Raw genomic sequence first — 57671 nt, forward strand, 5'->3', positions numbered from 1 at the left:
CCAACAGGTCCAACGGGGGTAACTGGAATAACAGGCCCAACAGGTCCAACGGGAGTAACCGGAGTAACAGGTCCTTCAGGGGGCCCGGTAGGCCCAACAGGTCCAACAGGTCCTTCAGGAGGTCCAATAGGTCCAACTGGAATAACAGGCCCGACAGGTCCAACAGGAGCAACTGGAATAACAGGCCCGACGGGTCCAACGGGAGCAACTGGAATAACAGGCCCAACAGGTCCAACGGGAGCAACTGGAATAACAGGCCCGACAGGTCCAACGGGAGTAACCGGAATAACAGGCCCGACAGGCCCAACAGGAGCAACTGGAATAACAGGCCCAACAGGTCCAACGGGATTTGAATCTGCATTCAGAGCTTTCAAATCTACTGATCAGTCCGTTACTGCTAATACACTGTCTATAGTAACATTTGAAACTACACAATTCGATTTAAATGGTGAATATGATGGTGTATCAACATTTATACCGCAACAAGATGGAGTATATTTAATTATTACTACTATAATTTTTAGTCCTACTGATGATACTCTAAATTATGTGACGGAAGTATTTATAACAGTTAACAGTGCTTTAATAGCAGGAGATGATAGCTTTTTTGGTGGAAATACTGGGCTTTTAAATGCGGTAACAGTTTCTACGATTGTACAATTGAATGCAGGGGATATGGTGCAAGTTCAAGCTGGTAGTACCATAGATGGCGCTATTGCATCTCCACTTCTTACAAATTTTCAAGCTGCGAGGTTTCCATCACCAGTTCCAAATACACTTTTCTTATTAAATAATTTATCTGCAGATTGGAGTAAAAGGCCATTTAGTAGAAAATCATAATTATGTTCATTTTTAAAATACCCTAAAGAAAATGATGAATTTAGATTGAGTTTGTCTATTAAGAATAAGAAAAGCCACTTAGATGAGTGGCTTTTCTTATTCTTAAATTATGGCATATACAGTTAAAACTAAGTGATTACATAATTGGAAATAGTTAAACTTGTACTATTTTGGTTCAGGATAGTAATTTTAATATAAAATCTCAATAGGTATTTATTAACTTTACATCTCTAAAAGAATAATTGAACTTTTGCTATCACTATAGTTACATATAAACCGATTATCAAATGCAATATTTCATATTTTTAACTGTCAAAAAACTAGACTTATATTAGTATTTTTAACTTTCTCAAGTATTTTCAGAATATAAGAGAATAGATGTTTGGGTTATTTGTGATAGAATATTCTTAATAATATAATTTGACGGAACGAAAAAGACCCATAGCGTGTGTAATTGTGCTGGGAACACTTTTACACCGTTTGCCCTAATTGTAGTAGGGAAAACATTTGCCATGAGCCTTTCAGTTACGACTATGCGTAACATATATGGCTAGTATAACACAACTTTTAGATGTAATTCATCATTAAGGTGCGTTTTCATGATAGGGAAGTGTGTCTTGTTCCAATAAGGGGGACAAAACATGTGGAAAGCTCTAAATCAAATTGAAAAAGAGTTATGTGCAGCTGGAATAAGAAAAAATAAACTCGCAAATTATTGGGGAGTTAAGCCAAGTACTGTTACAAAAGTTTTTAAAGGTAACACAGACATGAGTTTTGGCTTTCTTTCTAAGACAGCCATCCTATTAAACAAAGGCATACAGGTTCAAGAAAATTTATTAACAGATTATATATATATAACGAAACCAAAATCAGAAAACTTACGTGAGGCAATGGAGGATTTAGCTTTAAGGGGAAAGTTTAATCTATTAATTAATATTATCAATAGTGAATCACAATCAAAGGTAGCAGAAAATAGAGAATTTGCTAATGTGTATAGAATTATATATAAACGATATATAGGTGAGATTGATGCTACACAGTACCATAAGGCATTAAGCCTGGAAAGTAAATCAATAAGAACAACAGAGATGGAAGTGTTAATTGAAATTTTATTATGCCAAGCGCAATATCAATCGGGTAATTTTACTTCTTTAAATGAGCGATTAAAATCTCTTGAAATAAAAATAAATAAAGTAAGTAATAGGTACATTCGAGAATGTTATAAATTACGATATAAAGAAGCCATTGCCGTTACTTCGTTGCAGGGTGGTGAAGTCAGTGAAGCAAGACATTTTAGCATGGAACTATTAGATGATCTTGAATGGGATAACTTTTTTTCTTTTCCAAAAGTAAATGCATATTTAAAGTTAGGTGAATCTTATATTTTTTCAGCGAATGAATATGAGAAGGCAAAATATTATTTGGAAAAGACTCTTGAAGTGATAGGGGATAGTAAGATTAATGGAATTGAGAGAAAAAGAAAAATGGTGCAACATACATTATCATTTCTAAAGATTCATCATGATAAAGGAATTAGCAGCTTAGATGTTGTCCATCCAGGTGAATTAGCATATTTAAGGATTAAACAAGGTAAGAAGATTGAAGCGAGAAAACTATTAAATCAATTAAATGAGAAGAATGGAAGATTAACAGACATACAGACTGCATATTTAGGTTTAACATATGAAGGTACAAAAAAAGAAGAGTTAATGAAACGTTCTCTTTTGATGTGTCAAAAATCAGGGAATATATTTTATTCAAATTTACCAAAAATACACTTGGGTTTAATTTGAATAATTGGTATAATTGTCTTCGGAAAGAGGTGACATAATGAAAAAAATAATTACAATCATTCCTGCGCTATTAATAGCTGCTACATTATTCATTAACACTGATTCTATAAAAGAAAAGCCTAGTACAAATAATTCAAAACCTACAATTCAACACATGATGGTTGACCCTGGTGGCGGCTGGTAAAATACATAATAAAGGTATATATATTACAAATGACATCGTCTTAATTGACGATGTCATTTGTAATTTTAGGAGAAATTTCTTTTTTTACTGAAAGAAGAAAAAAGAAATTATTGTAAAAAAAATCCAAAAATAAAAAGAGGGAGATCGAAGAAGATGAAAAGTAAAGAAGGGGAAGTTAATCTAATTAAACAAGCTTTATTACTTTTGCAAGAAGAAGATAATCCAAAAGAGAAATTATTTTCTATTTGTTTGAGTGAATCAAAAAAAGAAAAAGTCATGTAAAAAAGACTATCTAACTTTCTTGGATAGTCTTTTTATACTACATATTTCCTTTAGATTTCTCGTAGTTCACAAACATCTCTAATTGCTCTAATGCTTTTTTTCGTTGTTCTTCAGGTAAGTCATTAATGATTTGAAGAATTTCGTGTGCTTCTTTTGTTAACTGTAAGTCTTCGCCCGCTGTTAAATCTGGTGAATCAGATAAACCTAACAAATAATCTGTTGTTACTTTTAAATAATTTGCTATCTTCTGAAGTGTACGTGTACCGGGTGCTTTTTTTCCCTCGACATAATTATAAACAGAAACATGACTAACACCAATTTCGTCAGCTAACTGTTGTTGGGTGATGCTCTTCTTTTCAATTAATGATTTCAATCTCTCATGACTAAACATAATAAAAAACACCCCAAGTTTATTTTATATGAAATTATTTTTTCTTAATTACTATTATGGTGTCACACTGTCATTATATATTAACTATCAGTTAAGTGGAAAGGTAATTTTTTTGAAAAAAGTTTTGGGAAACACTTGAACTTAACTTTAGGTTAAGTTATTATGTAATTAACAACAAAAACGGAAGAGAGGAGTTGTTTATGAAAACTCTAAAGCAGCTACGTGTAGAACAGGGATATACATGTAAGGAAGTAGCTGAAGCCGTTGGTATTACTGAAGTTTATTATTGGTATATAGAAAACGGGAAGCGTCGACCTTATTATGATTTAATTGTGAAAATTGCTGAGTTTTTTAAAGTGAAGTTAGATGCAATTAAAATTTTTTGTCCATAACTTAACTTTTGGTTAAGTTATGGTTGGTTAAGTGAATTAGAAAGGAGCAAAACAAAATGGGATTAGATCAAATCATTAAAGAGTCAATCCGCGAAGTTGTTCGCGAAGAAATTCAAGCAGCTTTAGCTTCATTCCAACAACAATCACAACCAAACAAGGTAATGAGGGTGAAAGAAGCAGCTGCTTACCTCAATATAGCAGTTTGTAGAATGTATGAATTAGCAAATCACCCACATTTTCCAGTGATCAGGGAAGGACGTAAATTACTTTTCTTGCAAAAGGATTTAGAAGCTTGGCTTGAAGCACAAAAGGAGGTGATTTAGTGGAAGATACAACCTCATTAGCTATATTAGCGATATTAATTGCATGTGGTTCATGTTTGTTTTACATAACTTATGAACCGATAAAACAATGGGCTTGGAGTGATGTGAAGCAAAGTAAAAAGACCCATTGCAGTGGGTCCTTTTCAAAAAATAAGTTGTTATAAGTATAACACGGAAAATAGGGAGATAGCACATTGGTTTTATGAAAAGGAGTGAAAACTATGAACACCAAGGTATTACAAATAGGGCAAATAAATTTTCGTGGCAATGTTATAGATCATGGATGGTTTAAAACACTTACATTAGATAATGGTAAACCTAATATTGTTGCAATTACTATCTTAGGAGAAATTGTTTATTGGTATAAACCTACTGAAGTAAGAAGTGAAGAATCTAGTCAAGTTCAATATAAGCAAAAGTTTAAGGCAGACACGCTTCAAAAGAGCTATCAACAATTAGCCGATTCATTTGGATTTACAAAAAGACAAGTAAAAGAAGCGTGTGACTTTCTGAAAGAACGTGGACTTATAAAAATTGAGTTTAGGACGATTCTTGTTAACGGAACTAGGTGTAATAACGTTATGTATGTTGAACCTGTACCTGAAATGGTTCAGAAAATATCCATTATGTATTGGGGAAATGGTAACCCTCCTACACTGAAAAGTAATAGCCCTGTTACTTTAGAAAGCAAGAGGGTCTTACATTCTAGAGCAATACCCTTCTACGATAAAACGGAAGAGTCTCTTACACTAGAACGTAAGACAAATACAGAGATTACTACAAATATTACTACAAATATAAATGATGATGATGCTACCTCAACTCAGAAATTAATTGATCAAGAATTTAAAATTAGTTACAACTTTTTACTTGAAAAGGGAATTCCTTTAAGTGAAATTGCAATTCAAGAATTAGGTGAGTTTTGCGATAGATTCGGTAATGAATTAGTTATTCACGCTGTTAATAAAGCAATTGATGAAAATGTACCAAAGTGGAGATATATCCGCAGTATTTTAAGTAGTTGGGAAAAGGAAAAAGTAAAAACATTAAATGAGGTTGCTGCTTTAGATACTCGATTTGAAATGAGTAAGAAAAACAATAAACGTACTGGTAAAGGTTATTCCAAACGAACGGAAGTTGTACCGGATTGGTTACGCAAACAAGAAGAACAAGAGCCAATACAGCAGCCACAGCAAACTCAAAGCGATGATTTTGAAAATAATAAGAAACGTTTGGATGAGATTCTAAATAAATATAAAAATATTAAAGGGGAGTAAGATATGAAAAACACGGGTGTTGCAAGAAAAGTGGACGAGCTAGGTCGTGTAGTAATTCCAGTAGAGTTACGCAGAACTTTAGGTATTACCGAAGGAACGGCACTAGATTTTCATGTCGATGGTGAAAACATCGTTTTAAGAAGACATGAAAAGTCATGCTTTGTAACGGGTGAAGTTTCTGAAAACAACATAGAGTTGCTAGGTGGCCGAATGTTTTTAAGCAAGGAAGGGGTAATTGAATTACTGGATCTTATTCAGAAGAGTGGGATGGCACATGCCTAAGCAACTAAACATTTTCGATGTAGAGCCAACAATTTGTGAGTTTGATGTAATGAAGGCAAATGTGAAGAGAGGAACTGGACGCACTAAATACGCTGATGTACGCGTCCGAGTTCCAACGAATGCAAAATGTACGGATGAATTACCATGCACAACTAAACAAGATGATCGTTATGACATCTTTGAACAATATGTAATGGCTATTTGGAGATTTCAAAGAGCTGTAGATAAGTTTTTCAATTGGGATACAGCTGAAGAATTGTGTAAGGCAGCAAGGGATAAAAAAGAAATAATTCCGGTAAGGGTTTATTTAGGAAGTGGATTTAAACCTGATGTTGTCGAGTACATGCGGTAGTAAAAGGGAGATGGACATATGAAAAAAATAGAAATTGATGTTAGTAGCAACAAACTTTTAATAGTGAAGGACGGAAATGTAACAGCAGTAAATCCGCCAATGAGTGGATTCGGTGAGCAAGTGGCGGTTTGGGTAAACGGTAAAGTTGATCGTGTAGATACTAAGTTTACTGAAAAGATAAAATGATTAATTTTAGAAAGTAGGTTCGCTTATGAGTGTAGCAAGAAATCATAAAGCGATGAAGGAATCACGGTTAAAAATATACATCGTTTTAGAAGAAGCTAACTTTATTTGGGATGAAAGAGATGTAGTACGTTTTCGTGAAATGTGGAGTCAAGGTATGAGTTTGCCGAAGATGGCAAAAGCGTTAAGGAGACACCAAGCGGAAGTTGCACTTCTTGTAATAGATCAAGCTGATAAGTATTTAATTGAAAATCGTCCAATAGGATTAGGGATTTGCTAAATAGGAAGGGGAAATCAAAATGAACATTATGGAAAATGGTGTATTAGAAGCAACTAAATTAATGAGTGAAGCAAAAAATGAGGAACAAGTTATAAATGAAGCTACAGTTTTACAGATTGCAAGTATCTTATCGATTGATGAATTAAATGATTATCAGGAAGCAACTTTACGAACTTGGAATAGCAAAACTGATTTTGGAGGACGAGTTTCAAATGCAGCTTTAGGACTTACAGGCGAAGCTGGTGAAGTTGCCGATATTGTAAAAAAAGCAATTTATCATGGACATGGTTTCCAACCATCGCATTGTCCAGGAGAAGAGGATGGAAACACTTATAAATTAGCCTTAGAGCTTGGAGATATTCTGTATTACTTAACAATTATGGCACACGAACTGGGATATACGTTACAAGATATTGCTGAAATGAATATTGCAAAATTAGCTAAAAGATATCCTGATGGTTTTAGTCGAGAAGCAAGTCAAACACGTGTAGATGTAAAGTAAGACCAAATTTGAATTTTATTAAGAAAGTTTAAATTAAAGATTTCATTTGAAAGGAATATCCCAGTAATAAAATAGAGCACTGATTTACAGTGCCTATCTTATCAGAGATTGCTTATTCCATAAAAATAAAGCTATTACGGACAATTCACAATGGTAATAGTGACGTTAGCCATTGTTCCAGGAGAATCAAGGGGTGAAGCAGTAACGATTACTGTTCCAGGTCCATTTGCGGCTAAAAATACAGCAGTAAAGTTACCAGAAGCATTGGTGATGGTAGCAAGAGGAACCATGAAAGCTAGAGAAGGATTACTAAATGAAAAGCTGACTACTACCCCTGCAGCAGGGATACCATTTACTAATACTTGACCTGAAAAAAATAAAGTATTATTTCCTTGGGTGGATACACATGCTGTGTTGGCGTTAGAAGTTAAGGAAATAGATGCAAGTCCAGCAGGAAGATTAAATCCAGTTGGTCCAGTTGGTCCAGTAGCCCCAGTTGATCCAGTTGGTCCAGTTGGTCCAGTAGCCCCAGTTGATCCAGTTGGTCCGGTTGGTCCAGTAGCCCCAGTAGCCCCAGTTGGTCCGGTTGGTCCAGTAGCCCCAGTTGATCCGGTTGGTCCAGTAGCCCCAGTAGCCCCAGTAGCTCCTGTTGACCCAGTGGGGCCAGTTGGGGATTGAAAAGGTAGAACAGGTGGAAGTGTGGGGCCAATTGCATCTGGATTTAGTGCAGCAGAAGATAAAAACTCATCCATTATATATCACCTCTGAATATTCGTATTACTAATAGTAAATGCGAGAGTTAAGTAGAGTGAAACGGACAAGCAATTGTATTTATGAAATTTAACAAAATAGTTATTTGGTAACAAAAACATATGTAATGACATGAATAACATGTCATCTTATTCAATAAAGAGATGTTTTATCTTTTTATTATCATCATAGTCACCTGAAACATGTGCGCCTATAAATGGAGTGCCATACACTTTGTCTTTAGAAATTACAAAGTTAAATTTGGAATGGTTATCAATCGAACAACTTATAAGATAATTATCATCAATTTCGTAAATATCTAGAAAGGTAGCTGCAAAGAACATTTTAATCATACCTTTCCTGATTCTGAATATAGAAATACTTTATTCTTTATGTAAGATAAACGCTTGTGCTAATAATGCAGTTTTATACAAAATTCTTATTTTATAACGAATAAAGGAAAGAAGCTTTTTTAATAAAAATTTTCTTTCCTCAAAGTGTGCAAGAAATTCAAGGTAACTGGACCAGAGCACCTTTTAGATTTTTTATGATATTAATGTATTCAAAGAAATCTAAAAGGTGAAATTCTCATGAGTTAATTTTTTATATTGTATTCTTTACTTAGGATTATGGAGCCGGTCCCTAAAAAATAAAGAGTGCCTTGTAGAGCGCTCCTTATACCTAATTATAAATGTTTATGTTCAATCTTAGATTTTTTGCTGGGAGGAATAAAATGTTCTTGAACAAAGTTTAGATAAATAATACCACTAATCATTGCAATATAAAACACAGCACAAAAGAAGATTAAAATGTATTTAAAGGTCTTGTTCATATTGGTACCGTCCTAAAAAAGGCTTATTTTAATTTAATATTGTATGTAAAAAAAGGTGCATTTATACAAGGGGCAGGTAGCTAGCACAAGTAAAGCAAAATCCTTATTTAACAACAAATAAAAAGAGTGCATTTTTATATGCACCCTTAGTAAGGTAGGTGAATGTTTCATGAGATATAGAAAATCTAAAAAATCGTAATCAGATTTTCACGAGTAAATTTTTAATATTGTATGCCTTACATGGAATTATGGAGCCTGTCATTAAATAATAAAGAGTGCCTTGAGAGAAAGGCGCTCTGACTAATGTTGAAAAAGAATACCCATTATTGTATGTATGTTTTTGATTTAGGTGCGAGATTAAATAAAATCTTTATTTGAAATAAAAAAGGCCCTAGAGGACTAGGGCCAAGATTGAAGTATCATCTTTAAAGTGAAAGTAAAAAGAATGATATGAGGTTATTTTAACACGAATCTTAAAATTAAGAAATAACGATATTAATAACATCATTATTTTATAACCTAAAATAAAAGAACCCGTTTGTTATAAACGGATTCTTCACACAAGGTCTGCAAGAAACTCAAGGTAACTGGACCAGAGCACCATATATAATTTCTTGTGATATTAATGTATTCAAGGAAGTCTAAAACGTTAATAGTAATTAAGCAAAATTCTTATTGTATGAGAAAAAAATAAAAGAACCCATTTTTTATAAATGGATTCTTCCCTTAAGGTGTGCAAGAAATTCAAGGTAACTTGACCACAGTAACCTGTGGAATTCCTTGTGATAATACTGTATGCAAAGGAACCAATAAGGTTAATGAATTTCGAACAAAACCCTTATTTAACAACAAATAAAAAGAGCGCTAATCAAGAGCACTCTTTATACCTCACTATAACTAAAGTGACGAACTCACATTATACAGAAAGGTAGTATTAAAGTATGTAAAAGTATGAAATTGGTGAATGGGTTCAAACAAAATCTTTATTTAAATAAAAAGAGCCCATGCATCAGTGTTCTTTAAGATAGGAGGTAACTCTCTGAGCAGAACGTCTAGGTTAGAAATATATAATGTGAAAAAGAAATAAGAACAAAGTTTTTATTATTAACTCAATATAAAAGAGCAATTAGCTTTTGCTAATTGCTCGGCCCAAGGTAATAGACATATAGTGGGTATTAGTAAAATCGGAAATTGGCTATTCAAGAGCCTGTTTACAGTATAACCAAGATTTTTAAAAGTATTCCCTCTTTAAAGTTAAGACCTTATTCAAACAGTGTTCTATAAAGAGGGAGTGGAGTAATGAAAAAGAATACTTTTCTTATAATACAAGATGATTTTTTATTCTCAATAACATATGAGCATTAAGGCAAAAATGTGTAATTAAAAGAGCAGCTAGCAAAAGCTAACTGCTCTCCGAAAAAACGTTAAGAAGGAAGTTCAGAACCCAAGTGTATTTATAGTATGAATGGAATATTGAATTTTATTCAGATAAGAAAATAAAAGCTAGGATTTCTACTAGCCCAAAGAGTGTTCAAAAAGGTATTCACACATGGTCGAGCATCTTTAATTATAAGATGATTAAACATTTATGTATAGAAGTCAGTGAAGATTACCGCCGCGAAGTGGGAAGAAAGTTGGATTTATATAAATCGTTATTTGATTAAAAGAAAAAAGAACACATGTTGATATGTGCTCTAAGATAATCATTTTGATATCTATTAAAGTGTCTCTTTTGTATCAGGTGTATCAAATTTATCATTTAATTTAAAGGTTGTTTCTAAAAGAATTGTAGATGAAATCGCAAAGATTAATACAGCATGTGGTGATAATTGCACTGCTGTGAAATTAAGTTTTGCTAGCCAAAAATATCCGACATACATTGTCAGGAAGGTACTAACAATTGAAATTGTAAATCCTAAGAAACCTAATTCTTTTAGCTTTTCTTCAGATAATTTAAATACGCGTAATACGAAAGAGAAGATGATCCCAACTATGAAAAGTCCAATACATAAGGTCAATAGTGACATTATACTTGGGTATACAACGTCATCAGGCAACCATTGTTTTATTCCGACAATTATGGCTGTAGGGAGCGCGATAGGTATTAATAGTGGTGATACTATTAGAAAAATAGCTAATAGTCTACCGATGTTATTTGTTTCATTGTTGTTTTGATTGTTCATAAAGCCTCCAAAAATAATTGTAAAATAAATATCCTAGTGGATTTTAGCACAAAAGTATTAGTAAAGCTATAGTTAAAAAATTGAATTCAAACAAAAACGCTATTTGGAATGTAAATATAAGAGCACTTAGAAAAGTGCCCTTCTGTAACGACTATCCACTCTAAAAAGAAATGATGCAATATATCATATGAAATTATGTTGATTTAGTTGTGTGTATTTTGTATAAAAATTTCATTTTGTAGAAAAATGCCAAAGTAAAACGAGCACTTGTTCCAGAGTGCTCGCTTAAAAAACATTCCATGTATTGGGGTTATGTTTGTAAGTCATGAACCAGTAAATGACTGAAAAATAAGGTTCAAGATAGTTTATTCATTTTAGAGTAAATGGGTACCTGTACGGAAAAAAGAGCAGCTAGCAAAAGCTAACTGCTCAGCCCTCAGAGAAAGGGAAAAGAACATTACAAAGGTCACTGTGAATTTAAGCTGTATCAGCTCATTTATAGTATTGGACATAATTTAGAATTTTATTCGGAAAACCTCAAAAAAGCAGTTAGCCCAGTCTAACTGTTCAATAGTTTCATATTTTACGCAAGGATGAGATAGTGAATCTATAGCTTATATAAAGGTGAATATCATTCGTATGTTGATCAAAAAGGGATACGTTCAATATATAGGTGCATATGGTGATTTCTAATATGAAAAGAGAGCCAGGGGGGCCCTCTTTAATAGTTATTGGATTCGCTAGAAAAACGAAAAGCTTTAGATATATTAATGTATTAAAAATTTTGTGAACATGAAGTGCAAGGTCCACCAGTAGGTTGGAATACAACATTATCAACAAAAGCTGTTGCGCCTTCTCCACCCGTAGCTAAGTTTTGGAAACTAATACATGCTGTAGTTACATCAGCAGGTATACACACAACAAGGGTATAATGTTGGAAGCCAGCTTGTTGTTGATTTGCAACAGGTACAATGTGCGGAATGTTTAATGGTCCAAGTGTTGTAGGGTTAGGAGGACATCCTTGACCAAGTTCTGGAAACGATACAGAAGCAACAAGGAGTGCTCCATCTCTTATATCCCCAGCAAAAGAAAGGGTAAAGCAACAACCTTCGCCTACATCAACAGATTGGGTCATAATTCCTCCAGGTCCAATAGAAACAGCTAAAGCACTCAAGGATCCATTTGGAAGAAAACGACCGCTGTGCGCATTTGGAAATCCTACTTCTGAAACATTTCCCGTTACAATCCATCCTGGAACTGGAGTACCTGGTGTTGCAGGTTCATCAAATCCAGGGTTATCAAGAACATTCGTACATGGGCAACATGCCGTAGCAGCTGGTCCCGTAGGTCCTGTAACTCCTGTAGCCCCGGTTGGTCCAGTCGGCCCAGTTGGTCCAGTCGGCCCAGTTGGTCCAGTCGGCCCAGTTGGTCCAGTCGGTCCGGTTGGTCCAACTTGAGGTGGGGGTACAGGGGGGAGGAAACACTCACATGGAATATGAAATTTCTTTTTAAATTCACTCATTTTTACACCATCCTTATCATTCACCCACTTACACACTACAACTTATGAATTGGTTAACAAACAAGTATAAGAAAAAGGCCCTTGAAAATTAAAATAAATAAAAAAATAAGCCCTTATGTCACAAATATAAACCCATTCCATAATATATAAGGAACATGGGTTCACTTCAAAAAGCTTTTAATATATAAGGGAGTCCGCTTCCTAAATCAATATCGTTGAACCTGTTGCTCCTGTTGCTTCTGTTGGTAAAGTGAATGACGAAGAATAGATAGGAGAGTTGAATCGATTAAACTTGATTCAACAGCAACTCCATGTAAAACAATATTTTCTTCATTCATACCTTTACCTTCTATGATTGCTCGCCATAGGAGGTAAAGGTTGCAAAAAGCAAATCATGAAGTTGGAATGTAATTATATGGAAGTGTAAAGATTGTTAAGGGGAATTAAAGAATGTATCGAAGTGAATGGAAAATGCAAGAAGAATTATACGATCATAGTAGTTAGATAATATACGATGGTGAATGGGTTGAAGTGGACAAGCAGTTTTATTTTATAAATTAAATAAAAATTTTATTTTGTGGAAATAAAAAACCCTAGTTTCCTAGGGTAATGGTATAACAGCCAAATATATTTTATTCTTTTATATCGTAACTTAATATTACGTTAAAAACATCAGGTAAGTGTAACCAATTGCAGAAAATAAAAGAGCAGCTAGCAAAAGCTAACTGCTCGGTTCTCCAAGGGGGAACAAGGAGAAAGTAACTTAATGGGTTGTCTACAGTATTGACGGAATATTGAGTTTTATTCACAAAGAATGACGTTTAACTTAATGCATAGCCAACGATCAAAGTTAGTGTTAAAAACACTGATAATAAAAGTGTTAGTAGAACTGTCACTATGCTTCTAAGCATCGCTATCCAATTACCTGCTTTAGAGAATCCTTTAATACCAGCAAAAAAAGTTCCTATTGAAAAAATGAGTACAAAAAATAAAGGGTGAAAATAAAAGATATTTATAAACGATGCATTCATTTCAGGTGTGCATACTTCAAGATATAAAAGAAAAAAAGCAATGCAAACGAATGAAAAAATAAAGGACCATAGATTAATATTATGCTTCATAGGTTGCTCCTTTGTTATCGGAATATTTCTATTAAATTTTAATGGAAAATATAAGAAAAAGATAGTGTTTATAAATTAGAATGAATTTTTGAACAAAATAATCCTTTTGTTTATAGAAAAACAAGCTACCACGTTTCATTGATTGGGAATCTTTTCTAAGGTATGCTTAAGGGGATGGGAATAAAAAGAATATTTTCGGGAGGAAAGGGATTAATTTATGTTAGGAAATTGGTTTGATAAATTAAAAGAACCTAAATGTATACATAGATATAAACTTATTAAAAATCATGACAATGAAGATTTTAAAACTGGTAAGATGGGGATAGTTAGTTATTATAAATGTGAAAAGTGTGGGAAAGAGAAGGAAATCAGCAAATATACTAATGATGTTAATAGTGACTATTGGGATATTTAAAAATAACAATCGAATATCGTCCGGCTAGAAAACTAGAGGACACCAATTCATTAAAGCAGCAATTAAAGTTGTTTTAGGAATAGGTGTCCTTTTTATATTGAAAAGGGAGATGGGGAAATGAGGGTGTTAAAGGATCAGTTACATGAATGGAAAAATCAATCCAAGCAAGGAAAGAAGAAAAACAAGAAAAAACAAAAAGAGAAATTAAGTACTCGTGAAATTCAGGATTTAATGGGGATGCATAGAACTTGTTATGAACGAAGACGAGGAGCATTAAGACAAAAGTAATTTAAAAATAAAAAGGAGTGGTCTTACATGACTAAACAATTATCTTTCTTACCAAAAATTGATAGAACAGCAACACAAGAGGAGTTAGAAGGTGTGTTGGAAAGCGTACGTATACATAGACAATTTGGGATGATGCGTAAAGAAATGAAAGTCACTCCTTCTTATGAAATACGTGAGCATGGTCCTACGCATGCAGTTGGTAAGCCGTTAGAAGATATTGCTATAGCAAATATTCAACAAAGTAAACGAGAAGAGTGGCTGGAAAGAATCTCAATTCATATTGATCAGTTTTTAAAACGATTAGGAAATGGACGTGCAGGAAGTATTCAGAGAGAGATTATTTATAAACGTTATTTAGAAGATGAGGATGTGTGTGATTACATGGTTTATAACGAAATAGGGATGTCAGAGCGTACCTATCGACGTTGGAAATCTAAAGCGTTTTATAAACTTGCTTTTGCGCTCGGATTAGAAGTTTACGAGACAGAAGAAACTGGAGGTAATGAATAATGAATTTTGTTCAGCCAATACGTGATCCAGAGCAAATACAGCAAATTAAAGAGTATTTAAAAGAAAAGAGTGAACGTAATTATATCTTGTTTGTAATGGGAATTAATACAGGACTACGTATAAGTGATATTTTGAAACTGAAGGTTGGAGATTTAAAGGGCAGTCATATTTCAATGCGTGAAATGAAGACGGGTAAGCAGAAACGTATTCAGATTACTGCAGCGTTAAGAAGAGAGTTAAAGTGGTACATTGAAGATATGGAAGAATATGAGTATTTAATTAAGAGCAGACAAGGAAAGAATCGACCAATCGGAAGAAGCATGGCATACAAAATACTTAGTACTACAGCAGCAAAGTTTGGTTTAGAAGAAATTGGGACACATACATTACGTAAGACATTTGGATATCATATGTACATGCAGACAAAGAACATAGCTTTGCTGATGGAGATATTCAATCATTCAAGTGAACGAGTAACGTTAAGATATATAGGAGTAAACCAAGATGCAATGGATAAAGCAATGACTAGGTTTAAAATCTAATCATTGCTTTTTTTGTTCAAGGATAGCAACACATGCTTATCGACTTAAGAACAGAAACTTATGCTTGAACATAAAATCAAATTTAGATGTGCAAAGCTATTTCAAGTGAATAGAATCGCCTCTTTAAGAATACATAAAAAATATATATACAAGCGTAGTCTAATCACTACATCGTTGGTGAAATTAGAATTCTATAAATTTTGGAGGAAGAGATATGCAAAAAAAGGTTCTTCTGTTTACAGATTTAGGGATTGATGATGCCTTTGCTATACTGTATACCTTTTTTCGTAAAGACATTCAACTTGTAGGAATCGTAGCCGATTATGGAAATGTATCAAGAGAAAATGTAATAAGAAATATTAACTATTTGAAGTACATTGCGGGAAGAGAAGAAATACCTGTATTCCTTGGTGCTTCTGTACCGTTGACAGGTATATTGATTCAGTATTTCCCTGAGGTACATGGAAAAGTTGGATTAGGACCTATTATTCCACCTGAAATTTCATATCCAGTTTATCCTTTAAATGATATTTATCAAATTATAGAATCAAATTTAGAAGATCTTACAATTATCAATTTAGGAAGACTTTCTTCACTAGCTACGACTTTTGTATTGAATTTACAAACAATGCGAAATGTAAGAGAATGCATTTGCATGGGGGGAGCTTTTTTCTATCCAGGTAACGTAACTGCTGTGGCTGAAGCTAATTTTTACGCAGACCCTTATGCAGCAAACTTAATTCTGCAACATGCAAAGAACTTGACAATTATTCCTTTAAATGTGACCCAGCATGCGATTGTTACACCCGAAATGGTCCAGCAAATCGATGCATTTCATCGGAATACACAAGATCTTGCAGGGCTTATCATTAAACCTATGTTAGATTATTATTATAATTTTTACTCCAAGTCTAATCCAGGTATAAGTGGAAGTCCTATGCATGATTTTGTAACAGTGTGGTATTTGCTAAATAGAGAGGCTGTTAGCCTTACGAGAGTACCTATTAAAGTAATTCCTGATCAAGGGGAAGGTTTTGGACAAAGCATTGCAGACTTTCGTTTTGTTACTAATCCAGGCTATAAAATGCATAATGTAGCTTTTCAGTTTGATTATGAAAGGTTCAGGAAGGATATTATGGAAACGTTCTTAAAGAAGAGAATGTAAAAGACTTTGTTCATTTTATTTAACGTATAGGAATTCAACTTTTTAAGTTGAAATTCTCTTAGTATACAAAATTTTTGAAATTCTGGCTGTATTTCGTCACTATCAAGCTGATAAAATAAAATCCTGCTAAAAATAAAACTTTAAATTGGTGGCCATGTTATTCTACCCCATTCTATACAGTTACTCATTTTTATTGTGTTGTGTAACTCAAAAGAGGAAGTGTTATGAAGTTATGAATATCAAAGGCTGTAGCATTTGGCATAGTTACACAAAATATAAGATATGGGTAAGTCATTAGAGCAAATTTTGTGAGGTTAATTAATAATTGGGACATCGTTAGGAGAATTTAGATTTACCAAGTGAATTATATTCTCATGACGATGACCCAACATTAATCTTATATTTAATGTGAAAAGTATAGATGCTACAAAACTTAGAATAACGATCTGAGAAATGTAATTGATATGAAATTTAGTATGGGACTGTACTTGTGCCTTAAATAGTGTAACTAATACTTATAGATTAAATTATTATTATTTTTTAAACTATGAAATCAGCAAAATGGAATACCATAGAAGGATCTGCAACGGAAAGACCAGGATTCGTAGGATTAGAAAGGCCTGATCCACCAACAACTTCAATTTCAAGTTTTCCACGTAATGGACGTTCTCCTACTAAATAATCACCTGTAGATTTAACATGAAGGATTCCGTTTACAAAAGAACTAATATCAAATTCTAATCGAGTACAACTCATTGGAGGTATAATTGTTAGACCAAGCCCTTCGAGAAAAGGTCTTTCATTCTCAGTAATTATAAAAGGGAGTGGTGTACCTTCATCTGAAATTTGTACAGGAGGGCAAAATTCGATTACCACATCAGCTTCTAGCGATTGTCTTGTTGGATTCTTAAGGATAATTACAAGCCTATTATTTGGTTGTCCAACCGCAGCATTTAATGGAACTAGAAAAGGTCCTGTAGTAATCGTATTCTTTCTAACATGACATTTTGATTTATAACTGGACATAAAATCATCTCCTATTAAAAATACTTTCTGTATATCTTATTAACATTAAACGTAAGTTGTACAGGCTGATATAGCATAAGAAGCATTGGATTATAGTAAAGTCCTTCATTATAACTTACCTGCAGTATTCATGTGGAATTTAATATTAGTGGCAGAGTCGTGACCGCTTTTTGGCAGAAAATGTGCCGGTCGTTTTGGAATCAACGTGATATATTTGTATTGTGGGAAGTGGCGGAAAACACAACTCATTAAGATTCCTTTATAATCTATATGTTGTCTAAACGGTTTCATAATGATAGCACATAAAATCCGAAACCAGCAGATGGTAATGATTGAATGATACCGTTATTAGGGAGAGCTTTTGCTCTTCTTCCAGTTACTTAATATTGTTAATGCATATCAGTAGATCATCATTAAGTGACTGGAAGAAGGATGAAACTTCACGTACCGGAATTAAAATACAAATTAATAATTTTAAAAAAAGCATCCATTCGGGTGCTTTTTATTTTGGAGGGATGAAAGATGAGTGCACTATCAGTGAAGTTAGAAGTTGATACAAAAGAAGCAAACGAAAATATTAAAGAATTAACTGCTGCAATCAATGAATGTGTAGAAACATTTGAGAAGTTGGATAAGGTTATGGGGAGGTTTACTAATAAGAACAATTCAATTGAAATAGAGGTTCCTGTTCTTATAAACGGAAAGAAAATAGCTGAAGCGATTACTAATGTAAAAAAGCCTGAATTAATTCAAAAGATTAATTATAGTGAATTGGTTAGGATGGATTCTAAAGTTGGTATTTCATTAGATGGAAAACTAATTCTTGAAACTATAGCTGAACACACAATGGATGGTTTTAAAATGACGGCAACTGATATCAAGGGAGTGAAATAAATGAAACTAACTAAACAAGAACAAGCGGTTGCAATTGGTACATTCATTTCTATGCTAGGACAAGACCTTGTGAACGAACGAATCGATAAACAGAAATTAGAAAGTGTACTTCCTATCTTTAATGAAATGCAAGATAATACAACACCAAAGCAAAAGAGAGAAGCAATGATCAGTTTGCTTGGTAAAGCGGTAGATGAATTCTTAGAAAAATAGCCATAAAAAAAGGAAAAGTAACTCGCTTTGGGGTACGAATCACTTTTCCTGATGGCAATGTTAACTTTATTATAACAACTTGTATTTATTTGGTAAATATATAATTGGAATATTCTTTCTAAAGGAGTGAGGATAGATGCAGGTCTACTGTTCTAGCTGCAATAAAGATTACGATATGCAACCACAAGTAGCACAGCTTCCTAATCATATTGAGAAGTGTTACTTCACATGTCCTCATTGTGACAAGGAACATGTAGCTGCGTATGTAAACGATAAGGTTCGTAAGCACCAAGCGGACATTGCAAAGTGTCACGATCGGATTAATAAAAAGAATCTGGCTATTGAAGATGAAATGAAACGGTTGAGGAAGAGGATGGAAGGTGCCAAGTAAACCATTCAAGCCGTGTAAGTCTTTAGGGTGCAATGAACTAACACGGGATAAGTATTGTGCTAAACATATTGAAAAGGAAAAAGAAACTGTAAGATATTACGACAAACATTTTCGAAACAAAAGCTCACGTTCATTCTATAACTCCAAACCATGGAGAGTTATGCGTGAGTTTGTTTATCGTAGAGATCATGGTTTATGTGTTCAATGTAGAATGAATGGCATTATTAAGATAGGTGATGTAGTCGATCATATCATTCCGTTGCTTGTGGACTGGCTAAGGCGGTTAGATCCAGCTAATTTACAAACACTTTGTCACGCTTGCCATAACAAGAAAACAAAAGAAGATGAGAAGAAATACCGAAAATAATTTGAAAGAAAAAATTCATAAACAGCCCCCACCCTGAAAAAATAAAGGACGGCTCTCCGTAGACCGCCGCCTAGCTTTCCGTGTAAAAAGTTCGTTTTATTCCATAAAAGGGGGTTCAGCTGAGGGAGGTGGTTCGCATAGGAAGGAAAGCGAAGCCGATTCATTTGCATTTATTAGAAGGTAATACAAATCGATTGACAAAAGATGAAATTGAACAACGATTAAAAGCTGAAAAACAGTTACAAGCAAAAAAAGACAAGGTAAAGCCACCAACGTGGTTAGATTCAGTTGCAAAGAAAGAGTTTAGGAGAATTGCTGGTGAATTACTGGAGCTAGACGTTATCACAAACATAGATGTGAATGCATTAGCAACGTATTGTGATGCTTATTCTGACTATGTTGAATGCACCAAAATTATCCGAGAAGAAGGACTTCTTGTTGAATATACCAATAAGGCAGCTGAAACCAATAAAGTTCCACATCCACTACTTACAAAGAAGAAGCAGTTGCATGAACAAATGAAGGCTTTGGCTGTTGAGTTTGGTCTTACACCAAGTGCAAGAGCGAAAATTGTCATTCCAAATAGTAAACAAGGTCCGAAAACAAATGTAGAGAAGGAGTTTGACGTATAACATGATCAGACAATGGATGTTGGACTACTGTGATGATGTATTAAATGGTGAAGTTGTGGCTTGTCAGAAGCATAAACAAGCTTGTAAACGATTTTTAAAAGATATTGAACGTGAAGGTTCTGAAGATTTTCCATATGTTTTTAAGGAAGAAAAAGCACTTCGTTTCTTAAAGTGGATGTCTCTTTTTAAACATACAAAAGGAAAATTAGCAGGTCAGAGAATTGAACCACATTCCATACAAATTTTCGTATCTAGCAATATTTACGGATGGGTTCATCGTAATACAGGATTAAGGCGATTTAAAAAGGCGTATTGGCAAGTTGGACGTAAAAACGCAAAGTCTCAATCTTTAGCGTGTGTAGGTTCTTATGAAGCAATGGCATTTGGCGAAAATATGTCAGAAGTCTACATTGGTGCTACGAAAACAGAACAAAGTAAAATTGTCTGGAATGAAATTAAAGCACAAATGAATGGATGTGAGGATTTAAAAGGAAAGTTCAATATTGCGTATGGAAAAATTGAACACCTTAAAACGGATTCTTTTATTTCAGCACTATCAAAAGACGCTGGGAAATCTGGTGATGGGCTGAATGTTCAGTGCGGAATTATTGATGAGTATCATGCGCATCCTACTTCTGAAATTTATGATGTTCTGGTGTCAGGTTCGGGTGCTCGTCCGAATCCACTCATGATGATTATAACAACAGCTGGTTTCAATTTGAGTCATCCTTGCTATCGTGTAGAGTATCAATATGTTTCTAAGATTTTGGACTCTAATATTGATATTGAAAACGAAGAATACTTTGTCATGGTTAATGAGTTAGATAAAGATGATGAGATTACGAATTCAGAAGTGTGGGAGAAAGCAAATCCAATCCTATGTAGTTATGAAGAAGGGCGTTCTTTTTTAAAAGGAGAACTTCAATCAGCTCTTGATGTACCTGAGAAAATGCGTAATTATCTCACGAAAAACATGAATAGATGGGTGGATATGAAAGAAAATGGCTACATGGATATGCAAAAATGGAAAGATTGCAAGGAAACGGTGGAATTATCCGAATTAAAAGGGTTGGAATGCACAGTAGGTGTCGATTTATCAGCAAAAATTGACTTAACAAGTATTTCATTTGAGTTTAAAAAGGATGATAAGTATATCGTAATTAGTCATAGCTTTATGCCAGAAGATACGTTAGCTGAAAAGAGACAAACGGATAAAGTCCCTTATGATCTGTGGGTACAACAAAAATGGATCACAACAACACCTGGTGCAGTAGTTGATTATGAATATATTAAAGCACATATTAGAAATATGGAAAAAGATCATAAATTTAAAATTAAAGAAATATGTGCTGATCCATGGAATGCAACGCAATTTATGCAAGACATGGAGGCGGAAGGGTATACCATGATAGAAATACGCCAAGGTATGGCAACTTTATCAGGTCCTACAAAGGATTTTCGTGAACAAGTGTATCAAAAGAAGGTCATCCATAACAACAACCCTGTACTGAACTGGGCAACTAGTAATGCTATAACAAAACAGGATGCTAACGAAAATATCATGTTGGACAAGTCGAAAACAACAGAAAGAATTGATCCGATAGCGGCTGTAATTAACTCGCATGTTCGATGCATGCTTAATTCTGGTGAGATGGACTTAAACTCTTATATTTTAAGTCAAGATTTCTCATTCTAGGAGGAATCACATGCGATTCTTATTATTTTTTATAAGTATTTTAGAAGATATTCTATTGATTTCGGGGTTGTCCATTATTGTAGGGACGACTTTTTTTGTTAATCCGATTTATGGATGGTATCTATTAGGGATTATTCTCACAATGCTGGGGGTGGTAATGATAAGAAGATAGAAAGGAGGTGAAACTTTTGATTTTTCGGCATTTATTTAGAAATCAGGATACGACAGATTTAAAAAATCCTTCTCCTTGGTTTAAAAGTTTATTTGGATATCAAGCAGCAAGCGGTGAAAAGGTAACAGTTGAGTCCTCTTTAGGTGTCCCGACAGTTTATCGCTGTATTAATATCCTTGCAAACAGTGTTGCAATGCTTCCTTTTCAAGTTTTTAGAAAGACATCAAAAGGAAGAGAACGAGATAAGATGCATCAAGTGTCATTTGTTTTGGAAAGAAGACCGAACCCTTATCAAAGCCCATTTAAATTCAAGCATTTAATCGAAACGCACCGAAACACATGGGGAAATGCTTACATCAATATTCATTGGGGTGCGGATGGTAGACCGAAAGAATTATGGGCACTAAATCCGGCTGTAACAACTCCAATCGTGGACCTGAAGACAAATAAATTATGGTATTTTACGAGTTTACCAGATGGTACACCTATTAAAATAACTGATGATGACATTATTCATCTTACTACGTTGTCTACTGATGGACTGAAGGGTAAACCACCGATTCAGATCGCAAGAGAGTCTATAGGTAGTTCACAAGCGGCACAAAAATTTAAAGGTAAATTCTTTACAAATGGTGCAGCACATAGTGGGATATTGAAAACTCAACAAGCCCTTGGAAAAGAAGCAAAAGATGTACTTCGTGATGCTTGGGAAGAAGCAAATACAGGTTTGAATAATGCTCAAAGGATAGCAATTTTGGATGCTGGTTTAGAATTTGAGAAAGTCGGGATGCCATTAAAGGATGCTCAATTTATTGAAGGTATGAAGTTCGATAAGGCTGAGATTGCAAACATTTTTAATATTCCATTACACATGATTAATGAGTTAGATCGAGCTACATTCTCAAACATTGAGCAACAGGCATTGGATTTTATCCAAAATACATTGAGTCCAATTCTTATCCAGTATGAAGAAGAATTTTCTTATAAAACATTTTCATTTAATGAACAAAAGCGTTATTATTTGAAATTTAATCTAACAAGTTTACTTCGCGCCGATTCTAAATCTAGAGCGGAATTTTACAAGATTATGTTAGATGCTGGTGCTTTCTCAATTAATAAAGTATTAGAGCTTGAAGATATAGATGGAATTGGAGAATATGGTGATAAACATCGTGTCGATCTAAATCATGTATCCATTGAGATTGCGGATGAATATCAATTAGCAAAAGCTAGTGGAGGTTTGTCGCTGAAAGGAGGTGAGGACAATTAAAGACGTATTCACTATTAAAAATCAAACAGAATCGTCAGCAGACCTATTTATCTATGGTGACATCATAAATAATACAGGTTGGAAATGGGATGATTCTGACATTATGCCTGATGATGTGAAAAATATTTTGGGGCAATTGGATGATAAAAGTAACCTTAATATCTATGTAAATAGTGGCGGTGGCTCTGTATTTGCTGGTCTAGCCATTTATAACATGTTAAAGCGGAATAAGGCTCAAAAAACTGTTTATGTTGATGGTGTTGCAGCTTCTATCGCTTCCATAATCGCCTTGGCTGGTGATCGTGTTGTTGTCCCTTCTAATGCTTTCTTAATGATTCATAAGCCTTGGACATATGCAGCTGGAAATGCAATTGATTTCCGAAAAGCAGCAGAAGACTTGGATAACATCGAGTCTGGGATTATGAATGTATATAAGGAAAACTTAAAAGAAGGCATTGAAATTGAAGAAATTCAACAATTAGTAGATGCTGAGACCTGGTTAAGTGGTGAAGAAGCTGAAAAATATTTCAATATTGAAGTTGTGGAAGCAAAAGAAGTCGCAGCTTGTGGTAGTGATTACTTTGATAAATATCAGAAAACACCTAGTAAAGTAGTAGCAAAATCGCCTTCCCTTCCTAAGAATGACCTTAATGAACAATTAAAAATACAAAACGCACTAGACCTGTTAGAACTATAGGTCTATTTTTCGTGCCAAAACAAGGAGGAAATAATGAATGGATAAACATGAACAAGAATTACGTCAAAGAGTAGCTGATTTAAAAGCGAAAGCTGAGGAATTTAATAACAGCGGTAAATATGAAGATGCAAAGGCGACAATCGAGGAAGCGAAAAACGCGAAAAACGAACTAGATAACTATCTAGCAATGAAACAAATTCAAGTTCCTGAACCTGTAAACTCACAAACAGGAGCGTTACCTCCAGCATCAATCCAAAATGAAGATACATCGTATAAAGAAGTATTTATGAAAGCAATACGTGGTCAAAGTTTAAGCCATGAAGAAGCAAGCGTTATGCAGGAATACAAAGCAGCACTATCTGAGAATACAGGAAAAGATGGCGGTTATATTGTTCCAGAAGATATTACTACAACTATTAACCAATTAAAACAGACGGTTGATAATTTAGAACAATATGTAAATGTACAACCTGTTTCAACAAACAAGGGGGCCCGTACATTAGAAAAGCGTGCGGCATCTACACCTTTTGCGCCATTATCTGAGTATGGAAATCCAAATGCGATGCAAGAAATTGCTTCACCACAATTTGATCGTTTGCCGTATGTTATTGAGGATTATGCAGGATTCCTACCTGTACCAAATGATTTATTAAATGATACGGATCAAGCGCTAGAAGCTTATTTACGTCAGTGGATTGCGAAGAAATCTATTGCAACTCGTAATTATTTAATTTTACAAGAAATCAACAAATTAACAAAAGTTGATTTAAAGGATTATAAAGGCATTAAAACTGCATTAAATGTCACATTAGATCCAGCTTTCTCAGCTGTAGCAAACATTATTACAAACCAAGATGGGTTCAATTACTTAGATCAATTAGAGGATAAGGATGGTCGTCCACTTCTTCAACCAGATCCAACAAATCCAACTCGTAAGTTACTGTCAGGAAAGCCAGTTATTGTTTTATCTAATAAGACAATTGCTACAGATAAAGATGGTAAAGCACCATTTATTGTTGGGGATTTGAAAGAAGCGGTTGTGTTATGGGATAGACAGCAGTTATCCCTTGATATGACGAAAGAGGGTGGAAGTGCTTGGAGAGGCAATACAACAGAATTCCGAGCAATTGAACGTGAAGACGTGACATTGTGGGATACAGAAGCGGTTGTGTATGGACAAATTACAGTTGTACCTAAAACAGGAGCTTAATAAGGTAGGGGGTGTCCTTCTTGGTACTAACATTAGAGGAAGCAAAAAAGTATCTTCGTGTGGATGGTGATGAGGAGGACGACCTCATTACATCTTTCGTAATAGCAGCTGAAATATATATTAAAAATGCCACAAGTAAAAATGTAGATTTAAAAAGCGAGCTTGCTAAATTAGCAGCTCGTATTTTAATTGCTCATTGGCATGAAAACCGTGAAGCGGTTGGAAAAGCTGAACAATTGGCATTTAGTTTGCAATCAATATTAGTTCAGTTGCAATATTGTGGTGGTGATTCAAGTGAATCCGGGTAAATTAGATAAACGTCTTACATTTCAAGTGAAAGACGATGAAGCAAAGAGCCCAGACGGTGATCCAATAGAAAGTTATAAAGATTCTTTTACTGTATGGGGTTCTTTTATTTTTTTAAAAGGAAGAAAATACTTTGAAGCAGCCGCAGCTAATAGCGAAATCCAAGGTGAAACGGAAATCCGATATCGCGTTGATGTAAATGCTGATATGAAGATTAAGTATAAGAACGTAATGTATGACATTATTTCAGTTATTCCAACTGAAAAACACACCTTATCAATCATGTGGAAGCGTGGTGGAATGAATGGCTGATGGTGTTGAGTTTTTAGGCTTTGATCGCTTGATATCTGAATTAGAGCAAATGGGTCTACGCGGGGAAAAGATTGAAGATAAAGCTCTTGCCGCGGGTGGTGAGCCTATTCGAAAAGCTATTTCTGAAATAGCCCCAAGAAGTGATAGCCCTAAAAGAGCAACAAAAAGTGAACCATGGCGTACAGGACAACATTTGGCTGATAATATACGAGTTACAAAAGCTAAAATGGAAGGCGGCATAAAAACTATTAAAATCGGGATAGATAAAGCAGATCGCTCTCCATTCTTTTATGGGAAGTTCTTAGAATGGGGAACATCTAAAATGCCAGCTCAACCATTTATAGAACCAGGTTTTAATTCTTCAAAAGAAGCAGCAATTCGTGCTATGACAGATATTTTGAAGAATGAAATGAGGTTGAATATATGATGAATTTACGCCCCGAAATTGTGCAAGCTCTTGAAAATAATCAGGGGCTTGTTTCTTTATTAGGTGGAAAACGTGTTTATTATCGTAAAGCCAAAAATGCCGAAGAGTTTCCACGTATTACATTTTTTGAATTAGATAATAGGCCAGATGGATTTGCAGATAATGATGAAAGCGAAAGTGAAATCACATTTCAAATCGACATTTGGTCAAAGAGTAGTACAACAGTGATCCATCAAAAAGTGAATGAAATCATGAAAAGTATTGGTTTCTCACGTTATGCGGTTGCTGATTTATATGAAGATGATACACAAATTTTTCATTACGCGATGCGATTCGCGAAAGGAGTGGAGTTATAGATGGCTGGAGAAGTTATTAAAATTAGTTCGACTGTCGGTGTAGATAGTCTTGTTTATGCGAAATCGGTGAAAGACGATGCAACTGGAGTGGATTATGCAACCGTTAAGAAGTTAGAAGGTGCTGTAAAAGTTAAAACTTCTAAAAAGGTGTCTTCTGAAATTATGTGGAGTGATAATAAAAAGTCAGAAATCGCTGAGTCTGATGGTGAAGTTGAAGTTGAAATTGAGGTTCGAGGTCTTCCATTATCCACAAAAGCTGATATTGAAGGGTATCCAGAAGTTACAGACGGTGTATTAGATGAAAAACGTGAGGGCGAAAAACCGTATGTAGCAATCGGATGGCGCTTTTTGAAGGCAAATGGTAAATATCGATACGTTTGGTTGCTAAAAGGGAAGCTTTCACAAGAAGAGGAAGAAGCTGAAACTAAAAAGGATAAACCGAACTTCCAAACTACGAAACTTAAAGGTTCTTTCATTGAACGTGATTTTGATAACAGATCGAAGTTTACAGCGGATGAAGATGAACCTACATTTACAAAATCTGTTGGAGATAACTGGTTCAAAAAGGTATACGAAAAAACAGCAACATCACCAGCAGGAAAGTAGGAGGGAGCAAAAGCTCTCTCTTTTTTTATTAACTAAGGAGGAATAAACTATGAAATTAACTTTACGAATCAATAGGGAAAATAAAACTTTTAATTTACCGGAGTTCATTCCAGCTCGCCTAATCCGTCAAGCCCCTGAGCTTGCTGATATTCCAAATAATCCTGGACCAGAGGATATGGATAAAATGGTTAAATTTGTGGTAAATGTTTATGATGAACAATTCACCTTGGATCAATATTGGGATGGTGTGGATGCCCGTAAATTCTTATCAACAACTTCAGATGTAATTAATGCAATTGTCAACGAAACTGTAGATGCAGCTGGTGGTACACCTGGAACTGGAGAAGCAGAAAACCCAAACTCGTAGAGGGGGGAGGGCTGACGTTCAGTGAGTTTATGGACGAGCTCTACCTCTCTTTATTACGTCAAGGATATAAACACCATCACATCGATAACGAAATGGATATTTGGCATTATTTAAGGTTGAATCGCAAGCATCGTGATCAAAGTAATTCAAATAGTACAAATCAAAATTCAAATGAAATTGAAGTTCCAGCGGAAAACATTATCTAGCAAGGGGGTGAGACATTGGCGAATGAAATGAATAATCTAGTAGTTAGGCTTTCCCTTGATAATGTGAATTTTCGTCAAGGTATTGCGAATTCAGGACGTGCCGTAAGGACTTTACAGAATGAATTGAAATCAATCAGTACTGGTATGGGTGGTTTTGCGAACGCTAGTGAGCAAACACGAGCCAAAACGGATGCACTTAATAGATTGATTGAAGCACAAAAAGAAAAAGTTAGAGCATTACGCCAAGCCTATGATCAAAATAAGGCTAAGTTGGGTGAAAATGATGCAGCAACCCAGCGATATGCTTCACAGGTTAATAAGGCGGTCGCTGATTTAAATAGATTCGAAAATGAATTAAAACAAGTAAACCGTCAAGCTGAACAAAAAGGGATGGATAAGTTAAATAATTCTTTGAAATCCTTACAGGCTGAATTTCAGTCTATTACAACAGGCATGGGTGGTTTTTCTAATGCAACAGAGCAAACACGGGCAAAAATTGATGTTCTCACTCGTATGGTGGATAAGCAGAAAGAAAAGGTTAGGGAACTTCAACAAGCATATAATCGTGCAAAAACAGAAGAAGGCGAAGCGAGTCAATCGGCACAACATTATGCTGAACAAATTCATCGCGCTACAGCTGAACTTAATCGATTTGAAACTGGGTTACAGCAGTCAAATCGTGAATTAGAGCAGCAAGGCAATCGTTTATTGAATTTCGGTAATCGAATGGAGACATTAGGTAACCATTTGCAAAATGCAGGAATGCAAATCGGTATGGTGTTTGGTGGTATGACTTATGCGATAGGGCGTGGTTTGAAATCTGCGGTTACTGAATCAATGAATTTTGAACAACAAATGGCGAACATTAAAGCGGTATCCGGTTCTACTGGAGAAGAAATGAAAAAGCTAAGTGAATTGGCTGTTAATATGGGCGAAACAACAAAATACTCCAGTGTTCAAGCAGGGCAAGGTATTGAAGAATTAATAAAGGCAGGAGTTAGTTTAACAGATATTATAAATGGTGGTTTAGAAGGTGCTCTTAACTTAGCGACAGCAGGAGAGCTAGAATTAGGCGAGGCGGCCGAAATTGCATCCACAGCCTTAAATGCCTTTAAAGCTGATCATCTTTCAGTAGCAGATGCAGCCAACATATTATCAGGTGCAGCAAATGCATCAGCTACAGATGTACGTGAGCTAAAATATGGTTTATCGGCATCATCAGCAGTAGCAGCAGGAGCCGGGATGACATTTAAAGATACAGCTACAACTTTAGCAGTATTTGCTCAAAATGGTTTAAAAGGTTCTGATGCAGGTACATCGTTAAAAACAATGTTAATGAGGTTAAATCCCTCAACAAAAGAAGCATATAACAAAATGAAAGATTTAGGCCTTATTACTTATAATGCACAAGCTGGATTTGATTTCTTAGTTAAAAATGGTATTCAGCCAGCTTCTAGAAATGTAGGAGATATAGAAGTCGCTTTAGAGAAATATGTAATGAAAACGGAAGGTGTAACAAAATGGAATGATAAGTGTGATACCGCATTCCGTGAACTGGCTACAAGTTCAGCGTTCTTATCATCCAAATTTTATGATCAACAAGGGCATATTCAAAGCCTTGAAAATATATCTGGGACTCTCCATGAATCTATGAAAGACCTAACGGATCAGCAACGTAGTATGGCGTTAGAGACACTATTTGGTTCGGATGCCGTACGTGGTGCAACTATTCTATTTAAGGAAGGAGCCAAAGGTGTTAATGAGATGTGGGATTCCATGTCGAAAGTCACAGCAGCTGATGTCGCAGCAACTAAAATTGATACTCTACAAGGACGAATTACATTATTAGACTCGGCATTTTCCACAATGAAAAAAACAATTGGTGACGCGCTTGCCCCTGTGGTTAGTGCTTTTGTTGCTGGATTGCAGAAACTTGTGGATGGATTTAACTCATTACCAGGGCCAGTACAAAAGGCTATTGCAATTACAGGCGGAATTGTTCTCGCTTTAACGGCTATTGCAACAGTTATTGGAGTAGTTCTAGCAGCGGTTGGAATGGTTATGTCAGGGATTGGAGCATTAGCAACATCATTAGGGATTGTTGGTGGTGCTGCGGGTCTTGCTAGTGCTGCGGTTGGATTCTTAGGAAGTGCAATAGGTTTATTATTTGGTCCAGTGGGCTTAATTGCAGCCGCTCTCATTGGAACTGGAGTTGTCGCATATAAAGCATATCAAAAAGCAACAGAGGACAGTATTGCTTCCGTAGATCGTTTTGCTACGAATACAGAGGGGAAAGTAAGCTCATCCACAAAGAAAGTCCTTGGTGAGTATTTCAAGTTGTCTGATGGCATTAGACAAAAGTTAACTGAAATTAGATTGAACCATGAAGTGATAACTGAAGAACAATCACAAAAGCTAATCGGACAGTATGACAAGTTGGCTAATACAATTATAGAAAAAACAAATGCAAGACAACAAAAAGAGATTGAAGGCCTTAAAAAGTTTTTCGCTGATTCATATGTTTTAACAGCAGCAGAAGAAAATAAGCGCATCGAGCAACTTAATCAGCATTACGAACAAGAAAAATTAAAGACTCAAGAAAAAGAAAATAAAATCAAAGAAATTCTTCAAACCGCAGCTAGAGAAAACAGAGAGTTAACAACATCTGAACGCATCTCCTTGCAAGCTTTACAAGATGAAATGGACAGAGTTGCTGTTGAACACATGTCTAAAAATCAAATGGAGCAAAAAGTTATTCTTGAAAATATGCGCGTACAGGCTAGTGAGATTTCAGCGAGACAGGCAGCGGAAGTTGTAGAGAATAGTGCCAAAGCAAGAGATAAAGTTATTGAAGATGCGAAAAAGACACGCGATGAAAAAATTGCAGAGGCAATTCGTCAGCGTGATGAAAATAAAACAATTACTGCTGATGAAGCGAATGCAATCATTGCAGAGGCAAAACGTCAGTATGATAGCACAGTTTCCACGGCAAGAGATAAGCATAAGGAAATTGTGAGTGAAGCAAAATCCCAAGCTGGGGAACATGCAAATCAAGTAGATTGGGAAACTGGACAAGTAAAATCTAAGTTTGAAGTTATGAAAGATGATGTTGTTAGAAAAATGAAAGAAATGGGTTCGGATGTTTCCAATAAATATGACGAGATGAAAAATGCAGCCAGCAATAAAGTAGAAGAAATAAAAAATACAGTTTCAAGGAAATTTGAAGAAAAGAAAAAAGCTGTCGTCGATAAAATGAAGGAAATAAAGAATGATATTGAAGATAAATGGAATACAGTTGAAAAATTCTTTAGCACTATAAATCTACGTTCCATCGGTAAATCCATTATAGAAGGACTTGAAAAAGGGTTGGATGATGCGACAGGCGGTTTATATAGTAAGGCGAAAAGCATTGCTGGAGAGATTAAAAAGACAATTTCTGGAGCGTTAGAAATTAACAGTCCATCTAAAGTGATGATACCAGTCGGTAGCGCAGTTCCGGAAGGTGTTGGAGTTGGTATGGATAAAGGGAAACGATTTGTTGTGGATGCAGCAAAAAATGTAGTTGGAACGGTTAAGAAACAGATGGGGAATATGCCATCTGTTTTTGATTTTGGATTCCAAACTTCGCATTATAGTATCCCGCATAATGCATTGGGTGATTTTAATGGGTATACGCAACCGCAATCACCTTATAACAACGCACCTACAGGAAAAACTATGTTCTCGGATAGATCAGGTAGAGAACAAGAACTGAATTTAACGGTAAATATGACAAACGTTTTAGATGGAAAAGAACTAGCAAACGGAAGTTACGCATATACTACAAAGCTTCAAGATCGTGACCAAAAAAGAAGAGCGGAATTTTAAGGGTGGTGAGCACGGTGGGGAAACTCAGTTTTACTTTTAATAAAATTAGAAAAGATTATATTCAAATGCTAGTTGGAAGAAAACGCCCTTCTTGGGCTCCGGTTAAAAGAAAATTAGTAAGAGTCCCTCATCGCGCAGGGGCTCTTTTTCTTCATACAGAAACGGAGGAACGTCGTATTGATGTTCCTCTTGTAATTAAAGCAAAAAAAGATATGGCTGATTTACAAAAGGTAAAAGAAGATTTAGCGGATTGGCTATATACAGAGCAACCAGCCGAACTTATTTTTGATGATGAATTAGACAGGACATATCTAGCTTTAATTGATGGTTCTGTAGACTTGGATGAAATAGTCAATAGAGGAAAGGGTGTCATTACTTTTGTTTGTCCAATGCCATATAAATTAGGGAAACAAAATACTCATACGTTCTCTCAAAATGGCTCTACAGAAGTGATGACTTCTTTTATCAATCAAGGGAATATAGAAGCACCTCCAATTATTGAAGTCGAAGCTCAGAAACCCAGTACATTTTTAGATGTGTGGTTTGGTGAGCAGCCGTATAATCGTGATTACTTCAGAATTGGTTATCCTTTGAAAACAGAGCAATTACCCGTAGAAAGAAATCAAAGACTTATATGGGACGAAATGGCTACCACTGTAGGTTGGAGTAAAGTCAGTTCAATGGAAGATGGCAATCCAATTGGTGAAATGAAGTCAGATAAATACCAATTCTTTTGTTCTGATTTTGGTGCCAGTACAGGGAAAGAATGGCATGGTGCAGCTGTTAAAAAGAATATACCTGGGGGGCCAGTGCAAGATTTTATTATGCAAGCCTATGTTACATGTAAGAGTAAAAAAATTAATGAAATGGGCCGAGTTGAGATAGCGATACTCGATGAAAATAGCAAGGTTCTTTCAAAAATTGCTATGAACGATCTCTTTTGGCAAGCTGAGCAAAATTTCGGAACGATGGTTATTGGATATGATAACAAGCCAGGGAAAGCAGGGTTGATTTATGAGAGTGGTGATTATCCGAATACATGGAATCAGTATTTCGGTCGATTGTGGATAGCTAGAACCGGCAATGTATGGGAAGCATATATTTCAAAATTTTTGCCAGGGACAGAGAAAGATGATTCAGAACGTTTTGCACGGTGGACAGATGAAAATAACTACCATATGGAAAAAGCCGCACAAATTCAGATTAGTATTATGCAATGGCAAGATGTTCCGCCCGTAGAAGCAATGTCAGTTAGTGATTTGAAGTTTTGGAAAGTAAATTTAAATACCAAAAACGATCCGCCTTACATTTTTGACGCAGGAGACAAAATTATTATTGATACGGAAAAAAGTCTTGTAACAATTAACGGTAAGAATGCAATTAATTTAAAAGATATTTTTAGTAATTTTCCAACTGTAATACGTGGCGAGAATTTAATCGAAATAATGCCATCAGATGTTAAAGCGACTGTTAGTTATAGGGAGAGATATAGATGAGAACACCAAGCGGCATTTTGCATGTTGTGGATTTCAAAACAGATCAAATCGTTGCAGCTATTCAGCCACAGGACTATTGGGATGATAAAAGGCATTGGGAAATCAAAAACAATGTTGATATGTTGGATTTTACAGTTTTTGATGGCACAACTCATTCGGCTACGTTACAACAACAAAATCTTGTTTTAAAAGAAGTTCGAGACGGAAGAATTGTACCATATGTTATTACAGAAGCTGAGAAGAATTCGGATAAACGATCCATTACCACATATGCTTCAGGAGCTTGGGTTCAAATCGCTAAGTCAGGCATTATAAAACCACAACGAATAGAAGGTAAAACAGTAAACGAATTTATTGATATAGCCTTAGTAGGAATGAAATGGAAACGTGGAAAAACAGATTATGCAGGATTCCACACTATGACTATTGATGAATTTATTGATCCGTTAACGTTTTTAAAGAAAATAGCTTCTTTATTTAAATTAGAAATCCAGTACCGCGTTGAGATTCAAGGTTCACAAATAATTGGATGGTATGTTGATATGATTCAAAGGCGTGGTCGAGACACGGAAAAAGAAATAGAACTGGGGAAAGATTTAATAGGTGTTACACGTATTGAACACTCAAGAGACATTTGTACAGCGCTAGTCGGGTTTGTGAAAGGTGAAGGCGATAATGTAATTACTATTGAAAGCATTAACAGGGGACTCCCGTATATTGTTGATAATGATGCATTTCAACGATGGAATGAACGTGGTAAACATAAGTTCGGTTTTTATACGCCGGAAACAGAAGAATTAGACATGACTCCAAAACGTTTAATGACGTTAATGGAAATAGAATTAAAAAAACGTGTCAATTCTTCCGTTTCTTATGAAGTAGAAGCACGATCGATTGGACGTATTTTCGGACTAGCACATGAACTAATTAATGAGGGCGATACGATCCGAATCAAAGATATAGGCTTCACTCCTAAATTATACCTTGAAGCACGGGTAATTGCTGGTGATGAATCTTTTACGGACCCTACACAAGATAAATATGTGTTTGGTGATTATCGTGAAATTACTGATCCAAACGAAGAACTACGAAAAATTTACAATCGAATCTTAGGGTCATTAGGCAATAAACAAGAGCTGATAGATCAGTTAGATAAATTGGTGAAAGATGCAAATGAAACAGCTAGTAATGCTAAGAAAGAATCTGAAGCAGCGAAAAAACTGGCTGAAAAGGTTCAAGAGAATCTTAAAAATAACACGGTAGAAATCATTGAAGCAAAGAATCCACCGACAACGGGGATGCAGCCTTATAAAACACTTTGGCGTGATATTAGTAATGGGAAGCCTGGTATTTTGAAAATATGGACAGGCGCAGCTTGGGAATCGGTTGTACCAGATGTTGAATCCGTTAAGAAAGAAACACTTGAGCAGGTTAATAAAGATATTGAATCAACAAAAACAGAATTAAATCAAAAGGTTCAAGAGATACAAAATCAGGCGACGGGACAATTCAACGAAGTAAAGGAAAGTTTACAAGGTGTCAACCGTACAATTTCTAATATTGAAAATAAACAAGTTGAAATTGATAAGAAAGTAACTAAGTTTGAACAGGATTCTAATGGATTTAAAACTTCTATTGAATCATTAACGAAAAAAGATACTGAAATTAGTAATAAATTAAATACTGTCGAATCAAATGCGGAAGGTACAAAAAGGGCTATTTCTGATGTGCAACAAACAACAAGTGAACTAAAGAAAACAACTACTGAAATAGAAGAAAAAGCTGGGAAAATCAGTGAGAAGTTAAAGAATGTAGAAACAAAGGTTAATAGTGATAAAACTGGTGGACGTAACCTTTTATTAAAATCAAATGTTAAATATGAAAAAACAGACTATCTAATCAATCAATATTCTCTAACTGAAAATTTCTTTGCGGGTGAGGAATATACCTTTGTAATTAAAGGAAGTGTCCCACAAGGGCAGAAATTTGGAATTTGGCAGAATGATGGGTCTAGCAATGTTGGATATGCAACAAGTGTTTACGCTAATGGAATAACTTATGTAACCTTTAAAGCTGTTGTGGCTACAAGTGGAAATGAACGAAAGTTAAGCTTATATAACTATCCGAGTAGTACTACGAAATCTATTGTGGAATGGGTTGCCTTGTATAAAGGGAATAAGCCGCAGGATTGGACGGCACCTCCTGAAGAGCAGGTAACAACAGATGAATTTACCAAGAAAACAACTGAGATTGAAAAAAGTGTGGATGGCGTAAAAAACACTGTAACCAGTGTTCAAAATAGCCAAGCTGGATTCGAAAATCGTATGAATACAGTAGAACAAACAGCAACTGGATTATCTTCTACAGTGAGCAATTTAAATAATGTAGTATCAGATCAAGGGAAACAGCTTACTGATGCAAATACACAACTCGAACAACAGGCAACAGCAATTGGGGTGAAAGTCGAGCTAAAACAAGTAGAAGATTATGTTGCTGGATTTAAGATACCTGAGTTGAAACAAACAGTTGATAAAAATAAACAAGATTTGTTGGGCGAATTAGCTAACAAGCTTGCGACAGATCAATTTAATCAGAAGATGACTTTAATTGATAACCGTTTCACTATCAATGAACAGGGGATCAATGCAGCAGCGAAAAAGACAGAGGTATATACAAAAACGCAAGCAGATGGACAATTTGCCACATCATCTTATGTAAGAGATATGGAAACCCGTCTTCAGTTAACGGAAAAAGGCGTTAGTATATCTGTAAAAGAAAACGATGTAATCGCAGCATTCAATATGAGTAAAGAAAACATTACTTTGAATGCAAATAGGATTAACTTAGTAGGTTTTATTACAGCAAATCATATCAAAGGAAAAGTTTTAGAAGGAGTAACACTTAAAACGAGTGGAAACAGATTTGTTGAAATAAATAAACAAGACATGAAGATTTTCGATTTAGATAAGCCACGTGGTTATATAGGATTTATGGAGACAAATGATGGAAGTATTCAACCTTCATTAGTCCTTGGTTCTGATAATAGAAAATACGCTGGTACAGGATCATTTTATATTTATCAAGTCATGCCGCGAATTAATGGAGTCGATCAACCTTCTAAAGCGTATGCAAAATTTGGGGTTTCTAAAGGAGAAAATGCAGAAGGAACTAATATTTGGTCAAATTATATTCAAATGCAGAATGACGGTGGACATCTGAGCGTATATTCAGATGGACAATTTCGTTTTCAAAACTTGAATGATATTATTTTTGAATCTGAAGGATGGGCTCCAGGATATGGTTACTTCTCTGTAACTACAACTGAACCGCATATTTTTAACAATAACAAGGGACAGTTTACTTTCAAAAGAAAAGGCAGTGACTATAAAATACATTTCATAAACGGCGCCACCGATCATGATTTAATCATGGGTAATGCAATGATAAGATCAAGTTTTGTACAAGGTTATAACAACGGATTACAGATTAAAGATATGATGGGCCAAGGATGGAAAGATATAGAATTAAGAACGCTACGAGCGCAAGAAAATGTAAATGCCAATGGTCAAATGTGGGCGAAAGCATTTAATCCTACATCAGCTAGGAATATGAAAGAAAATATAAAAGATATTCCTTTCTCCGCTCTTGATAAAATCATGAGTTTAGCTATCAAACAGTACAACTTCAAGGACGATATGTATGATCTGTATCAAATGCGTGTGAACAAGCCGGAAGAACAAACGGAACCATATACAACAAAAGAAATTGAAACATATTTCGGTATGATTGCAGACGATACGGATGCTATATTTACAGATAAAGAGAAACGGGCCATTAATTTATATAATACTGTTTCGATCTTTATTGCAGCTTTCCAGCAGCAGTATCATGAATTTAACGAAGAGTTAACTACTGTTAAAAGTGAGAATAAACAACTAAAAGAGCAGGTTGCGACCCTAGCAAGCAATGTTTCCACATTAAAAGGTTTAGTTCGAAATTTAATAGGTGAGAAACGGGAGCAGTCATAAGCTATTTTTATTTTGTACAAAATACGGATTTTGTATGGAAATTCCTACGATGTATTCACCATGAATAAGGTTGTCTCATATCATATAAAGATTGCTTTATTAAGATGATAAAAGGATGTGAATGTATTGGAAGATGTATATGTAAAAATCGATAGTTTAAAAGCAGAACAAAAAGAAATTATGCGTGATATTCGTAATTTAGAAACTCGCACAACAATTAATGAGAAAGACATCGCTACAATTAATAAGCAATTAGAAAAGATTAGTATGAATACAACTTGGATTTTACGAATTATTATTAGCGCAATCACAATGTCGGTTTTGGGTTTAATATTAAAAGGAATGATATAAAACCTTAAAATAAAAGTACTTATTGAAAGAGGGACAAGCGTCTCTCTTTTTTATTATAAATAAGGAGTGAAAAGATGGATCGTATTGATGTATTAATGAAAACATTTGTAGCAGCCTTCGGCGGTTTTTGCGGATACTTTCTGGGAGGATGGGATACAACATTGAAAGTTCTAGTTATGATGGCAGCTATCGACTATTTAACAGGAGTATGCGCAGCAGGATATAACGGAGAATTGAAAAGTAAAGTTGGTTTTAAGGGCATCGCCAAAAAGGTGGTGCTTTTTCTTTTGGTTGGAGTGGCGACTCAGTTAGATACAGCACTTGGAAGCAATAGTGCTATTCGTGAAGCGACAATTTTCTTCTTCATGGGTAACGAATTACTTTCACTTTTAGAAAATGCTGGACGAATGGGTATTCCACTTCCACAAGCCTTAACAAATGCAGTTGAGATTTTAGGTGGCAAACAAAAACAAGAAGATAGAAAAGGAGATGTTAAGTAATGGGACATATTATTGATATTTCAAAATGGAATGCTGACATTAACTGGCCTATAGCAAAGCAATACATTGATTTCATCATCGCTCGTGTACAAGATGGTTCAAATTATGTAGATCCATTGTATAAAGGATATGTACAAGCTATGAAGCAACATGGTATTCCTTTTGGTAACTATGCATTCTGTCGTTTCGTTTCAGAAAATGATGCAAGAATAGAAGCTCGTGACCTCTGGAACCGCGGAGACAAGAACGCGACAGTCTGGGTTGCAGATGTTGAAGTAAAAACAATGAATGATATGAGAGCGGGCACACAAGCATTTATTGATGAACTACGCCGATTAGGTGCTCAGAAAGTTGGTTTATATGTTGGTCATCATATGTATGCTCCGTTTGGTATGGCAAATGTAAAATCTGACTTTGTTTGGATTCCTCGTTATGGTGGTAACAAACCAGCTTATCCATGCGATATTTGGCAATACACAGAGACAGGTAATGTACCTGGTATCGGTAAGTGTGATTTGAACCAATTGATTGGCAGTAAACCGTTATCTTGGTTTACAGGAGAGGAACAAACAGAACAATTTGTTGCTAATGGTGGTTATCAATATGTTAAATCTGGTGGTTTTGGTATTTCATTGGTTCAGGAAGTCGTAAATGCTATGACTGAGCGTGGAACTAAAGGGAAAGTTATTTCTGACCCATCAACTGGTATAGCATACGTACAAACCGAAGTGTTACCAAATGGTGAGCTCGATAAAATTACAGCTTGGATGGACAATCGACCTGAAGGTAAATGGTGGTACGAGTATATTAAAGTTAAATAAGAGAATAGTTAGATTAATAAAAATAAGAGCCGTCCTATGGGCGGCCTTTTTTTATTTCTATGTAATTAAAATTTATTTTTAGATAATACCTTGAGTATTGGAAGATTATTTTTCTAATTGTGTCTAAAAGAGTAGACTGTTTATTTTATATTCAATAATTCATCAAATTTAAATTATGTATTTAATTCAAAGATATCTGTATTGTACAAAGTTTATATGATGTGGGATTGGGATTCAAAGTTGATTACTGTGAAGTAAAGAGAAATTCACTTTTATAAGGAGGAATATTTTTGTTTACTATTCTAATTTATCTGATTTAATAAAGGGAAAATTATTGTAATTTTTGGTGAGGAAAGTATCAAGATTTTCCATAGAAACTTCCTTCGAAACTTTTATCTGAATTTTCAGAATAAATAGGGGGACGTTTGTTTTTATACCAAAAGTCAGCAAGTCTAAGCAAATTGTAATCAAAAACATAGTCTATCTTATAAAGCAGTGAGGCAGTTCTAAAATAAGATGAGATTTACTTTACTAGTTTTCATTTCTTATAGTAAGTAAGTTTGATTCAAAAAGACTTCTTCACTACTTTATAAATTTCAACGGAAAGGTTGATGAAAATGGCAGAACATCATGAAGATGAAATCCGTACTTTGTTACGCGCGTTTCAATTAGTAGGAGCAAGAGTTGTATTATTTTTACCTTCATTCCACGTAGAAGGTTTTATTACTCGAATCGGGGAAACTTTTGTTACGCTTCGTCGTGGTAATGGAGAAGGCGTAGAAGTAGAAAGTAATGATAATGGAAATGCACTTGAAAATCCTAACCAAATTAGTGTCAAAATTAGTAGTATTTTATCAGTTAGTGATGATCGAGGAGCGTAATTAGCAAGCTTAAAAATGCACTAGGTATTTGTAATCCTAGTGCATTTATTTAAAAATTATATGAAATTTAAATAAATGATTTATCAAATAAGGAATTTAAAATTAATTACATACAAGACTAGTGATAGTGCAATTACCTAAAATATAAGTAATATCAATATTTTAGGTAATTGCACTATCACTTTTATACAACTCATGTTTACAATATAATACAAACTTTTATAGGAGGGGATTATATGTGTAAGTTCTGTTCAAATCAAAAAAATACCAAATTTAAATTATTTGATATAAAACCTATCCCGTTTTTTATTCCATCGAAATCTTTTGCAAATTCATCGGAGCTTCAGGAATCGCCTGACACTTCAACAAAACCGATAAGGCCTCAAAAGTCACCTGATACTTCAATAAAACTAATAAGACCTCAAGAATCCGCTGATGCTTCTGCAAAACCAATAAGGTCTCAAGAATCACCTGATACTTCAACAAAACCAATAAGACCTCAAGAATCCACTGATGCTTCTGCAAAACCATTAAAAAAACAAAAATCCTCTCGTGTTTTATTAAAATTAAATGATACTTTTAATAATCCACCAACCTCTAAAAAATTCATACTATCGCGAGATAATTCACAATTAATATATAGTCAAAAAGAATCTCATTACCAAATAGATACATCTAATAATATTGAAATAAAAACAATTGAAATTAAAAAACTACTACGTGATTATCAATTAACCAATTTATACATTATATTATTTTTAGAAGATATTCATATCAAAGGTTTTATACTGCAAATTAGCAAAGATCTAGTTACTATTATTGGACCAAATATAAAAGTAGAAAGCAATTCAACAGATAATCTTATAGGATCACCAAACAAAATTAACGTAAAACTTGAAATGATTCAAGGGATTGGTGATGTAGGAGCTTCTCTCTCTAGCTAAGATAAATTTGTATATCAATATGGATAATATTATTTATGCATTCATATTGATATACAGTTATTACTGTAATGTGAAACCAATATTTCTTTTTGAATTTGCATTGAATCTATTAGTTCTTGCTCAAGTTGTTCTTGTGTATCATCTGTAACTAGTGATTTAGGAATTTTATTTAATTAGTTAAGAAACTCGTTATTTCCAATGAACTATTCCGGAATTGAAACGAATGATTTCCACTTTACTATACCTCTCCAATGTAATTACATAAAATAAGGGTATATCCTCAGAACATAAGTACTTCAATGGGAAAATAATTAGTATATAAGAAGGTGCGTGTATTATCTAAATAAAAAAGTGCTAACAAGTTTGCAAACGAACTTGCTAACACTTATACAGAATAGACATAGATTATCGCTGATATGTCTTCTTTGAAAATAGCTTAAATCAGTTAAATCACACTTATACGAAATGCTCATAAAAACCGTCTTAATATCAAGAATATAATCATCCAGATATTCCTTTACTTTTAAGACGAAAACGAGGCATGATATTGATTTCTACCTCAGAGTTTGCGTCAAATAATAAAAAAATACGGTTTGTAAAACTAAAAATACAACAAGCTACAACCGGCATGAAATGGATTAAGATATTTAGAAATTTAAAAGATGATTTTCAAATAGGGGGAGAGGTGGATTTAGACCATATTCTCCAATATCCGAAAGATTATATTGTAGGAGAAAATAAAAGGGTGTTATTTCCATACAATGAGAGAATTTATAAAGTTCAAGGTACTAAAATAGAACCGGGTATAACAGTAAAGGAAAGAGAGTATTTATTTAAAGAATTTCAGCGTAAATTCTCTTATTTCACAATACTTCCAGAATGTAAAAAGGTAGCTACAAATAACAAAAATGAATTATTTCCTTTATTTGCACCAAAAGGATTAGAGACATTAATATTAGAAGTTTGGTCTGAAAATATAGCGCTGGAAATAGAACAAGCATTACTTGATAGCGAAATTGTTTTGACTAAAGTTGGTGAAAATTCTTATGTATTGAATACAGATTTTCCAGTGTTATTAAAGATTGTGAGATACAATATTGAAAAGGTGTTACAAAATCCATATAAAATGCAATATTGCCAAAAATATAAAACAAATCTTGTAGATGATGTTAAGAAAGCTGTCTATGCTACCGCGGGTAAGCGCAGTGATGCGACATTAGCATTAATCGCGATGAAAAATTGTGATGGACGCGAAAAAATTGATCCAAAACAAATCATTAGAGAGGGATTTGCACGAACAAACCGTATTTCAACATTTATTAATTTATTTATAGGCCAAAATGTATCTCGTAAAACAATTGTAAATAGTGTTTTTAGTCTATTAGAACAAAAAGGATTTTTGAGGCGTAGTTGGAATAAGATAAATCTACCTTGTACATATGTTAGTTTATCAATTGAACGAATATCGAAATTCGATTTCTTACCTATTTTTTCAAAAATAAAAGGAAAAGAAATTTTATATAAATTATATGGGAGTACAGAGTGGCAAACGATTGATTACGTATTATTAAATATAAATAAACATAATGCATTTTTACCACAACCATCAAAGAGAAATGATATGGGAGCTCTTTTTAAACAATATGTTTTCGAAACATTAATGGAAATTGTACAATATGCAAAAGAACAAAATAAACAAGTTTACTTCATTGTAGATGCAAATTTGAGAAAATATTGGATAAAAGAGTTACAAAATAAAGAAATTAATATAGATATTTTACCTGATATTGTTCCAGAGGTGTTAAAGGTTCCAAATTTAAATATTATTAGAATAAATACAGGTTTTGATGTACCAAGTTACGGTGTAATAGAATCTGATGATGCTCTAGATAGCATTGGCTTATATGCAGATCAAAAAGGGATGTATTATAGCACTGGTGAATATTCACTTAATTGTAGTGGGATTTTTCAGCGATATATACTTGAAATTCTACCATTAGGTGTAAAACCTGTAGAAAGGGATTATATCGCTAAAATGATACATTACATGTGCTGTAATTCTAGTATGCTTTCGAAAAAGAATGTACACATGACATATTCCATGCATATGGAAAAGATAATAAAGAGTTATATTACTGACATAGATGCAAGAGAGTTTAAAGAATTTAATGATGAATTGGATGTAGATGTAGTAAAAGTAGAAAAGAAAGATTCAATTATTCTACTTTAAATACTTGTAAACAAATCCTGCTCGTTATATCGATCAGGATTTGTCATTTTTTTATGTAAATAAGGATATCCTTTGTCAAGTATCTTTTCGTTTACATATTTACTTTATGTGCAGACAGGATTAATATGTTTTTTAGAAATACAAAAACTATTTCATATGGAAAAACGATTTTTATTAATTGAAAAAATTTGAAAGGAATGGGGAATTGTGAAGAAATTAGATGTGCTCTTAATGCTACTGAGCGGCCTCTTTCCAATTGCAGGACTTACAAAGCAAATCCCTCTAGAACAATCTATATATATTGGAGGGCTTTTATTTTTTACTAGTTTCGGTAGTTATTTTGCTAAAAAGATGTATTCACGTATATGCAGCTGGATAGCGTATGCGCCATTTATAACATTACTGTTAGTTATTTGGCATCAGGATATTGCAACAAGTTCAATCATAGCAAATGCGAAAATTGCTGCATGTGTCGCGTTAATTCCATGTTTATTCCGTTTTCGTACATATGGACTTACTTTGGGCTTATTCTCATTATGGGCCGCTTTACTATGGGATATAAAAGAAGTACAGTCGTTAGTCATACTTGAACGCATAACGAGTTTAATGACAAGCCATTATGTATATATATTACTATTAATTGGAGGACTTGTAATAGGAGGATTACTCGCGATGTTCATTCACCGCAAAGAGAAAGATAATAATAAAGAAAATATAAATCTACTTGGACCAAAAAAGAAACACAAAAGATTATCATTTAAGATTCGTCTTCCAAGATTACCGAAATTAAGGATAAAACTATTTAAGTTTGGTGGAAAAGAATCTAAAAGTAAAATGCCAGAAAAAATCCATGAGTATAAGTACGAAGAACCAGTTGCAACATATGAAATGACAGAGCAAATAGATCCATACAAAGAAAATGCAGTTCAAGGTCAAACAAGGATGGAACGCCGAAGAAATAGGTATAATGCATAATGAAGTTTAATAACCCCGTAATGACTTATCTTAATATTGATGAATCATTACGGTTTTTTTATGTAATGAAATGAAGGTTGCTATTGCGGAGGGGAATAGCATATTTTATAGATAGGAACTAAAATAAGGGGAGGATAAAATGCTTATCATTACATATATATCTGTTTGTATATTATTCTTAGTTAGCTTTTTACATGTATATTGGGCTTTCGGAGGTAATTGGGGGACAAATAGTGTTATTCCAACTAAATCAGGGGAAAAGGCGTTTACACCTCGCGCCGGAATGACATTGTTCATTGCATTATTATTAAGTATGGCAGCAATAATTTTGTTGCAACAAGCAAAAATTTTTCATTTTGCAGTTCCTAATGTTATTATTCAAGTCGGTTCCTGGATTTGTATGATCGTCTTTTCTATTAGAGTAATTGGTGAGTTTAATTATTTTGGTATCTTTAAACGACAAAAAGATACACACTTTGCTAGAATGGATACCGGTTTATATATTCCACTTTGTGCATTTTTATCTTTATCTTTCTTATTAGCAATAATTTTGTGAGTAAATAATAGTAGCTGCTTTTCTCAAAATACATGTAAACGTGAGAAATCTAAGGGTAAATAAAAAGGATGTAAGCGCCTTCTTGTCGAAATGTAAATTATTATGAAAGGCGGTGACACTATGAAGTATGTAAAAGTTAGTATGAATGGTGGAAGTGAACATAAATTCTCAATGACTTTAGATCGGTTTGAAGAACTTATTACTGCAGAGAATGGGATACTAGAAAATAAATTAGTATGTATTGAAAATGTAATGATTAATCCTACTAATATATCTTCTGTAGTTGAAAAAATTGGTGTACCGGCTAAGTTTATGGAAGCTTAAAATGTTAGATAAAAAACATCCATTGGGGATGTTTTTTAATTTATAAATATGATAATCGTACAGTAAATATTTGAGTAGATTTTATAGCAATGATTATGCATATATTAAGTACCTGAACATAGTGCTTAATACATGCACGAAATAATAAGTACAAGCATATATTATGTAGTAGGACAAGATCTTCGTGTCCTACTTAATACTCAGAAAAAACCTCTAATCACATAAGAGCGGCCAATTGCAGGGTGCTCTTATTTTTTATGAAAATCTACTACGAGCCTTATTTTATAGTAGGATGCAATAATAAAGGGCTATTTTGAAATAGTGTTTTTAGCCTTTAATTTTAAATTTATCTTTAACGTTAATAAATATTAAAAATAATATGATAGCAGAAATTAAGTTAGATAAGTAGAAATCTTGATGAAACAGTAGTTCGAAGATGACATAGAAAGTAACGAATAAGGCGATAGTAGGTAGTATGCAAATAAATATAAATCTCCAATTTTTTAAGTAATGTTTATAATTTGTAAGTACTTTATCCATAAATATAGCTCCTATATTTTTGTTTTTATATAATTATACATTTAGATACAAAGATTTTCAAAGTAAAATATTTAGCAATTCAAAAATATAAGGAAAGCTTTTGTTGAAAATCCAGATTGCTGTAGCAATCTGGATTTGACTTTAAAGAACTATACTAAAATGATACACTATAATCTACGTTATTTTTGAAATGAATAGAGGGATTTGTGTGATAGATAAAATTAAAAATGCTGTAGAGGATATGTACGAAGATGAGGCTAAAGATTTACTTCAAAGTATTCTCATACAGTTAAACTTATTAGAAGAAAACTACAGTGAAGATACAATTAAAAATTTGATGGATATTCCGAAACAATTAACAAGTAATCCTACTTATAAAAGGAATGTAAAAGAAAGTACGCACATACATATTGCTTTTGATGATTCAACGGCTGATTGCTTAAAATATATGTTAAGTCAAGAAGAATTATTTGAAGAGAGTGTTGTTGCTTTTTCGGAATTCTTTTCAATTGGACCGATATATAGGTTGCATACGAATGAGGGGCAACTAGCAAGACAGAAGTGGTTAATAAATAACTTAACTGCTTATGATAGTTATTTTGAAGAAGAATATTTATCAAGATTTATAGCAACTATAGAAGAACTACATACTATTCCTGTTGAAACGCCTATTACAATTTGGAAGGCTGATAATGCACATGAACATGTAGGCTTAAGTTTTGTAATGGCACAATTAAAGGATAAGAAAAACATTCGAGTTATTAATACGTCTGAAGCAAGTAGAGAAATATTAAAACAAGAGTATGATATTCGTGGAACGGGAGAATTACCACCTGAAAGTTTAGCTCTATTCCAAAAAAGTTTTATAAAGCTACCTTATTTAACTGAAGAGAAGCGCATGAAGTTTGAAAATGAGTGGGATAGATTATCGGAAAGCATAGAATGTTTAAGAGTTTGGAAAGAAAATGAAGTGCATTCTGTACAGGAAGATTATTTTGATCAATTTATAATTGAATGCGCCAAAAGTGTGGGTGCTGATCGAGAGTACCTTAAAGCCCCTAGAGTAATTGGTGAAGCACTTGGTCTTGTTGAACAATTAGTTGGAGATACATTCTTAGAATATCGCTTGAAACAATTAATTAAACAAGAAGTATTTGAATTTGAAGGTTCGTTAGATGAAATGCGTTTTTATAGTGTGAAGTTAAGGAAATGATAAACACATTCTATTTTTGAAAAGCTCGTATTTTTAATAATACGAGCTTTTTAAGTTGAATTTGGGCTATACATAAGCTTCGCAGAGAGGGCATATCACATATGAATGGTAAAGGTAATGAATGAAAAGAAGGTGATTTGTTAATATGTATAACCAACAAAATTATCCATATGATCAAGCGATGTATTACAATCCACAAAACTACGGGTATGAACCTACAAATGAAGTGAGAGATATTGAACAAGAAGACTATAGACCAGATGATGCGGAGGATGCTCCAACATCACCACCACCGTCACAAGCGCCGTCGTTACCGTCTACATTTGCTTCTCCGGCACAACCAAGCAATATGAAATCATGGATGTGTAACTGTTTAGGAAGATGGGGCTATTTACGTTTACATCGTCCTGGGCCTTTTGGAAGAGATTTATGGTTCTTTCCGACTGAAGTGAGAAGAAATGGAGTATCAGGTTACACTTGGCAAGGTGGTCGTCGTCGTAAAGTAAGTTATCGCTATCAACAAATTAGTAATTTTATGTGCTTCGCATAAAGAGAAGTGGGAGAGTAAAACGATTTTACTCTCTCACTTTTTTATTTTTCAATATACGAAGTAAGATTTTGATTAAAAATTTACAATTTTCACGTTTTTATTAGAGTATAATGCATATGTTGATTGGTCTTCAAAAACAAATGAGAGTGAGGGAATACAATGTCAATGAAAAACAAAGTTGGACTAAAAATAGAGGATGGCATTAATTTAGCTTCAGCTCAATTTAAGGAAGATGCGTATGAGATTTATAAAGAATCGCGAAAAAAACAACCTATATTATTTGTAAACCAAGTTGAAATCGGTAAAGAATGGCTCATTACTAGATATGAAGATGCTCTGCCACTTTTAAAAGATAATCGTTTAAAAAAAGATTGGACAAATGTGTTTTCTCAAGATATAAAGAACATGTATCTTTCCGTTGATAATAGTGACCACTTAACAACACATATGCTAAATTCAGATCCACCTAACCACAGTCGTTTACGATCTTTAGTTCAAAAAGCTTTTACACCGAAGATGATTGCACAATTAGACGGAAGAATTGAGAGAATAGCAGATGATTTGATAAGTGATATAGAGCGAAAAGGTACATTAAATCTTGTGGATGATTATTCATTTCCGTTACCAATTATTGTAATAAGTGAGATGCTCGGTATTCCAAAAGAAGATCAAGCGAAATTTAGAATTTGGTCTCATGCTGTTATTGCATCACCAGAAACACCTGAAGAAATAAAAGAGACCGAAAAACAACTATCTGAGTTTATTACATATCTTCAATATTTAGTTGATATTAAACGAAAAGAGCCAAAAGAAGACTTAGTGAGTGCTTTAATACTTGCAGAGAGTGAAGGGCATAAACTTAGCGCTCGGGAACTATATTCAATGATAATGCTATTAATTGTAGCAGGACACGAGACGACAGTGAATTTAATTACAAATACGGTATTAGCACTTCTTGAAAATCCAAATCAATTACAGTTATTAAAAGATAATCCAAAACTAATTGATTCGGCTATTGAGGAAGGATTGCGTTATTATTCTCCAGTTGAGGTTACAACTGCAAGATGGGCAGCGGAACCTTTTCAAATTCACGACCGAACAATCGAAAAAGGAGATATGGTTGTCATTGCCTTAGCTTCTGCAAACCGTGATGAAACTGTATTTGAAAACCCAGAAGTATTCGATATTACTCGGGAAAATAATCGTCATATTGCGTTTGGTCATGGTAGCCATTTCTGCTTAGGAGCTCCACTTGCGAGGTTAGAAGCAAAGATTGCTATTACTAATTTGTTTAATCGAATGCCTGAACTAAAAATAAAAGGGAATCGTGAAGAAATTAAATGGCAAGGTAACTATTTAATGCGTTCTTTAGAGGAATTGCCTTTAACTTTCTAGAATAGTTAAAAGGAGACATGCATACATCGAAAATGATTTACATAGAGTATGTATGTGTTATTTAAATTCGAAACGGAAGGGTGAAGACATCCCAATGATCAACTAATTCTATTTGTAAGAGATCTTCGTTAAAAAACGAAATATTCTTCTGAATAGGGTTAGTCTGTACATTTATAGAAAAGGGATGTATTTCGCTCTGCGAATATATAGTCTTTTTATATGATTTGTGCTGCCTCCTGTTCAGAACATGAAATAGGAGGCTTTTTTATGTCGACAAATGTAGTAACGAAACAAAACAATGGGGTATCACAAGTATTAAAAAATCGGTTTGTTCAAGGGATTTTAGCATCAGCATTATTTTTACAAATAGGAATATGGGTTCGAAACTTTGCGGTATTACTATATGTAATGGAAATGACAAAAGGTGATGCTTTTGCTATTTCGATGATTTCAGTTGCTGAATTCGCTCCAATTTTTATTTTTTCATTTATTGGCGGTACTTTTGCTGATAGGTGGAAGCCAAAGAAGACAATGATATGGTGTGAAACGTTAAGTTCCATTTCAGTATTCGCTGTATTAATTACGCTTATGTTTGGAACGTGGAAAATTGTGTTTTTTGTGACACTCATCTCTGCAATCCTTTCACAGTTTTCACAACCATCTGGAATGAAATTGTTTAAACAACATTTATCAACGGAACAAATTCAATTAGCAATGTCTATATATCAAACGATATTTGCAATATTTATGGTATTAGGACCAATACTAGGGACATTTATCTTTCATAGTTTTGGAATTTATATTTCAATCATCATAACAGGTATCTCGTTTTTACTTGCGGCAGTTGTATTGTTATTCCTTCCGAAAGATCTTGAAAACGACGTAGAAAAGAAAGGTATCACTCTGTTGCAGGAGATGAAGGATGGTATTAAGTATGTCAAAAAGAAAAAAGCATTAACTTTGCTAGGGCTTTGTTTTATGGCTGCAGGACTAGGTATAGGATTAATTCAGCCATTAGGTATATTTATTGTGACTGAGCAGTTAGGATTATCAAAAGAGAGTTTACAGTGGCTACTAACAGTAAATGGTGCGGGAATGATTGTTGGCGGAGCATTAGCAATGGTATTTGCGAAAAACGTTGCTCCGCAAAAGATGTTAATTATCGGTATGCTTGGTCAAGCAATTGGTATTGGCATTATAGGATATTCTACAAATTTATGGGTGACACTTACAGCGCAGCTTTTTAGTGGTTTAGCTCTTCCGTGTATCCAAATTGGTATTAATACGCTTATTATTCAAAATAGCGATACCGATTTTATAGGTCGTGTAAATGGTATTTTAAGTCCGCTTTTTACCGGTTCAATGGTAGTAACGATGAGTATAGCTGGCTCATTAAAAGAGATGTTTTCATTAAGTATGATGTATGAAGGAACGGCTTTACTTTTTATAATTGGATTATTGTTTATTTTACCTATATACAATTTAAAGCCAGTAATAGCGGTAGAAAGTGAAATAAGTGGTAAAGGAAGTGCCGTACAAAATGAATCCTAATCCAAATGTTAAATACCCTATTGAAGGAAATCAAAACGTTCAATTTATAAAAAATATAATAACAAAACCTAATATACTTGTTGGTGAATATTCTTATTATGATGCGAAAGATGGAGAAACATTTGAAGATCGAGTATTACATCATTATGAATTTCTTGGAGATCGCCTTAATATTGGAAAGTTTTGTTGTATTGCATCTGGAGTTAACTTTATTATGAACGGAGCCAATCATCGGATGGATGGATTTTCGGCATATCCATTTAATATATTTGGAAATGGGTGGGAGAAGTATACACCTAGTTTGTCTGATTTACCTTATAAAGGTGATACAGTTATAGGAAATGACGTTTGGATTGGTATGGATACAACAATTATGCCCGGAATAAAAATAGGGGATGGTGCAATCATTGCAGCTAAATCTGTTGTGACTAGAGACGTCGCACCATATACAATTGTTGGTGGAAACCCTGCAAATAAAATAAAAGAGAGATTTTCAAATGAAATAATTCAAGAATTATTGCAAATTCAATGGTGGCATTTTGATATTGAAAAAATAACTGGAAATATTGATGCTATTGTACGCGGAGATATTGAACCATTAAGAAAGCTAAAAAGGGAATGAAAAATGGATGACAAATAGTATCATACCTCCGAATTTTGTTAATGATAATAGAACAAGGAGGTGTGATACTATGGCACAAGACGTTTTATGTGAAGTAAACAACTGTAAATTTTGGGCGAACGGTAATAAATGTAGTGCAGAGGCAATTTACGTAGTAAGTCATAAAGGTAAACATGCATCTACAACGGAAGAAACAGATTGCAAAACATTCGATCCAGAAGTGTAAATTCTTTAAGGGTAGCCAAATCGTGGTTGCCCTTTTATTAATCATATTATTGATAATAAATATCATTTTCATTCATTAATTTTAGCTTTTTTTGTTATTTTTTCATATTTTCTTCATAAGTGATGTAATCCAACTCAATTCATGTTCAATTCGTGATTTACTAAATTCAATGACTTCAGTAATAAAGGGTGAGGTAACCTCTAGAGACTGAATAGCGGTAAGTTGATTATGTAGTACGTTTTGACGTACAGTCAAAATCTCTTTTCTAGCTTCATATTCAAGTTTTTCAAATAGCGCGATACGAACAAGAAATTCTGCATTATTTGTCGCAAGTTTTTCGGGAAACTCTCGTAACATTTCAGAAAAAATTTCTTCTCCTGTTTCTGTTATATCGTACATATTTCGGTTTGGTTTTCCAACTTGTTTATGTATTTTTTTCGTTATAGCACCCATATTTTCAAAGCGCCTAAGGGCAGGGTAAAGCATGTTGTGATTTAATTCAAAATTCTCACCTAAACGATTTTGAACATTTTTTTTGATTTCATATCCATGTTTTGGTCCGGTCGTTAATTCTGCTAGTAGTAAAATGTCAACGTACATAAAAATCCCCCTTATATATTTCTCAAGTTCTCTAATGAAAAATCCCCTTTAGTATATGTTAAAATAACATATGATAGTTTATACAACTTTGAACTGCCGACCTATCACTTTTATTGTAAAAGAAAAGGGAGGAAAGAACTATGGCTTCACCTGAAAATGTTATTTTAGTTCATGAAATTTCAAAGCTGAAAACAAAAGAAGAATTATGGAATCCATATGAATGGTATCGTTTGATGAGGGATAATCACCCAGTTCATTATGATGAAGAGCAGGATGTATGGAATGTTTTTTTATATGATGATGTAAATCGTGTTTTATCAGATTATCGCTTATTTTCAAGTAGAAGGGAGCGCAGACAATTCTCAATCCCTCCTTTAGAAACTAGAATAAATATAAACTCTACAGATCCACCAGAACATCGCAATGTACGTTCCATTGTTTCTAAGGCATTTACTCCAAGAAGTTTAGAACAGTGGAAACCTCGAATACAGGCTATCGCAGATGAACTTGTACAACATATCGAAAAATGTAGTGAAGTTAATATCGTTGAACAGTTTGCTGCACCTTTACCTGTTACCGTTATTTCTGATTTATTAGGAGTCCCAACAACAGATCGTAAAAAAATTAAAGAATGGTCTGATATTTTATTTATGCCGTATAGTAAAGAAAAGTTTAATGATCTGGATGCTGAGAAAGGGATAGCATTAAATGAATTCAAAGCATACCTTCTACCGATTGTTCAGGAAAAGAGATATCATTTAACCGATGATATCATTTCTGATTTAATTCGAGCTGAATATGAAGGCGAAAGATTAACCGATGAAGAAATTGTAACCTTTTCATTAGGTTTACTAGCAGCTGGGAATGAAACCACTACAAATTTAATTATTAATAGCTTTTATTGCTTTTTAGTAGATTCACTTGGAATTTATGAAGAGTTAAGAAAAGAACCTAACTTAATTTCAAAAGCGATTGAGGAAGTATTACGCTACCGCTTTCCTGTTACATTAGCCCGGAGGATTACAGAGGATACAAATATATTTGGTTCTTTAATGAAAAAGGATCAGATGATTGTTGCGTGGGTTAGTGCAGCGAATTTAGACGAGAAAAAATTTTCACAAGCCTCTCAATTTAATGTACATCGAACAGGAAATGAAAAGCATTTAACCTTTGGGAAAGGTCCTCACTTTTGCTTAGGAGCACCACTTGCACGTTTAGAGGCTGAGATTGCATTAACTACCTTTATAAATGCTTTTGAAAAAATAGAGCTATCTCCATCTTTCTGTTTAGAAAAATGTATATTGGAAAATGAACAAACATTAAAATACTTACCTATTCGATTGAAAGCTAAATAAAAATCTTAACAAGGTGCATACATTTGCATCTTGTTTTTTGTTTCTCAATTGTGAGTTTTCGGTAATCACCTTAATATGGAATTGTATAAAACGTAGAGGAGGATTCTTATGTTGACTTGTAATGGAAGTAAATCATTTCAAAAGTTTATTAAAGGTGTTACAGATCTTATGGAAAACGGTTTATTTGAAGAAGAAATAGTGTGTGGCATTGAAAAGTTACTAGAAGAACTTTTAGAAAAGAAAACATGGCTTCCGTTAGATAAACAGAAGGCCAATTTGACTCAATATGCACGACATTTATTGTATGAAGATCCGCTCAAACGTTTTGAAGTACTAGCTCTCGTATGGAAAGATGGACAATCTACACCTTTACATGATCATGACGGCACATGGGGAGTAGAAGGCGTTTTTTCAGGAAGGATTATGGTGCAGAACTTTATACAAACGAAACAACTTGGAAATTCACTTGTTTATTTAACACATACAGGAAATCTTTATTTGGGAGAAGGAGAAACAGATAAAGTAATTCCACCAGCGGATTGTCATATTCTTGAAATTAGCAAAAATGAAAGCGTTATTACGATTCATATCTATGGAAAACGGTTAGAAAAGTTTAAAGTATATATCCCAACTGAAGAAAAAAATGTGTACATGTGTGAGACAAAATACATTAGTTATAATTCATAGTTTAAAATCCAAAGCTTTTTTAAAAAGAAAAGCTTTGGATTTTATTTTTAATTATTTCTTGACCTGAAACGCTTTTCATAAATTATAAATAAGGAGTACCTCACGAGGATTGTATGAAAACGATACCTAATAATTAATTAGAACTCGTGTATTTATAGAAAGTGGTGAAGAAATAATGAAATTAATCGCAATTGATTTAGATGGAACTCTTCTTTCGGGGAATAAAATGATAAGTAAAGAAAATGCAGAAGCAATTCGAACATGTCAAGAAGCTGGCCATGTTGTAGCAATTTGTACAGGACGTTCTATTGTTGACATTGAGCGATTATTGTTAGAAGTTAATTTAGAGTGTCCAATCATTGCGGAAAATGGGGCTCTTATATATAAAGATAAAAAAATGATGAAGAGATATCCAATTCAAAATATACAGGCACTTGAAATTGTAGAATATCTTGAAGAGAATGGTTTATATTATCAGCTTTATACTGATAAAGGTGTGTATGTACCGGATTATGGAGTAGAGAGTGTACGTAATGAAATTGAGTATGTGAAGAATTCAAAAGAAAATTTCGACTTGAAAGAGTTAGAAACAATCGCAGCATTATATCTTGAGCATACAGCGTTTCATAGTGCGGAAAGTTGTAAACCAATTGTAGAAACAGACATACATGTGCATAAACTATTACCATTTTCTTATGATATTGAGAAATTAAAAAAACTAAAAGAAACATTTCTTCATAATACAGATTTAGCAATTACATCTTCATATTGGCACAATTTAGAGATTAATCATCGAGATGCTCAAAAGGGGAATGGATTATATACTTTAGCAGAACATCTTGATATTCCGGTTGAAAACACTGTAGCGATAGGTGATGGACTAAACGATGTTTCTATGATGGAAAAAGCGAATATATCAATTGCAATGGGAAATGCAGTTGAAGAAATAAAAGCAATGTGTAAATACGAAACGTTATCAAATGAAGAACATGGTGTGGCACATGCTTTATATAAATATGTAATGTAATTAAAAAAAGAAAAAAGAATCCAAATGGATTCTTTTTTCTTTTTATTAGGGGTAAGGTATTCTATGAGATTCATAGAAGCCTTATTACATTTCATTATATAGAATATATTGGAATAAATGTGTATATTTTTCATAAAAATGTGAATATTTTATGAACTTTATACTTATTGCATGTTTATACCGCTATTAGTGACGCGTATGACTCTCAAGTGAAAATTCAGTGAATGTAAGGAGGAATTCAAGTTACCTAGACAATAAATGAGGAATGAACGAAATATATACTAATTAAAGGTGTATTCAGTATATATATTCTTTTCTTGTTTTAATTGAAAAATAAAATTTGTTCGAATAATTATTCTACAGCTATATACCTACACTAGCTTTCTTCGTATAATGGAGAAGTATGAATTTTAGATTTGTATTAATTTTACATATTGAGGTGAACAAAGAATGAATTCGCGGCTAATGGAACTTATTGATGTGAGTACAATAGAAACCATGGCAGAACAATTTTATAAATTAACTAACATATCACATCAACTTCTTGATGCTGAAAAAGAGTGTGTTTTTTCATTCGGAATGAATGAGATAAAAAAGAGTAAACTTCCAAAGATTGAAATCCCCATTTTCTTATACAATCAACATTTAGGATCTTTTGTTGTATGGTCCAAAAAAAGTGAAATTTTCAGTTGTCAAAAATACTTTGAAATGCTCTCAAGTTTAATTTTAGATGGTGCAATAAAGGTATTTCAAAGTAAAAATACAACGTTGCTTTCTCGGAAAGAGGAGGAACTACATACGATTTTACAAAACATGCCTGTTATGGTCGATGCGCTTGATTATAATGGAGATTTTGTTTTGTGGAACCGAGAATGTGAAATCGTAACAGGTTATACCGCTGAAGAAATAATTGGAAATCCAAATGCACTGCAATTATTGTATCCTGATCATAATTATCGCCATCAAATACAAAAGAAATTTTTAACTTGTGGAAAAAATTTCAGAGATTGGGAAATGCACTTAAAATGTAAAAATGGTGAAATCAAAACAATAATGTGGTCGAATATATCAGAACAGTTTCCTGTAACAGGATATAGTTATTGGGCTGTTGGTGTAGATATTACGCATTTAAAAGCGATAGAAGAGCAGTTAAAACAACAAACATCTGAACTGGAATTAATTTTTAAAGCTTTACCAGATTTATGTTTCTTAACAGAAGATGATGGCACGATTATTGATTACAAGGCAGGATCTCCTACGAAGTTTTACGTACCCGCAGAAGCTTTTATGGGAAAAAAGTTTTACGAAGTATTACCATCTTCAGTAGCGCAGCAGTTTCAGGAAGCCATTAATCAAGTGAAGGAAAAAGGAACGAATGTAATTGTAGAATATCCACTCACACTTAATGGAAGTATTGATTTCTTTGAAGCTAGGTGCTTACCATTATTACGTGATAAAATTATGATTATTGTACGCGACATTACAGAGCGAAAAAAGACAGAAGAATTGTTAAACAAATCAGATACGCTTGCAGCAATTGGTCAATTAGCAGCTGGCGTGGCTCATGAAGTAAGAAATCCTTTAACTGTAATTAAAGGTTTTATACAGTTATTCCAAATTAATAAAGAAGATCAAGAAAGATATTTTGATCTTATGCTTTCTGAAATTGAAAGGATAGAAGCAATCCTACAAGAATTTCTATCAATCGCTAAAACAGATGAGATAAATACAGAAAAGAAAAATATTTATCAAATTTTTAAAAATGTCGTATCGTTAATGAATACAAAAGCAATTATGACAAATATTCAAGTTGAACTTTTTACGGGTGACAAAGATATAATTATTGAATGCTCAGAAAATCAATTGAAACAAGTATTTATTAATATTTTGCAAAATTCAATCGAAGCTATGCCAAATGGTGGGGGAATTTCAATTCACATAAAAGAAATAAATGATGATGGTGTCATTATTCATGTAATAGATGAAGGAATAGGAATACCTGAAGAAAGAATTAAGAGATTAGGTGAACCTTTTTATAGTACGAAAGAAAAAGGGACTGGTATTGGATTAATGTTAAGTTATAAAATTATTGAAAGTCATCAAGGGACAATTAGTATCATGAGCGAGGTTGGGGTCGGGACAACAGTAACTATTTACTTACCGAAAGTACTAAATAAACAATCTCTTTCTAATTGTGACGACAAATGTATAGCGATACGCATTAGTAGTAATTCTTAAATTAATTAATACCCAATAACAAAGCGATTAGTGAAAACTAAGCTTTTTGTTATTGGGTATTTTTTATATTTAATTTAGTAAACTTTACCTTTTCTTTACCTTTGTTTTAATTTCTATTAAGTTTTAAACATTATATTAATATTTGTACAAAGCAATGTATAGAAATTGTACATTACTTTTAATATAGAAATGTGATTATTATTTGAAATATTGTAAGGAGGAGATTATGACAAAGTGAAAAAGCAAGAGAAGAAAAGTGGTAGAGTAGTACCTCTCCGGTTAAATATTTTATTCCTTTGTGTATTTTTATTATTTTCTGGCATTATTATTCAGTTAGGGAAAGTGCAAATTTTTGATGGAGAAACATATAAAAATGAAGTAGAGAAGAGAGAAAATGCAACCGTGGGCCTTTCTGTACCACGTGGGAAAATATTTGATCGTGAAGGAAATCCAGTAGTTGATAATAAGTCTTTACGTACGATTACATATACAAAGGTGAAAGGTGTAAAACAAGAAGAAATATTAAAATCAGCAAGACAACTTGCAGATATTATTGAAATGCCACAAGAAGATATAGATAAGTTAACTGAGACTGATAAGAAAGACTTTTGGATGCAATTAAATCCAGAACTTGCTCAAGACTTAGTATCAAAAAAAGAAATAGATAAGTTCCGAGATAAGGATATTACCGGAAAAGAGCTAGACAAAAAAATAGAAGATTTAAAAAGGAAACGCGTTACAGATAAAAATCTTCAAGAACTAACGGCTAAAGATATAGAAGTGTTAGCTATTAAAAGTAAAATGACCTCAGGTTTTCAAATGGCACCTCAAATTATTAAAAAGGACGTTAGTGAACAGGAATATGCGGTGATTAGTGAAAATTTAGCGAACCTTCCAGGAGTAGACGCATCAGTTGATTGGGAGAGAATCTATGTAAATGATGGATTATTCCGTTCTGTCCTTGGTAACGTTTCAAATGCTGATGAAGGATTGCCACGTGAACGATTAGATTATTATTTAGTGCGTGATTATAGCCGAAATGATAGGGTCGGCAAAAGTTATATCGAACAGCAATACGAAGATGTACTTCATGGTACAAAAAAAGAAGTAAGAAGCATTGCTGATAAACAAGGAAAT

65 protein-coding genes and 1 pseudogene (1 of these 66 running past the window's edge) are annotated in these 57671 nt (G+C 33.9%); 58 read left to right on the top strand and 8 right to left on the bottom strand.

Annotated features, from left to right (window positions below):
• The first annotated feature begins 27 nt into the window (after positions 1–27).
• From BUA87_RS31180 to BUA87_RS31640, 4 genes are all read left to right on the top strand, one after another.
• Entirely contained in the window at positions 28–840 is an 813-nt protein-coding gene (locus tag BUA87_RS31180; RefSeq protein ID WP_256678954.1) for a collagen-like protein, read from the top strand.
• A gap of 641 nt (positions 841–1481) precedes the next feature.
• On the top strand, positions 1482–2633 hold the full coding sequence (locus BUA87_RS04380; RefSeq protein WP_000265308.1) for an AimR family lysis-lysogeny pheromone receptor: 1152 nt from the start codon (positions 1482–1484) through the stop codon (positions 2631–2633).
• A gap of 37 nt (positions 2634–2670) precedes the next feature.
• Positions 2671–2817, top strand: coding sequence for a hypothetical protein (locus BUA87_RS04385; RefSeq protein WP_000720922.1), 147 nt, complete (start codon positions 2671–2673; stop codon positions 2815–2817).
• A 153-nt stretch (positions 2818–2970) separates the two neighbouring features.
• Positions 2971–3099, top strand: a complete 129-nt coding sequence (locus BUA87_RS31640; RefSeq protein ID WP_000836783.1) for a hypothetical protein — start codon at positions 2971–2973, stop codon at positions 3097–3099.
• 37 nt (positions 3100–3136) lie between these two features.
• On the opposite strand, the gene BUA87_RS04390 is transcribed toward BUA87_RS31640, so the two are convergent.
• Entirely contained in the window at positions 3137–3490 is a 354-nt protein-coding gene (locus tag BUA87_RS04390) for a helix-turn-helix domain-containing protein (protein ID WP_000491237.1), read from the bottom strand.
• Positions 3491–3690: 200 nt separating this feature from the next.
• On the opposite strand from BUA87_RS04390, the gene BUA87_RS04395 reads away from it, so the two are divergent.
• The 10 genes from BUA87_RS04395 to BUA87_RS31645 all read left to right on the top strand — a co-directional run bounded on the left by BUA87_RS04395 (position 3691) and on the right by BUA87_RS31645 (position 7447).
• Positions 3691–3882 (top strand): helix-turn-helix domain-containing protein, encoded by a 192-nt coding sequence (locus BUA87_RS04395; protein WP_000854268.1) that lies wholly within the window; start codon positions 3691–3693, stop codon positions 3880–3882.
• 56 nt (positions 3883–3938) lie between these two features.
• The gene (locus tag BUA87_RS04400; RefSeq protein WP_000522030.1) at positions 3939–4205 is read left to right on the top strand and encodes a helix-turn-helix domain-containing protein; all 267 of its coding nucleotides are present in this window, start codon (positions 3939–3941) and stop codon (positions 4203–4205) included.
• The gene (locus tag BUA87_RS31185; protein ID WP_000390284.1) at positions 4205–4369 is read left to right on the top strand and encodes a hypothetical protein; all 165 of its coding nucleotides are present in this window, start codon (positions 4205–4207) and stop codon (positions 4367–4369) included. Before BUA87_RS04400 ends, BUA87_RS31185 begins: the two co-directional genes overlap by 1 nt.
• A 57-nt stretch (positions 4370–4426) precedes the next feature.
• The gene (locus BUA87_RS04405; RefSeq protein WP_001093547.1) at positions 4427–5482 is read left to right on the top strand and encodes a DnaD domain-containing protein; all 1056 of its coding nucleotides are present in this window, start codon (positions 4427–4429) and stop codon (positions 5480–5482) included.
• Positions 5483–5485: 3 nt separating this feature from the next.
• Positions 5486–5764: an AbrB/MazE/SpoVT family DNA-binding domain-containing protein gene (locus tag BUA87_RS04410; RefSeq protein ID WP_016512773.1), complete on the top strand. Its 279-nt coding sequence runs from the start codon at positions 5486–5488 to the stop codon at positions 5762–5764.
• A complete protein-coding gene (locus BUA87_RS04415) occupies positions 5757–6116 on the top strand; it encodes a hypothetical protein (RefSeq protein ID WP_016512772.1) in 360 nt (119 codons plus the stop codon). The genes BUA87_RS04410 and BUA87_RS04415 overlap by 8 nt, the downstream gene beginning before the upstream one ends.
• Positions 6117–6134: 18 nt before the next feature.
• Positions 6135–6302, top strand: a complete 168-nt coding sequence (locus BUA87_RS04420; RefSeq protein ID WP_000717826.1) for a DUF3954 domain-containing protein — start codon at positions 6135–6137, stop codon at positions 6300–6302.
• Positions 6303–6327: 25 nt separating this feature from the next.
• Entirely contained in the window at positions 6328–6579 is a 252-nt protein-coding gene (locus BUA87_RS04425) for a helix-turn-helix domain containing protein (RefSeq protein ID WP_072938520.1), read from the top strand.
• Between the two features lie 19 nt (positions 6580–6598).
• A complete protein-coding gene (locus BUA87_RS04430) occupies positions 6599–7081 on the top strand; it encodes a nucleoside triphosphate pyrophosphohydrolase family protein (protein WP_044307564.1) in 483 nt (160 codons plus the stop codon).
• A 150-nt stretch (positions 7082–7231) separates the two neighbouring features.
• On the top strand, positions 7232–7447 hold the full coding sequence (locus tag BUA87_RS31645) for a hypothetical protein (protein ID WP_000237379.1): 216 nt from the start codon (positions 7232–7234) through the stop codon (positions 7445–7447).
• 329 nt (positions 7448–7776) lie between these two features.
• Here BUA87_RS31645 and BUA87_RS32100 read toward each other — a convergent pair.
• The 4 genes and pseudogenes from BUA87_RS32100 to BUA87_RS04455 all read right to left on the bottom strand — a co-directional run.
• Positions 7777–7833: pseudogene (locus BUA87_RS32100) on the bottom strand (exosporium leader peptide-containing protein); the annotation flags it as partial.
• 2548 nt (positions 7834–10381) lie between these two features.
• Complete coding sequence (locus tag BUA87_RS04445) at positions 10382–10846, bottom strand: hypothetical protein (RefSeq protein ID WP_001064729.1); 465 nt, start codon at positions 10844–10846, stop codon at positions 10382–10384.
• A gap of 775 nt (positions 10847–11621) precedes the next feature.
• Entirely contained in the window at positions 11622–12368 is a 747-nt protein-coding gene (locus BUA87_RS04450) for a hypothetical protein (protein WP_072938526.1), read from the bottom strand.
• 821 nt (positions 12369–13189) lie between these two features.
• The gene (locus BUA87_RS04455) at positions 13190–13489 is read right to left on the bottom strand and encodes a hypothetical protein (protein ID WP_044307562.1); all 300 of its coding nucleotides are present in this window, start codon (positions 13487–13489) and stop codon (positions 13190–13192) included.
• Between the two features lie 217 nt (positions 13490–13706).
• Between BUA87_RS04455 and BUA87_RS04460 the strand changes: the two genes are divergently transcribed.
• The 5 genes from BUA87_RS04460 to BUA87_RS04475 all read left to right on the top strand — a co-directional run bounded on the left by BUA87_RS04460 (position 13707) and on the right by BUA87_RS04475 (position 16409).
• Positions 13707–13904, top strand: a complete 198-nt coding sequence (locus BUA87_RS04460) for a hypothetical protein (RefSeq protein ID WP_044307561.1) — start codon at positions 13707–13709, stop codon at positions 13902–13904.
• A gap of 117 nt (positions 13905–14021) precedes the next feature.
• Entirely contained in the window at positions 14022–14192 is a 171-nt protein-coding gene (locus tag BUA87_RS31190) for a hypothetical protein (RefSeq protein ID WP_044307560.1), read from the top strand.
• Positions 14193–14219: 27 nt separating this feature from the next.
• Positions 14220–14702 (top strand): ArpU family phage packaging/lysis transcriptional regulator, encoded by a 483-nt coding sequence (locus BUA87_RS04465; RefSeq protein WP_072938528.1) that lies wholly within the window; start codon positions 14220–14222, stop codon positions 14700–14702.
• Positions 14702–15244, top strand: coding sequence for a site-specific integrase (locus BUA87_RS04470; protein WP_061113366.1), 543 nt, complete (start codon positions 14702–14704; stop codon positions 15242–15244). The genes BUA87_RS04465 and BUA87_RS04470 overlap by 1 nt, the downstream gene beginning before the upstream one ends.
• Before the next feature lie 214 nt (positions 15245–15458).
• Positions 15459–16409 (top strand): nucleoside hydrolase, encoded by a 951-nt coding sequence (locus BUA87_RS04475; protein ID WP_072938531.1) that lies wholly within the window; start codon positions 15459–15461, stop codon positions 16407–16409.
• 540 nt (positions 16410–16949) lie between these two features.
• On the opposite strand, the gene BUA87_RS04480 is transcribed toward BUA87_RS04475, so the two are convergent.
• Positions 16950–17435, bottom strand: coding sequence for a hypothetical protein (locus BUA87_RS04480; RefSeq protein ID WP_048567685.1), 486 nt, complete (start codon positions 17433–17435; stop codon positions 16950–16952).
• A 522-nt stretch (positions 17436–17957) separates the two neighbouring features.
• On the opposite strand from BUA87_RS04480, the gene BUA87_RS30825 reads away from it, so the two are divergent.
• From BUA87_RS30825 to BUA87_RS04615, 28 genes are all read left to right on the top strand, one after another.
• Positions 17958–18329 carry a hypothetical protein gene (locus tag BUA87_RS30825; protein ID WP_142953276.1) on the top strand — a complete coding sequence of 124 codons (372 nt, stop codon included), beginning with the start codon at positions 17958–17960 and terminating at the stop codon, positions 18327–18329.
• A complete protein-coding gene (locus BUA87_RS04490; RefSeq protein WP_048567684.1) occupies positions 18330–18542 on the top strand; it encodes a hypothetical protein in 213 nt (70 codons plus the stop codon).
• Between the two features lie 136 nt (positions 18543–18678).
• The gene (locus BUA87_RS04495; RefSeq protein WP_048567683.1) at positions 18679–18933 is read left to right on the top strand and encodes a hypothetical protein; all 255 of its coding nucleotides are present in this window, start codon (positions 18679–18681) and stop codon (positions 18931–18933) included.
• Positions 18923–19300, top strand: a complete 378-nt coding sequence (locus BUA87_RS04500; RefSeq protein ID WP_048567682.1) for an HNH endonuclease — start codon at positions 18923–18925, stop codon at positions 19298–19300. The genes BUA87_RS04495 and BUA87_RS04500 overlap by 11 nt, the downstream gene beginning before the upstream one ends.
• Before the next feature lie 128 nt (positions 19301–19428).
• Positions 19429–19932: a phage terminase small subunit P27 family gene (locus BUA87_RS04505; protein ID WP_000251640.1), complete on the top strand. Its 504-nt coding sequence runs from the start codon at positions 19429–19431 to the stop codon at positions 19930–19932.
• 1 nt (position 19933) lies between these two features.
• Positions 19934–21628, top strand: coding sequence for a terminase large subunit (locus BUA87_RS04510; protein WP_072938534.1), 1695 nt, complete (start codon positions 19934–19936; stop codon positions 21626–21628).
• A gap of 188 nt (positions 21629–21816) precedes the next feature.
• Positions 21817–23070 (top strand): phage portal protein, encoded by a 1254-nt coding sequence (locus tag BUA87_RS04515; protein WP_072938537.1) that lies wholly within the window; start codon positions 21817–21819, stop codon positions 23068–23070.
• On the top strand, positions 23057–23767 hold the full coding sequence (locus BUA87_RS04520) for a head maturation protease, ClpP-related (RefSeq protein WP_072938540.1): 711 nt from the start codon (positions 23057–23059) through the stop codon (positions 23765–23767). Before BUA87_RS04515 ends, BUA87_RS04520 begins: the two co-directional genes overlap by 14 nt.
• Positions 23768–23804: 37 nt before the next feature.
• Positions 23805–24977, top strand: a complete 1173-nt coding sequence (locus BUA87_RS04525) for a phage major capsid protein (protein ID WP_000357562.1) — start codon at positions 23805–23807, stop codon at positions 24975–24977.
• Positions 24978–24997: 20 nt separating this feature from the next.
• The gene (locus tag BUA87_RS04530; RefSeq protein WP_000244589.1) at positions 24998–25285 is read left to right on the top strand and encodes a head-tail connector protein; all 288 of its coding nucleotides are present in this window, start codon (positions 24998–25000) and stop codon (positions 25283–25285) included.
• Positions 25272–25595, top strand: coding sequence for a phage head closure protein (locus BUA87_RS04535; RefSeq protein ID WP_001068025.1), 324 nt, complete (start codon positions 25272–25274; stop codon positions 25593–25595). The genes BUA87_RS04530 and BUA87_RS04535 overlap by 14 nt, the downstream gene beginning before the upstream one ends.
• Positions 25588–26022, top strand: coding sequence for an HK97-gp10 family putative phage morphogenesis protein (locus BUA87_RS04540; RefSeq protein ID WP_060851857.1), 435 nt, complete (start codon positions 25588–25590; stop codon positions 26020–26022). Before BUA87_RS04535 ends, BUA87_RS04540 begins: the two co-directional genes overlap by 8 nt.
• Positions 26019–26378, top strand: a complete 360-nt coding sequence (locus BUA87_RS04545) for a tail completion protein gp17 (RefSeq protein WP_000981497.1) — start codon at positions 26019–26021, stop codon at positions 26376–26378. Before BUA87_RS04540 ends, BUA87_RS04545 begins: the two co-directional genes overlap by 4 nt.
• Positions 26379–26984: a major tail protein gene (locus tag BUA87_RS04550; RefSeq protein ID WP_000896776.1), complete on the top strand. Its 606-nt coding sequence runs from the start codon at positions 26379–26381 to the stop codon at positions 26982–26984.
• A 49-nt stretch (positions 26985–27033) separates the two neighbouring features.
• A complete protein-coding gene (locus tag BUA87_RS04555; RefSeq protein ID WP_000779162.1) occupies positions 27034–27351 on the top strand; it encodes a phage tail assembly chaperone G in 318 nt (105 codons plus the stop codon).
• Between the two features lie 29 nt (positions 27352–27380).
• On the top strand, positions 27381–27557 hold the full coding sequence (locus tag BUA87_RS31195; protein ID WP_000344056.1) for a hypothetical protein: 177 nt from the start codon (positions 27381–27383) through the stop codon (positions 27555–27557).
• A gap of 15 nt (positions 27558–27572) precedes the next feature.
• Positions 27573–31424 carry a phage tail tape measure protein gene (locus tag BUA87_RS04560; RefSeq protein WP_072938543.1) on the top strand — a complete coding sequence of 1284 codons (3852 nt, stop codon included), beginning with the start codon at positions 27573–27575 and terminating at the stop codon, positions 31422–31424.
• 14 nt (positions 31425–31438) lie between these two features.
• Entirely contained in the window at positions 31439–32920 is a 1482-nt protein-coding gene (locus BUA87_RS04565; RefSeq protein WP_072938546.1) for a distal tail protein Dit, read from the top strand.
• Entirely contained in the window at positions 32917–36948 is a 4032-nt protein-coding gene (locus BUA87_RS04570) for a phage tail spike protein (RefSeq protein ID WP_072938549.1), read from the top strand. Before BUA87_RS04565 ends, BUA87_RS04570 begins: the two co-directional genes overlap by 4 nt.
• Positions 36949–37074: 126 nt before the next feature.
• Positions 37075–37299: a hypothetical protein gene (locus BUA87_RS04575; RefSeq protein WP_000390479.1), complete on the top strand. Its 225-nt coding sequence runs from the start codon at positions 37075–37077 to the stop codon at positions 37297–37299.
• A gap of 74 nt (positions 37300–37373) precedes the next feature.
• Positions 37374–37799, top strand: a complete 426-nt coding sequence (locus tag BUA87_RS04580; protein WP_072938552.1) for a phage holin family protein — start codon at positions 37374–37376, stop codon at positions 37797–37799.
• Positions 37799–38620 (top strand): GH25 family lysozyme, encoded by an 822-nt coding sequence (locus BUA87_RS04585; RefSeq protein WP_072938556.1) that lies wholly within the window; start codon positions 37799–37801, stop codon positions 38618–38620. Before BUA87_RS04580 ends, BUA87_RS04585 begins: the two co-directional genes overlap by 1 nt.
• A 617-nt stretch (positions 38621–39237) precedes the next feature.
• Positions 39238–39501 (top strand): hypothetical protein, encoded by a 264-nt coding sequence (locus BUA87_RS04590; RefSeq protein ID WP_000807597.1) that lies wholly within the window; start codon positions 39238–39240, stop codon positions 39499–39501.
• Between the two features lie 236 nt (positions 39502–39737).
• Positions 39738–40445, top strand: a complete 708-nt coding sequence (locus BUA87_RS04595) for a hypothetical protein (RefSeq protein WP_072938559.1) — start codon at positions 39738–39740, stop codon at positions 40443–40445.
• Between the two features lie 547 nt (positions 40446–40992).
• Entirely contained in the window at positions 40993–42675 is a 1683-nt protein-coding gene (locus BUA87_RS04600; protein ID WP_000626126.1) for an RNaseH domain-containing protein, read from the top strand.
• Positions 42676–42882: 207 nt separating this feature from the next.
• Entirely contained in the window at positions 42883–43650 is a 768-nt protein-coding gene (locus BUA87_RS04605; RefSeq protein ID WP_000732179.1) for a DUF3959 family protein, read from the top strand.
• Between the two features lie 139 nt (positions 43651–43789).
• Positions 43790–44206, top strand: a complete 417-nt coding sequence (locus BUA87_RS04610; RefSeq protein WP_000905591.1) for a DUF3995 domain-containing protein — start codon at positions 43790–43792, stop codon at positions 44204–44206.
• 120 nt (positions 44207–44326) lie between these two features.
• Positions 44327–44530, top strand: a complete 204-nt coding sequence (locus tag BUA87_RS04615; RefSeq protein ID WP_000878368.1) for a hypothetical protein — start codon at positions 44327–44329, stop codon at positions 44528–44530.
• Positions 44531–44857: 327 nt separating this feature from the next.
• On the opposite strand, the gene BUA87_RS04620 is transcribed toward BUA87_RS04615, so the two are convergent.
• Complete coding sequence (locus BUA87_RS04620; protein ID WP_000362073.1) at positions 44858–45070, bottom strand: hypothetical protein; 213 nt, start codon at positions 45068–45070, stop codon at positions 44858–44860.
• Between the two features lie 208 nt (positions 45071–45278).
• Between BUA87_RS04620 and BUA87_RS04625 the strand changes: the two genes are divergently transcribed.
• From BUA87_RS04625 to BUA87_RS04655, 6 genes are all read left to right on the top strand, one after another.
• Entirely contained in the window at positions 45279–46283 is a 1005-nt protein-coding gene (locus BUA87_RS04625; protein ID WP_072938562.1) for a DUF1835 domain-containing protein, read from the top strand.
• Between the two features lie 145 nt (positions 46284–46428).
• Positions 46429–46833, top strand: a complete 405-nt coding sequence (locus BUA87_RS04630) for a hypothetical protein (protein WP_000282690.1) — start codon at positions 46429–46431, stop codon at positions 46831–46833.
• 159 nt (positions 46834–46992) lie between these two features.
• Entirely contained in the window at positions 46993–48228 is a 1236-nt protein-coding gene (locus BUA87_RS04635; protein WP_000062089.1) for a cytochrome P450 family protein, read from the top strand.
• A gap of 267 nt (positions 48229–48495) precedes the next feature.
• On the top strand, positions 48496–49779 hold the full coding sequence (locus BUA87_RS04645; RefSeq protein ID WP_000106403.1) for an MFS transporter: 1284 nt from the start codon (positions 48496–48498) through the stop codon (positions 49777–49779).
• Positions 49769–50401: a Vat family streptogramin A O-acetyltransferase gene (locus BUA87_RS04650; RefSeq protein ID WP_001069253.1), complete on the top strand. Its 633-nt coding sequence runs from the start codon at positions 49769–49771 to the stop codon at positions 50399–50401. Before BUA87_RS04645 ends, BUA87_RS04650 begins: the two co-directional genes overlap by 11 nt.
• 70 nt (positions 50402–50471) lie before the next feature.
• Complete coding sequence (locus tag BUA87_RS04655) at positions 50472–50627, top strand: DUF1540 domain-containing protein (protein ID WP_000046095.1); 156 nt, start codon at positions 50472–50474, stop codon at positions 50625–50627.
• A 102-nt stretch (positions 50628–50729) separates the two neighbouring features.
• Here BUA87_RS04655 and BUA87_RS04660 read toward each other — a convergent pair whose 3' ends face one another.
• On the bottom strand, positions 50730–51227 hold the full coding sequence (locus BUA87_RS04660; protein ID WP_000289121.1) for a PadR family transcriptional regulator: 498 nt from the start codon (positions 51225–51227) through the stop codon (positions 50730–50732).
• 140 nt (positions 51228–51367) lie between these two features.
• Here BUA87_RS04660 and BUA87_RS04665 point away from each other — a divergent pair, with 140 nt between their 5' ends.
• The 5 genes from BUA87_RS04665 to BUA87_RS04685 form a co-directional block, all read left to right on the top strand.
• The gene (locus tag BUA87_RS04665; protein WP_000168012.1) at positions 51368–52582 is read left to right on the top strand and encodes a cytochrome P450; all 1215 of its coding nucleotides are present in this window, start codon (positions 51368–51370) and stop codon (positions 52580–52582) included.
• 108 nt (positions 52583–52690) lie between these two features.
• Positions 52691–53269 (top strand): cysteine dioxygenase family protein, encoded by a 579-nt coding sequence (locus BUA87_RS04670; protein ID WP_000954436.1) that lies wholly within the window; start codon positions 52691–52693, stop codon positions 53267–53269.
• Between the two features lie 175 nt (positions 53270–53444).
• Positions 53445–54296, top strand: a complete 852-nt coding sequence (locus BUA87_RS04675) for a Cof-type HAD-IIB family hydrolase (protein WP_000766390.1) — start codon at positions 53445–53447, stop codon at positions 54294–54296.
• Positions 54297–54746: 450 nt separating this feature from the next.
• A complete protein-coding gene (locus BUA87_RS04680; RefSeq protein ID WP_072938566.1) occupies positions 54747–56534 on the top strand; it encodes a PAS domain-containing sensor histidine kinase in 1788 nt (595 codons plus the stop codon).
• Between the two features lie 234 nt (positions 56535–56768).
• Positions 56769–57671: the beginning of a peptidoglycan D,D-transpeptidase FtsI family protein gene (locus BUA87_RS04685; protein WP_000743770.1), read on the top strand. 1224 nt of this gene lie beyond the right edge of the window; 903 of the gene's 2127 nt are visible here — the first part of the coding sequence; the start codon lies at positions 56769–56771; its stop codon lies beyond the right edge, outside the window.

Source organism: Bacillus sp. bc15, assembly GCF_900142585.1.
Classification (GTDB): domain Bacteria; phylum Bacillota; class Bacilli; order Bacillales; family Bacillaceae_G; genus Bacillus_A; species Bacillus_A cereus.

Coding starts and splice junctions, on each gene's coding strand:
- BUA87_RS31640 (WP_000836783.1), top strand. CDS start 2,971: ATGAAAAGTAAAGAAGGGGAAGTTAATCTAATTAAACAAGCTTTATTA.
- BUA87_RS04590 (WP_000807597.1), top strand. CDS start 39,238: ATGGCAGAACATCATGAAGATGAAATCCGTACTTTGTTACGCGCGTTT.
- BUA87_RS04610 (WP_000905591.1), top strand. CDS start 43,790: ATGCTTATCATTACATATATATCTGTTTGTATATTATTCTTAGTTAGC.
- BUA87_RS31190 (WP_044307560.1), top strand. CDS start 14,022: ATGAGGGTGTTAAAGGATCAGTTACATGAATGGAAAAATCAATCCAAG.
- BUA87_RS04670 (WP_000954436.1), top strand. CDS start 52,691: ATGTTGACTTGTAATGGAAGTAAATCATTTCAAAAGTTTATTAAAGGT.
- BUA87_RS04620 (WP_000362073.1), bottom strand. CDS start 45,070: ATGGATAAAGTACTTACAAATTATAAACATTACTTAAAAAATTGGAGA.
- BUA87_RS04615 (WP_000878368.1), top strand. CDS start 44,327: ATGAAGTATGTAAAAGTTAGTATGAATGGTGGAAGTGAACATAAATTC.
- BUA87_RS04525 (WP_000357562.1), top strand. CDS start 23,805: ATGGATAAACATGAACAAGAATTACGTCAAAGAGTAGCTGATTTAAAA.
- BUA87_RS04545 (WP_000981497.1), top strand. CDS start 26,019: ATGATGAATTTACGCCCCGAAATTGTGCAAGCTCTTGAAAATAATCAG.
- BUA87_RS04490 (WP_048567684.1), top strand. CDS start 18,330: ATGAAACTAACTAAACAAGAACAAGCGGTTGCAATTGGTACATTCATT.
- BUA87_RS04420 (WP_000717826.1), top strand. CDS start 6,135: ATGAAAAAAATAGAAATTGATGTTAGTAGCAACAAACTTTTAATAGTG.
- BUA87_RS04465 (WP_072938528.1), top strand. CDS start 14,220: ATGACTAAACAATTATCTTTCTTACCAAAAATTGATAGAACAGCAACA.
- BUA87_RS04445 (WP_001064729.1), bottom strand. CDS start 10,846: ATGAACAATCAAAACAACAATGAAACAAATAACATCGGTAGACTATTA.
- BUA87_RS04645 (WP_000106403.1), top strand. CDS start 48,496: ATGTCGACAAATGTAGTAACGAAACAAAACAATGGGGTATCACAAGTA.
- BUA87_RS04460 (WP_044307561.1), top strand. CDS start 13,707: ATGTTAGGAAATTGGTTTGATAAATTAAAAGAACCTAAATGTATACAT.
- BUA87_RS04390 (WP_000491237.1), bottom strand. CDS start 3,490: ATGTTTAGTCATGAGAGATTGAAATCATTAATTGAAAAGAAGAGCATC.
- BUA87_RS04385 (WP_000720922.1), top strand. CDS start 2,671: ATGAAAAAAATAATTACAATCATTCCTGCGCTATTAATAGCTGCTACA.
- BUA87_RS04405 (WP_001093547.1), top strand. CDS start 4,427: ATGAACACCAAGGTATTACAAATAGGGCAAATAAATTTTCGTGGCAAT.
- BUA87_RS04410 (WP_016512773.1), top strand. CDS start 5,486: ATGAAAAACACGGGTGTTGCAAGAAAAGTGGACGAGCTAGGTCGTGTA.
- BUA87_RS04395 (WP_000854268.1), top strand. CDS start 3,691: ATGAAAACTCTAAAGCAGCTACGTGTAGAACAGGGATATACATGTAAG.
- BUA87_RS04630 (WP_000282690.1), top strand. CDS start 46,429: ATGTATAACCAACAAAATTATCCATATGATCAAGCGATGTATTACAAT.
- BUA87_RS04510 (WP_072938534.1), top strand. CDS start 19,934: ATGATCAGACAATGGATGTTGGACTACTGTGATGATGTATTAAATGGT.
- BUA87_RS04570 (WP_072938549.1), top strand. CDS start 32,917: ATGAGAACACCAAGCGGCATTTTGCATGTTGTGGATTTCAAAACAGAT.
- BUA87_RS04675 (WP_000766390.1), top strand. CDS start 53,445: ATGAAATTAATCGCAATTGATTTAGATGGAACTCTTCTTTCGGGGAAT.
- BUA87_RS04660 (WP_000289121.1), bottom strand. CDS start 51,227: ATGTACGTTGACATTTTACTACTAGCAGAATTAACGACCGGACCAAAA.
- BUA87_RS04580 (WP_072938552.1), top strand. CDS start 37,374: ATGGATCGTATTGATGTATTAATGAAAACATTTGTAGCAGCCTTCGGC.
- BUA87_RS04680 (WP_072938566.1), top strand. CDS start 54,747: ATGAATTCGCGGCTAATGGAACTTATTGATGTGAGTACAATAGAAACC.
- BUA87_RS04555 (WP_000779162.1), top strand. CDS start 27,034: ATGAAATTAACTTTACGAATCAATAGGGAAAATAAAACTTTTAATTTA.
- BUA87_RS04655 (WP_000046095.1), top strand. CDS start 50,472: ATGGCACAAGACGTTTTATGTGAAGTAAACAACTGTAAATTTTGGGCG.
- BUA87_RS04470 (WP_061113366.1), top strand. CDS start 14,702: ATGAATTTTGTTCAGCCAATACGTGATCCAGAGCAAATACAGCAAATT.
- BUA87_RS04400 (WP_000522030.1), top strand. CDS start 3,939: ATGGGATTAGATCAAATCATTAAAGAGTCAATCCGCGAAGTTGTTCGC.
- BUA87_RS04455 (WP_044307562.1), bottom strand. CDS start 13,489: ATGAAGCATAATATTAATCTATGGTCCTTTATTTTTTCATTCGTTTGC.
- BUA87_RS04585 (WP_072938556.1), top strand. CDS start 37,799: ATGGGACATATTATTGATATTTCAAAATGGAATGCTGACATTAACTGG.
- BUA87_RS04540 (WP_060851857.1), top strand. CDS start 25,588: ATGGCTGATGGTGTTGAGTTTTTAGGCTTTGATCGCTTGATATCTGAA.
- BUA87_RS04635 (WP_000062089.1), top strand. CDS start 46,993: ATGTCAATGAAAAACAAAGTTGGACTAAAAATAGAGGATGGCATTAAT.
- BUA87_RS04415 (WP_016512772.1), top strand. CDS start 5,757: ATGCCTAAGCAACTAAACATTTTCGATGTAGAGCCAACAATTTGTGAG.
- BUA87_RS04450 (WP_072938526.1), bottom strand. CDS start 12,368: ATGAGTGAATTTAAAAAGAAATTTCATATTCCATGTGAGTGTTTCCTC.
- BUA87_RS04650 (WP_001069253.1), top strand. CDS start 49,769: ATGAATCCTAATCCAAATGTTAAATACCCTATTGAAGGAAATCAAAAC.
- BUA87_RS04550 (WP_000896776.1), top strand. CDS start 26,379: ATGGCTGGAGAAGTTATTAAAATTAGTTCGACTGTCGGTGTAGATAGT.
- BUA87_RS04380 (WP_000265308.1), top strand. CDS start 1,482: ATGTGGAAAGCTCTAAATCAAATTGAAAAAGAGTTATGTGCAGCTGGA.
- BUA87_RS04665 (WP_000168012.1), top strand. CDS start 51,368: ATGGCTTCACCTGAAAATGTTATTTTAGTTCATGAAATTTCAAAGCTG.
- BUA87_RS31195 (WP_000344056.1), top strand. CDS start 27,381: ATGGACGAGCTCTACCTCTCTTTATTACGTCAAGGATATAAACACCAT.
- BUA87_RS30825 (WP_142953276.1), top strand. CDS start 17,958: ATGAGTGCACTATCAGTGAAGTTAGAAGTTGATACAAAAGAAGCAAAC.
- BUA87_RS04495 (WP_048567683.1), top strand. CDS start 18,679: ATGCAGGTCTACTGTTCTAGCTGCAATAAAGATTACGATATGCAACCA.
- BUA87_RS04480 (WP_048567685.1), bottom strand. CDS start 17,435: ATGTCCAGTTATAAATCAAAATGTCATGTTAGAAAGAATACGATTACT.
- BUA87_RS04475 (WP_072938531.1), top strand. CDS start 15,459: ATGCAAAAAAAGGTTCTTCTGTTTACAGATTTAGGGATTGATGATGCC.
- BUA87_RS04430 (WP_044307564.1), top strand. CDS start 6,599: ATGAACATTATGGAAAATGGTGTATTAGAAGCAACTAAATTAATGAGT.
- BUA87_RS31645 (WP_000237379.1), top strand. CDS start 7,232: ATGGTAATAGTGACGTTAGCCATTGTTCCAGGAGAATCAAGGGGTGAA.
- BUA87_RS04595 (WP_072938559.1), top strand. CDS start 39,738: ATGTGTAAGTTCTGTTCAAATCAAAAAAATACCAAATTTAAATTATTT.
- BUA87_RS04425 (WP_072938520.1), top strand. CDS start 6,328: ATGAGTGTAGCAAGAAATCATAAAGCGATGAAGGAATCACGGTTAAAA.